Annotated in this window: 39 protein-coding genes (1 of these 39 cut by a window edge); 21 read left to right on the forward strand and 18 right to left on the reverse strand. The window is 44.0% G+C overall.

What is annotated here, in order from left to right; genetic code table 11:
- Positions 1–153: 153 nt before the first annotated feature.
- Both QH73_RS10650 and QH73_RS10655 read right to left on the reverse strand, forming a co-directional pair.
- On the reverse strand, positions 154–606 hold the full coding sequence (locus QH73_RS10650; protein ID WP_039716448.1) for a response regulator: 453 nt from the start codon (positions 604–606) through the stop codon (positions 154–156).
- Positions 607–694: 88 nt separating this feature from the next.
- The gene (locus QH73_RS10655; RefSeq protein WP_039716447.1) at positions 695–2,887 is read right to left on the reverse strand and encodes an ATP-binding protein; all 2,193 of its coding nucleotides are present in this window, start codon (positions 2,885–2,887) and stop codon (positions 695–697) included.
- 278 nt (positions 2,888–3,165) lie between these two features.
- Between QH73_RS10655 and QH73_RS10660 the strand changes: the two genes are divergently transcribed.
- The 3 genes from QH73_RS10660 (at position 3,166) to recF (ending at position 8,569) form a co-directional block, all read left to right on the forward strand.
- Positions 3,166–4,368, forward strand: a complete 1,203-nt coding sequence (locus QH73_RS10660; protein WP_039716446.1) for an anion transporter — start codon at positions 3,166–3,168, stop codon at positions 4,366–4,368.
- Between the two features lie 173 nt (positions 4,369–4,541).
- Positions 4,542–7,370, forward strand: a complete 2,829-nt coding sequence (locus QH73_RS10665) for a cation-translocating P-type ATPase (protein WP_039716445.1) — start codon at positions 4,542–4,544, stop codon at positions 7,368–7,370.
- Positions 7,371–7,444: 74 nt separating this feature from the next.
- Positions 7,445–8,569, forward strand: a complete 1,125-nt coding sequence (recF, locus tag QH73_RS10670; RefSeq protein WP_039716444.1) for a DNA replication/repair protein RecF — start codon at positions 7,445–7,447, stop codon at positions 8,567–8,569.
- A 29-nt stretch (positions 8,570–8,598) separates the two neighbouring features.
- On the opposite strand, the gene QH73_RS10675 is transcribed toward recF, so the two are convergent.
- Together QH73_RS10675 and QH73_RS10680 are read right to left on the reverse strand one after the other, a co-directional pair.
- On the reverse strand, positions 8,599–9,063 hold the full coding sequence (locus QH73_RS10675) for an MgtC/SapB family protein (RefSeq protein WP_039716443.1): 465 nt from the start codon (positions 9,061–9,063) through the stop codon (positions 8,599–8,601).
- Positions 9,064–9,178: 115 nt separating this feature from the next.
- Complete coding sequence (locus QH73_RS10680) at positions 9,179–9,562, reverse strand: hypothetical protein (RefSeq protein WP_039716442.1); 384 nt, start codon at positions 9,560–9,562, stop codon at positions 9,179–9,181.
- Between the two features lie 192 nt (positions 9,563–9,754).
- Here QH73_RS10680 and QH73_RS10685 point away from each other — a divergent pair, with 192 nt between their 5' ends.
- Complete coding sequence (locus tag QH73_RS10685; RefSeq protein WP_039716441.1) at positions 9,755–11,392, forward strand: S8 family serine peptidase; 1,638 nt, start codon at positions 9,755–9,757, stop codon at positions 11,390–11,392.
- Positions 11,393–11,990: 598 nt separating this feature from the next.
- Here QH73_RS10685 and QH73_RS10690 read toward each other — a convergent pair.
- On the reverse strand, positions 11,991–17,258 hold the full coding sequence (locus QH73_RS10690; protein WP_039716440.1) for a translocation/assembly module TamB domain-containing protein: 5,268 nt from the start codon (positions 17,256–17,258) through the stop codon (positions 11,991–11,993).
- Positions 17,259–17,629: 371 nt separating this feature from the next.
- On the opposite strand from QH73_RS10690, the gene QH73_RS10695 reads away from it, so the two are divergent.
- The 5 genes from QH73_RS10695 (at position 17,630) to QH73_RS10715 (ending at position 26,887) form a co-directional block, all read left to right on the forward strand.
- Complete coding sequence (locus tag QH73_RS10695) at positions 17,630–18,028, forward strand: DUF3110 domain-containing protein (RefSeq protein ID WP_201278071.1); 399 nt, start codon at positions 17,630–17,632, stop codon at positions 18,026–18,028.
- Positions 18,029–18,157: 129 nt separating this feature from the next.
- Positions 18,158–19,060, forward strand: a complete 903-nt coding sequence (gene murQ, locus QH73_RS10700; protein ID WP_039716439.1) for an N-acetylmuramic acid 6-phosphate etherase — start codon at positions 18,158–18,160, stop codon at positions 19,058–19,060.
- Positions 19,061–19,252: 192 nt separating this feature from the next.
- Entirely contained in the window at positions 19,253–20,782 is a 1,530-nt protein-coding gene (locus tag QH73_RS10705) for a site-2 protease family protein (RefSeq protein ID WP_039716438.1), read from the forward strand.
- 531 nt (positions 20,783–21,313) lie between these two features.
- Positions 21,314–24,286 (forward strand): type ISP restriction/modification enzyme, encoded by a 2,973-nt coding sequence (locus QH73_RS10710; RefSeq protein ID WP_039716437.1) that lies wholly within the window; start codon positions 21,314–21,316, stop codon positions 24,284–24,286.
- A 177-nt stretch (positions 24,287–24,463) separates the two neighbouring features.
- Positions 24,464–26,887, forward strand: a complete 2,424-nt coding sequence (locus QH73_RS10715) for a dynamin family protein (protein ID WP_039716436.1) — start codon at positions 24,464–24,466, stop codon at positions 26,885–26,887.
- Between the two features lie 92 nt (positions 26,888–26,979).
- Here the strand turns inward: QH73_RS10715 and QH73_RS10720 are convergent, their stop codons facing one another.
- Positions 26,980–27,666, reverse strand: coding sequence for a DUF4142 domain-containing protein (locus tag QH73_RS10720; RefSeq protein WP_039716435.1), 687 nt, complete (start codon positions 27,664–27,666; stop codon positions 26,980–26,982).
- A gap of 469 nt (positions 27,667–28,135) precedes the next feature.
- Here QH73_RS10720 and QH73_RS10725 point away from each other — a divergent pair, with 469 nt between their 5' ends.
- Positions 28,136–29,665, forward strand: coding sequence for an Ig-like domain-containing domain (locus QH73_RS10725; RefSeq protein WP_039716434.1), 1,530 nt, complete (start codon positions 28,136–28,138; stop codon positions 29,663–29,665).
- 2 nt (positions 29,666–29,667) lie between these two features.
- Here QH73_RS10725 and QH73_RS10730 read toward each other — a convergent pair whose 3' ends face one another.
- Positions 29,668–31,077 (reverse strand): isochorismate synthase, encoded by a 1,410-nt coding sequence (locus QH73_RS10730; RefSeq protein ID WP_039716433.1) that lies wholly within the window; start codon positions 31,075–31,077, stop codon positions 29,668–29,670.
- Positions 31,078–31,173: 96 nt separating this feature from the next.
- Here QH73_RS10730 and QH73_RS10735 point away from each other — a divergent pair, with 96 nt between their 5' ends.
- The 4 genes from QH73_RS10735 (at position 31,174) to QH73_RS10750 (ending at position 34,830) form a co-directional block, all read left to right on the forward strand.
- Positions 31,174–31,401 carry a hypothetical protein gene (locus tag QH73_RS10735; RefSeq protein WP_132866898.1) on the forward strand — a complete coding sequence of 76 codons (228 nt, stop codon included), beginning with the start codon at positions 31,174–31,176 and terminating at the stop codon, positions 31,399–31,401.
- 73 nt (positions 31,402–31,474) lie between these two features.
- Positions 31,475–32,383 carry a 2-carboxy-1,4-naphthoquinone phytyltransferase gene (menA, locus tag QH73_RS10740; protein ID WP_039716432.1) on the forward strand — a complete coding sequence of 303 codons (909 nt, stop codon included), beginning with the start codon at positions 31,475–31,477 and terminating at the stop codon, positions 32,381–32,383.
- A gap of 60 nt (positions 32,384–32,443) precedes the next feature.
- Entirely contained in the window at positions 32,444–33,418 is a 975-nt protein-coding gene (locus tag QH73_RS10745; protein WP_039716431.1) for an o-succinylbenzoate synthase, read from the forward strand.
- Positions 33,403–34,830, forward strand: a complete 1,428-nt coding sequence (locus QH73_RS10750) for a 2-succinylbenzoate--CoA ligase (protein ID WP_039716430.1) — start codon at positions 33,403–33,405, stop codon at positions 34,828–34,830. Before QH73_RS10745 ends, QH73_RS10750 begins: the two co-directional genes overlap by 16 nt.
- On the opposite strand, the gene QH73_RS10755 is transcribed toward QH73_RS10750, so the two are convergent.
- Both QH73_RS10755 and QH73_RS10760 read right to left on the reverse strand, forming a co-directional pair.
- On the reverse strand, positions 34,790–35,197 hold the full coding sequence (locus QH73_RS10755) for an acyl-CoA thioesterase (protein ID WP_039716429.1): 408 nt from the start codon (positions 35,195–35,197) through the stop codon (positions 34,790–34,792). The genes QH73_RS10750 and QH73_RS10755 overlap by 41 nt on opposite strands.
- A gap of 188 nt (positions 35,198–35,385) precedes the next feature.
- A complete protein-coding gene (locus QH73_RS10760) occupies positions 35,386–36,162 on the reverse strand; it encodes an ABC transporter permease (protein WP_039716428.1) in 777 nt (258 codons plus the stop codon).
- A gap of 23 nt (positions 36,163–36,185) precedes the next feature.
- On the opposite strand from QH73_RS10760, the gene QH73_RS10765 reads away from it, so the two are divergent.
- Both QH73_RS10765 and QH73_RS10770 read left to right on the forward strand, forming a co-directional pair.
- Positions 36,186–38,309: an FAD-dependent oxidoreductase gene (locus QH73_RS10765; protein ID WP_039716427.1), complete on the forward strand. Its 2,124-nt coding sequence runs from the start codon at positions 36,186–36,188 to the stop codon at positions 38,307–38,309.
- A 71-nt stretch (positions 38,310–38,380) separates the two neighbouring features.
- The gene (locus QH73_RS10770) at positions 38,381–39,436 is read left to right on the forward strand and encodes an aromatic ring-hydroxylating dioxygenase subunit alpha (protein WP_039716426.1); all 1,056 of its coding nucleotides are present in this window, start codon (positions 38,381–38,383) and stop codon (positions 39,434–39,436) included.
- A 117-nt stretch (positions 39,437–39,553) separates the two neighbouring features.
- Here the strand turns inward: QH73_RS10770 and QH73_RS10775 are convergent, their stop codons facing one another.
- Together QH73_RS10775 and QH73_RS10780 are read right to left on the reverse strand one after the other, a co-directional pair.
- A complete protein-coding gene (locus QH73_RS10775; protein ID WP_039716425.1) occupies positions 39,554–40,528 on the reverse strand; it encodes a cysteine synthase A in 975 nt (324 codons plus the stop codon).
- A gap of 40 nt (positions 40,529–40,568) precedes the next feature.
- A complete protein-coding gene (locus QH73_RS10780) occupies positions 40,569–40,709 on the reverse strand; it encodes a hypothetical protein (protein WP_165587658.1) in 141 nt (46 codons plus the stop codon).
- Positions 40,710–40,753: 44 nt separating this feature from the next.
- On the opposite strand from QH73_RS10780, the gene QH73_RS10785 reads away from it, so the two are divergent.
- Positions 40,754–41,512, forward strand: a complete 759-nt coding sequence (locus QH73_RS10785) for a HEAT repeat domain-containing protein (protein WP_039716424.1) — start codon at positions 40,754–40,756, stop codon at positions 41,510–41,512.
- A 93-nt stretch (positions 41,513–41,605) separates the two neighbouring features.
- On the opposite strand, the gene QH73_RS10790 is transcribed toward QH73_RS10785, so the two are convergent.
- Complete coding sequence (locus QH73_RS10790) at positions 41,606–43,831, reverse strand: putative bifunctional diguanylate cyclase/phosphodiesterase (RefSeq protein ID WP_039717646.1); 2,226 nt, start codon at positions 43,829–43,831, stop codon at positions 41,606–41,608.
- Between the two features lie 618 nt (positions 43,832–44,449).
- Entirely contained in the window at positions 44,450–45,943 is a 1,494-nt protein-coding gene (locus QH73_RS10795) for an MFS transporter (RefSeq protein ID WP_039716423.1), read from the reverse strand.
- Positions 45,944–46,746: 803 nt separating this feature from the next.
- Here QH73_RS10795 and QH73_RS10800 point away from each other — a divergent pair.
- Positions 46,747–46,992: a hypothetical protein gene (locus QH73_RS10800; protein WP_132866901.1), complete on the forward strand. Its 246-nt coding sequence runs from the start codon at positions 46,747–46,749 to the stop codon at positions 46,990–46,992.
- Positions 46,993–47,147: 155 nt separating this feature from the next.
- On the opposite strand, the gene QH73_RS10805 is transcribed toward QH73_RS10800, so the two are convergent.
- The gene (locus tag QH73_RS10805; RefSeq protein ID WP_039716422.1) at positions 47,148–47,786 is read right to left on the reverse strand and encodes a hypothetical protein; all 639 of its coding nucleotides are present in this window, start codon (positions 47,784–47,786) and stop codon (positions 47,148–47,150) included.
- Between the two features lie 749 nt (positions 47,787–48,535).
- Here QH73_RS10805 and QH73_RS10810 point away from each other — a divergent pair.
- A complete protein-coding gene (locus QH73_RS10810) occupies positions 48,536–49,477 on the forward strand; it encodes a tetratricopeptide repeat protein (RefSeq protein WP_039717645.1) in 942 nt (313 codons plus the stop codon).
- 84 nt (positions 49,478–49,561) lie between these two features.
- Here QH73_RS10810 and QH73_RS10815 read toward each other — a convergent pair whose 3' ends face one another.
- On the reverse strand, positions 49,562–50,413 hold the full coding sequence (locus QH73_RS10815) for an ABC transporter ATP-binding protein (RefSeq protein WP_039716421.1): 852 nt from the start codon (positions 50,411–50,413) through the stop codon (positions 49,562–49,564).
- Positions 50,414–50,605: 192 nt separating this feature from the next.
- Between QH73_RS10815 and QH73_RS10820 the strand changes: the two genes are divergently transcribed.
- Positions 50,606–51,868, forward strand: a complete 1,263-nt coding sequence (locus tag QH73_RS10820) for an L-lactate MFS transporter (RefSeq protein WP_039716420.1) — start codon at positions 50,606–50,608, stop codon at positions 51,866–51,868.
- A gap of 2 nt (positions 51,869–51,870) precedes the next feature.
- Here QH73_RS10820 and QH73_RS28740 read toward each other — a convergent pair whose 3' ends face one another.
- Entirely contained in the window at positions 51,871–51,999 is a 129-nt protein-coding gene (locus QH73_RS28740) for a hypothetical protein (protein ID WP_286194083.1), read from the reverse strand.
- A 210-nt stretch (positions 52,000–52,209) separates the two neighbouring features.
- On the opposite strand from QH73_RS28740, the gene QH73_RS10825 reads away from it, so the two are divergent.
- The gene (locus tag QH73_RS10825) at positions 52,210–54,054 is read left to right on the forward strand and encodes a putative bifunctional diguanylate cyclase/phosphodiesterase (protein ID WP_052290151.1); all 1,845 of its coding nucleotides are present in this window, start codon (positions 52,210–52,212) and stop codon (positions 54,052–54,054) included.
- Positions 54,055–54,159: 105 nt separating this feature from the next.
- On the opposite strand, the gene QH73_RS10830 is transcribed toward QH73_RS10825, so the two are convergent.
- Both QH73_RS10830 and secA read right to left on the reverse strand, forming a co-directional pair.
- Complete coding sequence (locus QH73_RS10830; protein ID WP_132866903.1) at positions 54,160–54,948, reverse strand: hypothetical protein; 789 nt, start codon at positions 54,946–54,948, stop codon at positions 54,160–54,162.
- Between the two features lie 514 nt (positions 54,949–55,462).
- A protein-coding gene (gene secA, locus QH73_RS10835) for a preprotein translocase subunit SecA (protein WP_039716417.1) crosses the window boundary here: on the reverse strand, positions 55,463–57,671 show its 3' portion. 584 nt of this gene lie beyond the right edge of the window; the window shows 2,209 of its 2,793 coding nt (coding positions 585–2,793); its start codon lies beyond the right edge, outside the window — the gene reads right to left on this strand; the stop codon is at positions 55,463–55,465.

Below are 57,671 nucleotides of genomic sequence, written 5' to 3' on the forward strand. Positions count from 1 at the left end.
GTTCTTATAGAATTTTAAATAAAAATCAACTAAATATAAATAAAATATTAAAACTTTACTTTTTGGTCATTGGTCATTGGTTGATGGTTGATGGTTGATGGTTGTTATTCTCCCTTGTCCCCCTTGTCCCCGTTCCCTGTTAACTGATAACTGTTAACTGATAACTGACGGTGGCGTGTTGGCTTCGAGCCAGTATTCTACAAATGCTTGAACGGTTTTCTCTAACTCGCTAGAGTCCATTGGTTTGATTAAATAACCGTTTGCGCCTCTTTGATAGCACAATTCAACATCTTTAGGATTAGCAGATGTAGTAAATACGACTATAGGAATTTCTTTGAAACTTATGTCTTGCTTCAGGCGCTCTAAGACATCGCGTCCGTCAATTCCTGGTAAGTTCAAATCGAGCAGGATAACTGAAGGTCTTGGCGCTATAGCGGGGCTTTGATAATCTCCCGCCTGATACAGAAAGTCTAACACCTCATCCCCAGTCGTACAGCGATAAATGGGATTCTGCACAGTCATCCGCCGCATTAGCCGTTGTAGCATTTTAAAATCTTCATTACTATCTTCAGCTACCAGCAACGGTTGATTCGGTCTAGTTGTCATCCGTTCTTATAAAAACCACACGTTTTGTTACATAAGTTAATTATTTCAAGGAGTTTCACTAAGCATAAATACTTTTAGAAAGATTTAATTATTGTAGGGAGAAATAAAATGTCGCTCCTGCTCCAGGGACAGATTCAACCCAGATCTTCCCACCGTGCAACTCTACAATCTTTTTGACGATCGCTAACCCCGCTCCGGTTCCCCCGCCGTATTTTTCCTGCGAGTGCAGCCGTTTGAAGAGTTTGAAAATGGTTTCGTGGTGATGGGCTTGAATGCCAATGCCGTTATCTCGGACGTAAAAGATTGTCGGTTCACCGGATCGCTCCCAATCGCCAATTTCTACCCAAGGATCTGCTTTATCGTTATATTTCAGGGCGTTACTCATTAAATTGCTGAAAACTTCGCTGACAAGAACTGGATCGCACTCGATTGTTGGTAAACAACGGGGAATGCGAATGCTCATTTGCGCGTCTGGACGACTGGCAAATAAAACTGCGATCGCTTGTTGCAATAACTCGTTTAGATTGGTAGCTTGTAAATTTAGTTGAGCTTTTCCTAGTAACGAGAGCCGCAGCAGAGCGTCAATCAGCGTTTCCATGCGCTGAGACAAACTCTTAATCGTTTGCAAGCAATCAACTCCGTCTAGATCCAGCAACGCCGCATAATCTTCTAGCAGAATGGTGGAGTAGTTGTAAATCCCCCGTAAAGGCTCTTTCAAATCGTGAGATGCAGCATAAGCAAAAGCAGCTAATTCGCGGTTGCTGCGCTCTAGTTCTTGGTTAATTTGGGCTAACTCTTCTGCCTTGCGTAGCACGACTCCCACGATCGCAGTTTTTAAATCGTTGGCGCTATCGAGTTCGTAAGATTGCCAAGGCAATGACTTTAATTTAACTGTTTCCTGCCATCGTTCAAATGAATGGCGGGGTGACAGCCTTATACTCCCATTTTCTAGCTGAAACGACGAGTTTGGATCGCCTGCCCAAGTCACAGTTTGGATAACTTCGGGACGAAACCACAGGATGTAGTAGCAGCGAATCTTGGAAATTCGCAGTAACAGCAAGCCGCTGGCTGTAGCTTTAAATTCTACAGATGGGGGATAAATTTGTGGTAAAAAATCGGTAGCAAACAAGTTATCGCTTACCTGAGTATCTGCCCAGTCTATTAGCGATCGCACTTCTTCTAAGCTAGGTGTAGCTCCGACTAAAGAAATTTCATTTCCCAGACAAACCGCTGCTCCCGTGGCGTTGGTGAGGCTCAACAGACGCGGTGCGGGTTGGATTAAAGCTTCAACAATATTACTCGCTTGGGAAATCGATTCGATTAGCTCGGATTGTAGCGATTTGAGCTTAACGCGATCGCTCAATTCCTGTTGACGAATTTTATTGGCTAACTCCAGCGAAGCCAACTGTCCCAAAAACTTGCAAGCAATCCGCACCTCAGAAGTAAGGTATTTAGGCGTATAGTGATGGCAGGCAATCAAGCCCCAAAGTTGCTGTTCCTGCATCAGGGCGATTACCAAGAGTGCTGCTACTCCCATATTGCGATGGTATTCTACGCAACAAGCATCCACACTCCTGAGAATTGACAAACTTAAGTCTACAGGTTGCTGGTTAAGCGTGACTAGATCTACAGATGGAGCAGAGATATTGGGAATAAATCGCAGCCAACAGCGAGCGTATAATTCTCTGGCTGGCTGAGGTATATCTGTAGCAGGGTAGTGTAACCCTAAATAGGGCGATAAATCGGCGCGTTTGGTTTCGGCAACAACGCAACCCGCACCAGTAGGATCGAATTGATAAACCATGACGCGATCGAATCCAGTCAGTTTTCTGACTTCCTCAGCAACTAATTGCAAAAATTCTGGCAAGCTAGACGTGCTTTGAATTTGAGACATTATACCCGCGATCGCTGCGTGAAAGCTGAAAAAACTAGTTTCGTGGGGCGAGTCGATTGGTTCTAGCTCTACAATTGCTTCATCTGCCGTACGATAGGCGATCGCGTCGAAATAACGTTTGCCTCGATCTGTTGAAATTGACAGCTTGAGGGGATTCCTGGTATTTTCTCCTGTTAACTGCTGCGCGATCGCGATCGCTTGTTGCGGATCTATTAAATAACTTAGAGGCTGACCGAGTAAATCTTGGGGTTGCAGCCCCAAATATGTATTGATATTACTGCTAACTTGCAATACCTTTAATTCTGGTTCTTCCAGTACCAATAGCATTCCGTGTGGCTGGATTGAGCCAGGAGCGTGAATCGGTTTTTCGTGGTTCGTCAGATTCACAACTTGCTCAGTTATCAGTTATCAGTTATCAGTTGTCAGTGTAAAGACGTAATCTGTATTGTCTCTACAAAGCTTTTGAGGCAACAGTTGCAACTTCGTCATGCAGTAGATTTGAGACTGCTAACACTCGGGTAGTGCGCCTATCATTATATTGTTAAGTTTTATCAAATATCAATAATAAGAGCTAAGAGCCATCGGGAGATCCACTCATCTAAAGGAACTGCCGAAGAGAAGAGAGCAACTACTAACTACCAATTACCACTGCTGACTACTCACTCATGACAAATGACCTTTTTCAGTACCTCATTCTGGGAGTGACATATATTAGTTTAGGACTGGGATACTTCCCTGGCTTGCGGATGAATCGCGCGACGATCGCTTTTGTGGGGGCGGCTTGTCTAGTTGGTATTGGTAGTATAAGTCTTCAAGAGGCGTGGGAGGCGATCGACGCAGGAACGATTGTTTTTCTGCTCAGCATTACGATCGTCAATGCCTACCTTACTAGCGCAGGATTTTTTCAACTTGCTTTGAATATTCTACTACGTTATACTCGCAGTCCTTTTGGATTACTGACTGCTTTAACAATTGTCAGTGGATTTTTATCAGCTTTATTTCTTAATGATACGATTGCTCTAATATTTACGCCTTTAACTCTTGGTCTAACTCTAGCTTTAAAATTAAATCCGATTCCCTATCTTTTAGCCTTAGCTGGAGCTACAGATATTGGCTCTGTTGCAACTTTAAATGGCAATCCTCAAAATATTTTAATTGCTTCTTTTTCAGAAGTTAGTTATTTAGAATTTACCCGAGCTTTAGCTCCCGTTGCTGTAGTAGGATTGCTCGTACAATTAGGCTGGTTATGGTGGCTGTATCCCGAAATTCGCTCTTTTAAACCTACTCTCAATCCTATTCATATCAGGCGGAAGCGTATACTGAAACCCGTTCTATATAAAAGTTTAATTATTACTGGAGGCATGTTAACAGCATTTTTACTTGGCGTTCCCCTTACAGAAGCAGCTTTGGTGGCGGCTGGATTGCTTTTAATTACTCGTAGGTTAAAACCAGAACGGATCTTACCAGCGGTAGAATGGGATTTATTATTGATGTTTTCCGGCTTATTTGTTTTGACGTATGGGGTGAAGAATTTAAATTTTCTGCAAAATTTTACAGCACTAGTAGGGGGTGATTTAGGTTTACTAGGCATGACAGTAGTGCTTTCTAACTTAATATCTAATGTTCCAGCAGTATTGTTGTTACAACCATTAATTCCTCAAAATAGTAACCAAGAATGGTTGTTACTGGCAGCTGGTTCAACTTTAGCTGGAAATATGACGCTTTTAGGTTCGGTGGCAAATATGATTGTGGCTGAAGCTGCGGCAAAACAAGGTTATCGCCTCAGTTTTTGGGAACATTTGCGCTTTGGCTTGCCTTTGACTTTAGTAACATTAGGAATTGCTTATTTTTGGCTACAGAAATTATAGCTGTACGGGCGAGTTTAATTGCAAAACTTTTTGTTGTGGCAAAGGTCTGTTCAAAAAACCCGTCCCTACGACTTCCGACTTCCCCTGCCCCTCACCACTCCCTAGAACAGATAGCCTAAATATAGTGCTTAATTTATGATTTAATTCAGCAAGCATTTCTTAGCAAACTATCCATGTCTGCAACCCCTCATCCTAACCCAACACACGTTTGGCACGCCCTAGAAGTTGATAAAACTATACAAGTCTTAGAAAGCAATGCAGAAGCGGGTTTAAGCTCGTCTCAAGTCAAGCAACGCTTAGAGGAGTATGGAGCCAACGAACTGCAAGAGTCAGGAGGTCGCAGTCCGCTAGCGATCCTGATCGATCAGTTCAAAAATATTATGTTGCTGATGCTGATTGCAGTAGCAGTTGTATCGGCAGTGTTAGATATACGCAATAACGATTTTCCCAAAGACGCGATCGCGATTAGTTTAATCGTCGTACTCAACGGTATTCTCGGCTACGTGCAAGAAAGTCGGGCTGAAAAAGCTCTAGCAGCGCTGAAAAAACTGTCTGCCCCTTTAGTCAGAGTCATGCGCGACGGCAAACTGACAGAAGTTGCAGCAAAAGACCTCGTACCTGGGGACATCATGCTGATCGAAGCAGGAGTCCAACTCGCCGCCGATGGCAGGATTATCGAAGAATCAAACCTGCAAATTCGCGAGTCAGCATTGACGGGAGAATCCCACGCGGTAGAGAAACAAGCCGATATCCAAGTCCCGGAAGATACGGGATTGGGCGATCGCGTTAACTCAGTCTACCAAGGTACCGAAGTCACTCAAGGACGGGCGAAGGTCATCGTCACCAATACGGGGATGCAAACGGAACTCGGTAAAATCGCTGCCATGTTGCAAGCCGTGGAAAGCGAGCCGACTCCCCTGCAACAACGGATGTCGCAATTAGGCAACGTTCTAGTTGCAGGGGCAATGGTTTTAGTGGCTTTGGTCGTTATAGGTGGCGTGTGGCGCTTGGGTTGGGGTGCGTTTGAAGAACTGCTGCAAGTATCTTTGAGTATGGCAGTTGCCGTAGTCCCAGAAGGCTTACCAGCGGTGATTACCGTGACTCTAGCGCTAGGAACGCAGCGGATGGTGAAGCGGAATGCTTTGATCCGCAAACTGCCTGCGGTGGAGACTTTAGGCAGCGTTACCACAATTTGCTCCGATAAAACAGGGACGCTGACGCAAAACAAAATGGTGGTGCAGGCAGTAGAGTTAAATCAAAAATCTCTGCGGGTAACTGGCGAAGGTTATGCACCTCAAGGAGAATTTTTGAGCGACGGTCGAGCGATTGACGCAGACCGAGATACAGATTTACAAGCATTGCTAGTTGCCTGTGCTTTGTGTAACGATTCTTTCCTGCAAGAGGAACAAGGACAGTGGAAGATTGTCGGCGACCCCACCGAAGGGGCGTTGGTGACTTTAGCTGCTAAAGCTGGCATTCAAAAAGACCAGTGGTCGAGCCGTTTGCCCCGCGTGGCTGAGTTTCCCTTTTCTTCCGAACGCAAGCGGATGAGCGTGATGTGTCAAAAAGCGGCAGGTCATGGATCGTCAGGGGACTATACCAACTACCAATTACCAATTACCAATGACCCATCACCATATTTAATGTTTACAAAAGGGTCGCCAGAGTTGGCCTTGGAAAGGTGCGATCGCATTCATACAGGCGATCGCGCTGTGGCGATTAGCGAGGCTCAGCGGCAGCAAATTCTGGAAAAAAACAACCAGATGGCAAGTCAAGGGCTGCGGGTGTTGGGTTTTGCCTATAAGCCTCTAGCAGAGTTACCTCCAGAGGGATCGGAAGACACTTCAGAACGAGAATTAGTTTGGCTGGGATTGGTGGGAATGCTGGATGCACCCAGACCAGAAGTGAGGGATGCAGTGGCAAGATCTCGCGAAGCTGGGATTCGTCCGATCATGATCACGGGCGACCACCAGTTAACGGCAAGGGCAATCGGGATCGATTTAGGCATTGCTCAAGCAGGCGATCGCGCCGTAACTGGGCAAGAATTAGAACGGATGAGTCAAGCTGACTTGGAACGGGAAGTAGACCAAACAAGCATCTATGCTAGGGTGTCTCCCGAACATAAACTTCGCATCGTCCAGGCGTTGCAGCGCAAAGGTAAATTTGTGGCAATGACGGGAGACGGGGTAAACGATGCCCCTGCCTTAAAACAGGCAGACATCGGGATTGCAATGGGTATTACTGGTACGGACGTGAGTAAGGAAGCTAGCGATATGGTATTGCTAGATGACAACTTTGCCACGATCGTCGCTGCCACTGAAGAAGGTCGAGTTGTTTACACCAATATCCGCCGCTTTATTAAATACATTCTCGGTAGCAACATCGGTGAAGTGTTAACCATTGCTGCGGCTCCAATTCTCGGACTCGGCGGCGTACCGCTATCACCGTTACAAATTCTCTGGATGAACCTGGTGACGGATGGTCTACCAGCGCTGGCTTTGGCAGTAGAACCAGCCGAACCCAACGTCATGAAGCGCCCGCCTTTTAGTCCCCGTGAAAGTATTTTTGCCCGGGGCTTGGGCTGGTACATGGTACGGATTGGGGTTATCTTTGCCATTTTGTCAATTATTTTGATGGAGTGGGCGTATTTCCACGCGCAAGCGAATGTGATTCCGAACGAGCTGAGTCGCGATCGCTGGAAAACGATGGTATTTACCACGCTCTGTCTAGCACAGATGGGTCACGCTTTGGCGATTCGCTCCAACACCCGTTTGACAATTCAAATGAATCCGCTGTCCAACCCCTACGTTTTAGGAGCTGTAGGGTTAACCACAGTCCTACAACTGCTACTGATTTACGTTCCGCCCTTACGAGCTTTCTTTGGCACTCACTACATAACTCCGATAGAATTATTAATCTGCTTCGGCTTCAGCAGTTTAATGTTCGTCTGGATCGAGTTAGAGAAGGTGTTTATCAACTGGCAACAGCGACGAAAAGGATAGAGTTAGCTGACAGTTGACAGTTGACGGTTAACTGTCAACCGTCAACTGTCAACCGTCAACAATTCTCCCCCCATATGTTCCTCAAAACCCTCCACTTGAAGCAATTTCGGAATTATCAGGAGCAGCGAGTTGATTTCGTTGCTCCTAAAACAATCTTGGTGGGTAATAACGCTCAGGGTAAGTCAAATTTACTAGAAGCAGTGGAATTGCTGGCAACCTTGCGATCGCACCGTTTGGCACGCGATCGCGATCTTGTGAGGGATGGAGAGGCATTTGGGCAAATTCACGCCCAGCTAGAGCGACAAACAGGAATCATCGATCTATCTGTAACTTTACGCCGTCAGGGGCGGCGGACGGTAGCTCTCAATAGCGAACAACTGCGCCGCCAACTGGATTTTTTAGGTGTCCTCAATGCTGTAGAATTTTCCAGTTTAGATTTAGAACTGGTGCGGGGTGCGCCAGAACAGCGCCGTCACTGGGTAGATACGCTGTTAATCCAGTTAGAACCCATATACGCCCATATCTTGCAGCAATACAATCAAGTATTGCGGCAGCGAAATGCATTTTTGAAAAGTAGAGGCGGGTTTCCAATGCCCGTACAGGAGAAGGAAGAACTAGTGGCTTGGGATGCGCAACTGGTAACTATTGGTTCGAGGGTAGTGAGGAGAAGGGCGCGGGCGATCGAACGTTTAGCACCCTTGGCTGCTGAGTGGCACGCTAGCATTAGCGATCGCGCCGAGGTTTTGCAAATTAGGTATGCTCCAAACGTACCGTTTGCCGAAACTCACCCTGAAGGAGTGCAGCAAGCTTTTTTGGACAAGATCGAGCAAAGAGCGATCGCCGAGCAGCATCAAGGTACAACTTTGGTCGGTCCCCACCGAGATGAAATTGAATTGACAATTAATCAAACTCCTGCTAAACAATATGGTTCCCAAGGTCAACAGCGCACCTTAGTTTTAGCCCTGAAGCTAGCAGAATTGAAACTGATCGAAGCGGTTGTGGGAGAGCCACCGCTACTATTACTAGATGATGTCTTGGCAGAACTCGATCTCAACCGTCAAAATCAACTTCTAGAAGCAATTCAAGACCGTTTTCAAACTTTGATTGCTACAACTCATTTAGCTGCCTTCGATTCCCAGTGGCTCCAAGCCTCGCAAATTCTCTCAGTTAATGCAGGGCAGATATTCAGTGACCAGTGACCAGTTAATTCTGACTTACGACTTACGACTTACCTCTTGGTCTGTCTTTCCAGTCTTTTAAATACAGTCAAAACGATCAAAGCCAAGATAGAACTAACTAGACCCGTTTGCCACAAGCCGCAACCAGCAGCAATTCCCAAGCCAGCAGAAACCCAAATCGCTGCCGCTGAAGTGAGTCCTCGTACCCGATCTATGCGAGATTGTGCTTGAGTCTCGCGCAAAATTTCTCCAGCACCAATAAACCCTACTCCAGCAGCAATTCCTTGAATGACGCGACTAATCGCATCACGTCCTTCTTCTGCTGTTGCCACAATTTGCAGTGGAATCAGAATTAACAATGCCGAACCCAAACTGACTAGCATATGCGTGCGTAAACCTGCTGGTTTGTGACCGATTTGGCGTTCTACACCGAGAATTGCCCCAAATACCAAAGCCATAGCAAGCCTGAAACAAATACTTAACCAATCATCAGGGGCAAAAGATATGTTGGTCATTGGTCATTGGTCATTGGTCGTTGGTCATTGGTCATTGGTCGTTGGTTGTTAGTTGCTACCACTCTCCTCCCTATTTCCTGTTCCCTGTTCCCTGTTCCCTGACAACTGATAACTGTTAACTGTTAACTGTCAAAAACTGCCGCAAGCGCAGCAATCCTAACGTCTGAGCCAAATTGAGTGGTAGCAAAGATACGCCTTCGATGCGCGATTGTACCCAGCCTTCGCCCCAGTACCATTCGTGAAATCCATCAATTCCACCGTGGAGTAATAGGCGCAAACAATTTGGTTTTGCCACATCTACTTGATGTTCGATCGCTACAGGTCCAATCCAACTAGTAAAAGTCAGACCTGAATGGAGTTGTTCTGGCATTCCTGAAGCTAACCGTTGTGGCGATAGCCATTTTTGCATTTGTTCGGGACGCAACAAACTATCTTTAATTGCTGCTGCCGATGCCTCTACTTCAATCCGTAACTGACTGTTTTGAAAACTACCCCACATAATTTATGACTCCAGTACTAATGCGATCGTAGCTTTTTACAGTGACCAGTGACCAGTTATCAGTTATCAGTTATCAGTTATCAGTGACCAATTTGCAATTAATTCCGACTTCCGACTCCCGACTCCCGACTCCCGACTCCCGAAGTATTTTAGAGTAAAGTGTAAAGCTGAATTCCCTAGTTAAAGGAGGAATTGGTGAAAAAGCTGGTCTGGGTGGCAGGGGGGATCTGTTTGGCAGCTGTGGGGTTGGTGCGTCCTGTGTGGACGCAGGAAACGCTGTCTATCGGAGCCGCGGGAATTGATGCCCAACGGCTGCATGAATTACCTTACAACTTAATTGGGCGGAAAATCGCGATCGGTCAGGTGGAGATTGGACGACCTGGAAAGTTTGGCTTGGATAAGGCGGTTTCCAAAGAACCTGCGATCGCCCCAGCTGGTGTATTTTTGCGTAATGGTGCGGCTAAGGCAAATACGAATATTGACCCCCACGCCCAAAATGTTGCCAGCATTATGATTAGCGATCGCAAAACTTTGGCGGGGATAGCTCCAGGCGCTAGGTTATACTCGACTGCGGTAGGCTCGGTGAAGTATGCCGGACAGCCGGAAGAATGTTTATCCGCACAATCAACAGCAAGCCGCAATAGCGGTGACGTGCGGGCGATTAATTTTAGTTTTGGTGAAACTTTGGAACGCGACCCGCGACCGGAGGCGAGATTAGATGGTAATTCTCTACTAACTCGCTGTCTGGATTGGTCTAGTCGCGTCCACGATGTTTTGTATGTTATTGCCGGAAATCAGGGGAAGGGCGGAATTCCCATTCCTACCGATAATTACAACGGCATGAATATTGCTTTTTCCTCCCGTCAAGACGGAATTTTCCGCAAAGTTGACGTGACTAATTTAAGTGCCACTGGTGGCGGTGTTAAGGGTAGATTGCGGGGACGGGAAATGAATCTCGGTACGCGGCAGTCGATTAGTTTGGTTGCTCCTGGCAATAGGGTTTTTGCCCTCAACCCCGATGCTAAGGTCAAGGAGGTTACGGGTACGAGTTTTGCCGCACCTCACGTTACGGCTACGGTAGCGCTGCTACAGGAATATGGGGATAAACAGATTAAGACGGCGATCGCCTCTCGCCCCCCAATTCACAGCAGGGGGTTGAGGGGATCGCAGAATTGGAGTTTAGATGCGCGTCGCCATCAAGTGATGAAAGCGGTGTTGCTCAACTCTGCTGATAAAGTACAAGATGTGGGTGATGGCTTGCGATTAGGGATGAGTAAGACGATTATTGACAAACAGAATCGCAATTGGATCGATTCCGATGCTTACCGTCAGCCCAAAGTTTCTTTAAATTCTGAAATCGGTGCAGGTCAATTGAATGCTTTTCGCGCCTACGAACAGTTTAAAGCAGGACAGTGGCAATCTTTGCAACCAGTTCCAGCTCTGGGCTGGAACTATCATCAACTCAAAGCTAACTCTGCTGAAGATTACGTCCTCGCCGCACCTTTGAAACAGGGTAGTTATGTTGCAATTACTCTAGTATGGGATCGATTCGTAGAGTTGAGAGATAAAAATCAAAATAGTGAATTCGATCTCGGAGAAGATTTTCGCGATCGCGGTTTAAATAATCTCGACCTTTACTTATTAAATGTAGACTCCAACGCTGCTGCTAGTAAGATTTGTACCTCAACTAGTGAGGCTGATAGTATCGAGCATATTTTTTGTCCAGTTCCCACGACAGGCAATTACAAAATTCGCGTCCAATTTCGTCAACAAGTAAATCAACCCTCTCAACCTTACGCGATCGCCTGGTGGACTGTACCCGCTCAGTAAGTTAAATATCAAAAGTGAAAAGTCAAAAAAGTGAAATTTTTCAACTTTCTAACTTTCTATTTGGAGAAGACGAGGAGCTTCAGGTTCAACTATTGGTGCAGTTAAAGCTGGCTTAATACTTTCGAGTTGCTGAGACTTTGGAGCTAATAACAAAGACAGTAGCTTAGGCAAGCTGAGACACAGAGCAATGTTAGCAAAAGTTAGAACTAGACAATCGAGAAAATTCATAGTTGCAATTGCCTCCCTAAAGATTCCCACTAAACGCTGTGCGTTTTTTGGATATCTTTTTAGTTTGCAGCATATTGAACCCAAAAGATCTAATCGATTCTTTTGAGTTTCTTTTCACTGCAATAAGCTAACTTTATTAATCAATTTGTTGCTATTGCCTGTATATTTAAAATATAACCTCTTCTGTAACAAAAAAGAAATATAAGAGGAAATTTATAGTAATTAAAGTAAAAAGTGAATAGATTAGGACAAGTCAATTGTCTATACCATTTTGTTATGACTGTACTACAGAAGATCCCGCCAACCCCCCTTAAAAAGGGGGCTATAGAGTGTAGGGAGGGCAATGCAAACCTTACGACGATCGTGGGATTTAAAACTGGACTTCATACTCAACTACAGCTTGCGTATCGTCGGCAAAATCTGTGGCGGCGCGGACGCGGGTGTTGTCGTTCAAGCGATAGCTCAAACCGAATTGAGCTGGTTGTTGTGCAGTTAAGAATGTCAAAACCGAGACATAAGCATTGCGCGTGATATCAACGCCAGCCTCAGCCGCTAGACCAAGAGTAGAAGAGCGCGATCGCTCCTCATTAGAAATAGAAGTGGGGAATAAACGCAGCTCTGATAAACCCAAAGTATTGCCAATGTCGGTAAACGTATTTTGAAAGTTACCTAATATAGCTGTTCCTGCCAGATTAACTAGTCCCGTCGCCGTATCACCACCACCCTGTCCTGCCAAAGTTTGCGCGAAACCACCACCAATTAGAGCGATAATCTCTGATTGACTGCGGGAAGGGCTACTTGTCAGTTCCAAATTTTCAAATAATTGGCTAGCTGGTCCTTTAGCAATTGCCCGCACGCGAACGGTATTTACGGAACCGATATCTGTAGATAAAGTATTGTCGGAAACTTCGCTACTAATATTAGTAGAAGGAACTTGCGATCGCGTCACTTCTGGTACTGAGGCAATTAGCCGGACGTTCAGCGTCGGATCTAAGGCTTGTTTTGGTGTAAAGGTTGCTTTCTGTTCGTAACCCCGTTCTAACTCAAACTGAGTTGTAAACAAATTCACGCTGCCACGTTCTAACTCGATCGTTCCTTGAGGGCGCAGATCGCCCAGCATACCATTTACCACCAGAGTTCCAGCCGCTTGAAAGTCCAGAATCGGTGGTAACGTTACAGAAACATTATTTCCTAAAGTCAAACGCAGATCGCTCAACTCCACAGGTGCTTCAGTAGCTCCCCCAGCTCCCCCAGCTCCCTCAGCTTCCCTAGCTCCCTCAGCTTTCTTCTGCCCCTGCGCCCCAGGCGTAACCGGAGCATTGCTAGTCGGCAGAAAAACCTGACCGTCCGCCAGCAGAACTTGACCCCCGATTGTGGGGTTAAGTGCGGAACCAGTTACGGTGACTTTGCCATCAACGCCTCCTTGATACAAATTGGGTAAATTCAACCTCAGTCGATCTAAAGAGACGGTGAGGGGATTAGCAGCATCTGGGTCGTTCGCAGCCAGATTCTCAAAAATCGGAATCACGCCTTGGGCAACCACCTGACCCCTGGAAAAATCGCCTTGAATTCCCTTGACGAGAATGCGATCTTCGTTAAATAACACCGTACTATTGACATTTGTCAATGGATCTGCTATAGCCGCAGCAGTAATAGTGGCATTTTTGACTTGAGCAATTCCCTTCGCTTCTGGCTGCTTGAGAGTACCGCGTACTTGCAGTTGAACTTGCCCTTCACCGCTTTTCCATGCCACTTGGTCGGTCAAAACATTGAGTAAGGCTAATCCTTGATTTTGGACGTTGACATCTAAACGAATCTGGTCGCTATCCGGTTTAACCGAAGCGAAAGGTAATTGTAAGGGAATACTACCAGTCGCCGTTAATGGGTCGGGTCCAGCAATCAGAATGTTGCTACCGAAACCGAGACGGGCATTAGCATAGCTGAAACTAGCCGCAGCTGATTCTACGGGGTTTTGATTGATCGTGCCTTCACTGAGTTGAAATTCTCCGACTGCTAAGGGGTTCTCGGTACTACCAGCAATGGTTGCCGTACCATCTACATTACCTGTCACGGCGATCGGTAATTCGACAAAATCATTGAGTAGGCTTAACGGAAAGCCCCTGACTCGTAACTGACCTGATTGCTGTTCGCTGCTAAAACGACCAGTCAAAGCTACAGTGGTGTTTTCGTCCAATCTCACCCGCGCGGGGAGTAAGGTTAGCACTCCGTCATTAAAGTTACCAGTAGCAACGAGGCGATCGGCAGTATATTTGCCCCACTGCCACTTATCTCCTCTTAAATTGAAATCAGCGGCAATGCCCTGTTGGGGAGAACCACTAGCAGTAATTTCGCCACCAAAAGTCCCTTGAAGTTCAGCTAGAGCTGGAACTGGAAAAGCATCCTCACGTTGCTGGCGCTGCTGTTGGAGTAAAACTAAAACTTCCGAATAACGACGTAGTTGAGTTAATAGCGATCTATTTGGTGCGCCGACTTGTAAAATTCCTAAATCTTTTGCTGTAGCGTAATCGGGAGGCTGAAAACCGCGTTGCAGGTCTTCAAAGTCATAAATTTGCAGGGCGCTGAGGATATCTTGAATGTTGCCTTGGGCGATATTCGCTTTAGCTTGAAATTGAGGACCTTGAGGAGTTTGGTTGAAGCTACCTGCTAAAGCATAGCGACTTTGACCTTTGACAAATTCACCATTAGTCAGCGTCCCGTCACCGTTCCCGTAACGAAATTGTGCCGCTAAGCGATCGCCCTGCAATCTACCTATACCAGGTTGAGTTACAGCCACATCTCCTTGAGCGGTTAGACGGTCGGGATTGACTGTCAAATCGGCTGATAAAATGCCACTGACTGGACCCGTGAGGTAGGGGTTAGCTGGTGCAGACAAATTCAGCACCCGTAAAGGAAAATTTTCGACATTAACTAATAAATTCTCGCCCTGACTTTTCCCAGTGGCGATCGCCTCATCCAATCTCACCGTAAAATTATTCGGGCGAAAGTCGGGGTCGAGACTAACAGCAACGCGATCGTTTTGATTCCCAACTAAATCTAAATTTAATCCCCTACCCGGTTGCAGCCGTAAATCTCCCGCTAATAGCGGATCGAAAGCTACATTATTGACGGCAAAGTTTTGTAGTCGCACGTTGCCTACAACATTCGGTACTGGTAAATTGCCCGTAACCTGTCCGACAAAACTGACTCTACCCGCCACGCTACTATTAGGTGGCAACTGTACGGGAGCGTTTTTGAGATCGTAGTCCCGCGCTTTGACGTTAAAATTTAACCCCCTTATCGAGGCAACATTTTGCGGGTCAACACTAACTCTGCCGTTCGCTTGAATATTTCTAGATCTGAGTTGGGGAATATTTAAAGTGTTGCCATTCCAATTTAAGGAAGCAGTCAGAGGTTGTCCGATTAACTCTTCCGACAAGCGAACTCGCCCCGCTGCTGTAATTCCTGCCGGACTGAATTCGCTGATAGTTCCGGCTAAGTTGGCATCACCCGTGAGTAAACCTCGTAATTGTGGATTAAATCGATTGAGCTGGATTCCATTTGTATTAACAGCCACCTGCCAGCGACCGTTATTGAGTTGAATATCCCTAGCATTAATCGTACCTCCGGCAACATTTAACCTCCCCGTGCCGCTACCCCGTAACGTTGCTGGAGTAAAAGCAGTGGTACTCCCCGATAGATTCAGCCTTCCGTTCAGACTTCCCGCATACTGAGGAGGTACGGGGGCAAGTCGTTCCAATTGTAACCCCGTTGCTTGCAATTGAGTCTGCCAGCGTCCGGCGGCTACCTGGATACTAGGAACGTTAATCGTCCCCCCACCAATACCCGTTAATTGACCCGCACCTGTAGCAGTGAGTTGTTGTGGTTTAGCTGGGTCGAGCGTACCAGCAAGATTAAACGTACCATTCACCGGATTTTGCAAGCTGGGCGGGACTTGCGTTAACTGTCCCAATCTCACCCCAGATGCTTTAATTGCTGCTTTCCAACGTTGGTTGACCAATTCCCCAGCCGCCGAGACATCGCCCCCAGCCACGCGGAAAATTGTATCGCGGAGGAAGAGGTTATTGGCGTTGTAAATAACGAGCTGTCCTTTACCTGGATAGGTTGCTTGGGGTGCTTGCCAATTGACCACTGTACGGGGTTTCTCTGGCGTACCTGTAACTTGGGCTTGGGCGGTGACAATTCCGACTTTTGCAGCTTGGTTAGTTACGCCATAGGCTTTGGCGATCGCATCCCCTGGAATATTATTAGCAATAAACTTAAAATTTAATCCTGCTGTCTGTTCTGGTTTGAGGGCTAATTTCAGCGTTCCGTCACCCGTCACCTTGCCCCCAGCGGCAGGCGTAGCTGATATATTCGGAAAATTTAACGTTCCCGCTCCCGTATCCAGGGTAAAATTCGTACTAACTCGACTGATATTTAACCGATCTAACCGAACTGGTTTGATGTTTACCACATCTCCAGTCAAAATAGCCGCTTCTACAGGTCCTGTCAGTTTGACTTGCGATCGAAAAACACCGTCAACAGGTACGGGTACTTGTAATTTTAAGCTGGAAATTGCGGCGGCGGCGCTGACAGCATCGACGTAAGCCGAAAGATTGAAGCCTTTTTCTATGTCCAGGGAGCCTTTAGCGACAGCTGGAATTTTGCCATAGCTACTGGAAACGTTATCTAGGTAAATTTCCGTTCCCTTAAACTGCAACCTTCCCTGCGAATTATTAAAGGCTTGCGGCAATTGGTTAACTTGAGCTGTAACCTTGTTGAGGTCGGCAGTACCGTACAAACCCAACAGTTTTACAGGCGTGAGTTCGGCTTTAAAATCGCTGTTGACTCGACCACCTTGAATGACTAACGGTAATTCAATCAGCCGCGTTAGATCGGAAGCTAAAAATTCTTGCGTATTAATATTGATACTGGCTCGTCCCGAGTCGGCGCGAAAATCTCCATCAAGCTTTAGCTCTCCCCCTGTCTGCGGTTTTCCCGCTAAATTAAAATTAATTAGATTATAGTTCTCGCGAAAAGTTGCTTCTCCGTTAACTTGGTTGAGGGTGACAGTATTACGTGGTGTAGAACGAGTCAGTTGTTGAACGTTGGACACTAACACCGCTTGGGCATTCCGCCAGCCAATCCGATTGAGAGCAATTTGAATTGGACCTCCCGCTTCACCACCTGTAGCAATATCAGTATTTACCCAGCGTCCTTGGGTATCTTGCTGCACGTAAGCTTTTGGGTTAACAAGCGTGACATCTAAGGGTAAAGTGCGAGTCAAAAGCACTGATAAGGGGTTATAGTTTACCTCCACTGCTTCAATCGATGCCGTATCTGGGTCGGTAGCAGTAGCCGGGACAGAAGTAGCACCCAAGCGTAACCCCGTCAAACCAAACCGTTCGACGCGCCCGACTTTAATCGGTCGTTTGAGGGTTTGGGAAAGATTTTTTTCGACAAGTGGCGATAGCTGTTCGTAAATGAATCGATTTATCCACCACGCACCAGCTGCTACCCCTACCAATATTGGTACGCCAATAACAACAGTAGTCCGACTAAATAAGATATTCTTGAGACGGTTCGGTCGGGGAGATTGGTGAGAATCTTCAGTTTCCGGCTCAGTGAAATTAGACATAACCCCTCACGGCTGATCTGGACGGCTGGAGCTAGTGGCAAAAACCCACACCTGGGAGCAGCGCCAACTTTAAGGATAATTCAAGATTTGAAATGTGAAATTATCGTTACGGGATTGTTAACATCTATTTGCACAAAATAACCAAAAATATTACCCGTTCATCAAAAAAACTGCGTCTACATAAAGGTATATAAGAGGGAGCAGGGAGTAGGGAGCAGAGGAAGCTCCAGGAGCAGAGGAGAGATCGGAAGCAATTCTAGTCACTAGCCACCAGCCACTAGTCACTGATAACTGATAACTGATAACTGATTAAGATTATGGTTAACAAGAAAGGAAGGGATGACTAAAGGTAAATTGGAACGGAGGGAGTTATGATTGCACCCATGCGTGTATTTGTGTTACTGTTTAATGCCCGCACGGAAAATGAGGGCATTCATACTATTCAAACAGGCGATCGCAATAAGGTATTGATGTTTGAGTCAGAAGATGATGCAGCACGTTTTGCCTTAATGCTAGAAGCACAAGATTTTCCCGCCCCTACGGTGGAAGCGATGGATGCAGAGGAAATCAAGGATTTTTGCGACAGTGCTGGCTATGACTGGGAAGTTGTTCCAGAAGGTGCGCTTGCACTTCCACCAGAAATCAACATAGAGCAAACCGACTGGCAATTAGATGATGAAGGTAAACCCTTAGTTGAAGAAAAGTCTGACTCAGATATGTCCGATAATGAGTTGGATAGCATTAGGCGGCGGTTGGAAGGCTTATTGTGATTAGGGAGTGGATAGTTGTTGGTTGACAGTTGACAGTAAACGCTACGTTACACTGCGTGAAGACGGTTAACTGATAACTGATAACTGATAACTGATAACTGATAACTGATAACTGATAACTGATAGATTATGGATCGCGGTCATCTACTAACAGAACAGGTTAATCCTAGCAGTCAGAATCTAGACAAACTCAGTTGTTTAGAGTTGGTAGAGTTATTTAACTGCGAGGATGCCAAAGCAGTAGCGGCGGTGGCAGAAGCGAAGCAAGAATTAGCTGAGGCGATCGCCCGTACAGCAAAATCGTTGCGTCACGGGGGGCGGCTGTTTTATATTGGAGCGGGAACGAGCGGACGTTTGGGTGTATTGGATGCTTCAGAGTGTCCGCCGACGTTTTGCACCTCACCAGAAATGGTACAGGGAATTATTGCTGGGGGTGCGGCGGCTTTAGTTCGCAGTTCGGAAGACTTGGAGGATCGGGCGGAGGATGGCGTAGGTGCGATCGCCCAACATAAAATTACTCAATTAGATGTTGTTGTGGGCATTACCGCAGGGGGAACCACGCCTTACGTTCAGGGTGCGTTGCAAGCAGCCAAAGCTAGAGGAGCTACGACAATTTTTATCGCTTGCGTACCGCAAGAGCAAGTCCAAATTGATGTGGATGTAGATATTCGCCTGTTGGTAGGAGCGGAGATTTTAGCAGGCTCGACGCGACTCAAAGCCGGAACCGCTACTAAATTGGCATTAAATATTATTTCTACGGGGACGATGGTGCAGTTGGGCAAAGTTTACGGCAATCGTATGGTAGATGTTGCCGTGACAAATAACAAGTTACGCGATCGCGCTTTACGCATTTTACGCGACCTCACCGATTTAGAGCCCGATGCAGCTGAAACATTACTCGATCGCAGTGGTAAATCGGTAAAATTGGCTTTATTAATGCACTGGACTGGGTTAGATAAAGCAGAAGGCGATCGGTTGTTAGTAGAACACAAAGGTAATCTCAGGGCTGCTGTTGCGAGTTGTCAGGGGTAAACCTCCTCTTTGTACGTAGCGATTATTTGGTCAGCAATTGAATAGTTAAATAACTGCGTCTAGTATTCCCTCGGCTCCCTACTCCCTTGTACGGGCGCACATCTGTGCGCCCCTACCGACTCCCCAATTTTCCAAGGGTGACGCACTCCGCTACAGTAGACTTATGCTCCCTAGCTGCGATCGCAATTCACAATGTTTACTACGGCATCAGAAACCCCCATCATCCTCACCGTTGTCTTGGTTGCACTCGGTATCTTGAGTTGGGGCTTTATCAGGGCGAGGCGATTTGGCAAACTCGGCATTCTTGCCTGGTTACAGTCAGTAGTGCTGATCTCTCCCTGGCTGCTATTCTTTGGCTTATTCGCCACCGGAATTTATCTCAATTTGGCGGGAGTGTTGCTGTTAATTGTCGCTTCGACAGCCATATATGTCTTTCTCGGCAATCGTCTCCGCGCCGCTGGTCAAGATGCTATTCTCCGCGCCAAAGCCACAGAAAAACTGTCAGGTAACTCGACAACCCCAGAACCAAATGCAGCAGATGATGGTTCGGTCAAGGCAGCAGAAATACTGAACAAACCGGAGGTGATGCCCATCCCAGATGAAGACCTGACTGCCATTCGCGGTATTTTTGGCATCGACACATTTTTTGCCACAGAGTCAATTCCCTATCAGGATGGCGTAATTTTCAAAGGCAACCTACGCGGAGAACCGGAAGCAGTTTACAATCGCCTCAATGCAACCTTGCAAGAACGCATGGGAACGAGCGAAACAGCTCCAGAGAAACCCCGCTATCGCTTATTTTTGGTGGAAAATGTCGATGGTAGACCAGTCGTCATCATCCTTCCTAGCCGCAACGACCCCCGCCCCTCAACCGTAGGACAAAAGATTTTCGCGCTAGTTCTCTTTCTGGCTACCATTGCTACTAGTTTAGAAACTGCTGGTATCCTGCAAGGATTTGACTTCTTTACAACTCCAGCTCGTTTCCCCGAAGCTTTACCAATTGCATTGGGAATTTTGGCTGTTTTAGCCGCTCATGAAATCGGACATCGGGTATTAGCCCAGCGCTACCAAGTTCGCCTCAGTCCTCCCTTCTTCCTGCCAACGCTGCAAATTGGAGCATTTGGAGCAATCACCCGGATTGAGTCGCTACTACCTAATCGTACAGCCCTATTTGACATTGCTATAGCTGGTCCCGTGGCTGGGGGTGTTGTTTCCTTACTCATGCTGTTTGCGGGTTTGATCCTCTCGCATCCTGGCAGTATGTATCAGGTTCCGTCGCAATTTTTCCAAGGCTCAATTTTGGTGGGAGCCTTATCTAAAGTTGTGTTAGGTTCTGCCGTCAACCAAGCTTTAGTAGACGTTCACCCGTTGACAATAATCGGTTGGTTGGGTTTAGTCATTACAGCACTGAATCTGATGCCAGCCGGACAGCTAGATGGCGGGCGAGTCGTACAAGCAATTTACGGGCGCAAAACCGCCGGACGCACGACTTTTGCAACCGTCATCGTTTTGGCGATCGCATCTTTAGCTAATCCGTTAGCTTTATACTGGGCAGTTGTTATCCTTTTCTTGCAACGAGATTTAGAACGCCCTAGCCTGAACGAGTTAACAGAACCAAATGACGCAAGAGCCGCATTAGGCTTACTCGCTTTATTCTTGATGATAGCTATCCTCCTACCCCTCACACCCGCATTAGCAGGACGCTTGGGAATTGGTGGTTAATCAGAGATTTCAAAGTCTCCTTTTTAAGGGGATTTAGGGAGTTCTCAAAGTCTTTATGAAGAATTTAGGGGTTCTCACAGTCTTTCTGGGGGATTTAAGAGGATTTCAAAGTCCCCCTTTTTAAGGGGGATCTTATAACCATTTTCAATCAAATGAAACACATAGTTTGTAGGGGCGCACAGCTGTGCGCCCCTACCAGGATCGCGCAGGTAATTTTAGATAGATCGCTATAGACATAACAAAAATTTGGACGAACCCAAAACTTGACTTCATACTTTCCACATCATACTTTTTAAAATTTTTATATATCTAATCTTACTTTGATAAATTTATTCATAACAATATTGCAATACATCCAAACCATATTCTCTCGCAAACTTCCATCATAAAAATTACAATAATTCCTCGTAAAAACTCAATGAAAAATCTGTACAAACGCTGAAAATAAGAAACCCTAAATTTCACTGAAGCGCTTGAATTTTGCCTGAGCCAGACTTGAACTCAACGAGTTCTATTAAAGTCTTTGGCTTTGTGTCAAAAGTTCTGATTAGTCAATATCAAGCAGAAAGAGCAAGAATTATCCGCTCTGAAGGAACATTTCAAACAGATTCTTTGCGGATTGCTTTTCAAAAACTATTACATGAATACTGCAAAAGTAAAGATTTTCAACTAATTCCCGAGTTAGATTATCAAACTAGAATTGGTAGAATTATTTACCCCAATGGTACAGTTAAAGATGCTCTGCGCCTAAATTGGGGTTATTGGAATAGAGAAGCTAATAATTTAGACCGAGAAATTGAAAATAAACTATCTCAAGGATATCCAGATAGCAATATTTTATTTGAAGACTCACAAACGGCAGTTTTAATTCAAGCTGGAACTGAAGTGATGCGCATTTCCATGCAAGATGGAGACGCACTAGAGCAAATTCTCAATCGTTTTCTCAACTATGTTCCTCCAGAAGTCAGAGATTTTCGCGCTGCGATTGAGACGTTCAAGCAAGACTTACCAACAATTCTCAATACACTACGAGACATGTTGGAACAACAAAGCGCTAGAAATCCAGAATTTCAAAGGGCAAAACATCAAATTTGGGAAATTTGCAAAGAATCAATTAATCCTGAAATTTCTTTATTAGATATTCGGGAAATGATGGTTCAGCATATTCTAACGGAAGATATTTTTATCAATGTATTTAATGAAGCTCAACATCATCAAGAAAATAATATTGCTCGCGAATTACAACAAGCTTTAAATACCTTTTTGACAAGTAGTACAAAAAATAATCTGCTTAGTACCATAGAACGTTATTATGGTGTGATTAGAAGAAATGCTAATAATATCTACAACCATTATGAAAAACAAAAGTTTTTAAAAGCTATTTATGAGAACTTTTATCAAGCATATAACCCCCAGGTAGCCGATCGCTTGGGAATTTTTTATACACCAAATGAGGTAGTGCGTTTTATCATTGAAAGCGTAGATAATTTACTAGAACGGTATTTTCGCAAGAAATTAGCTTCAAAAAATATCGAGATTCTCGATCCCGCAACTGGTACGGGAACTTTCATCACTGAATTAATTGAATACTTACCGAAGAATAAACTCACATACAAGTATAAAAACGAAATTTTTTGTAACGAGATTGCAATTTTACCTTATTACATAGCTAATCTGAATGTTGAATTTACTTACAAGCAAAAAATGGGGAGATATGAAGAATTTAAAAATATTTGTTTTGTCGATACTCTAGAACACGCTTTTTTTGAAGGTAAGCAAGAAGATTTATTGAGCTTAAATATAGAAAACAACGAACGCATTCAACGCCAAAACAATCGCACCATTTCTGTAATTATTGGCAATCCTCCATATCATGCCGATCGCAACATTAGTTATACCGCGATCGATCGCCGCGTGAAAGAGACTTATATTAGAAATAGTCAAGCGCGGAAAACGAAAGCATACGATCTATACACTCGGTTTCTGCGTTGGGCATCCGATCGCTTGGGTAAAAATGGTATTATTGCTTTTGTTTCTAATAACTCTTTTATCGATGCTCGAACTTACGATGGCTTGAGAAAAGTCCTTGTTGAAGAATTTAACGAAATTTATATTATTAATCTTAAAGGTAACGCTCGCACGAGTGGCGATCGCAGGCATCGAGAAGGAGGTAATATATTTAATGATAAAATTCGTGTGGGAATTGCTGTTTATTTTTTAGTTAGAAAAGAACGTAGTTGCGGTTGTCAAATTTATTATCATGCTCTCCCTAACTACGCTACTACAGAGGAGAAAAATCTTTATTTAAGCGAACGGAAGTTTTCAGAAATTCAGTTCGAGCAGATCGTACCAGATGCAGATAATAATTGGCTCGGTCAAGTAGATAATGATTTTTATACTCTCATCCCCCTCGCCGATCGCGAAACTAAGTTTAGTAAAACGCAACAGGAAGTCAAAGCGGTTTTTAAATTATTTACCCTTGGGGTTATTACTGCTAGAGATGAATGGGTGTATGCCGAGTCAGAAACTGCTCTAGAACAAAAAGTTAGATTCTTTATTGGTATTTATAATCAAGCAGTTGATAACCGAAACGCACGGGACAATTTCGATCGTACTATCAAATGGACGAGAAGATTAAAAAGGTATCTAAATCGAAGCATAAGATATCAATTTAAAACTAACAATATTCAAGACTGTTTATACAGACCATTTGTGACTAAAAAATTGTACTTTAGTCCAGGGTTGAATGAGATGCAATATCAGCTAGGGCAAGTATTTGACAGCAACCGCCAAAATTTACTCATCGGTTTTACTGCACCTGGTTCAACTAAATCATTCATGACTTTAGCAAGCGATCGCATTCCAGATTATCATCTTATCGGTGATTCGCAATGCCTGCCTCTATATCGCTACGATGAAAATGGCAATTGCATTGATAATATTACCGATTGGGGACTGGAGCAATTTCAAAATCATTACAACGAAGCAATTACAAAATTAGAGATTTTTCATTATACCTATGCCGTTCTACACTATCCTGCATATCGCACAACATATCAGCAGAATTTAAACAGAGATTTTCCCCGCTTACCTTTCTACAACAATTTTCAACAGTGGGTGAATTGGGGACAACGGTTAATAGAATTACATATTAATTATGAAACAGTAGCACTCTATCCCCTCCAGCGCATCGATCTCCCAACACGCAACGCTATGAAAGTGAAATTGAAAGCAGATCGCGATCGCGGCAGAATTATTATAGATCCGGTGACAACCTTAGAAGGTATTCCCACAACAGCTTGGGAATATATGTTAGGAAACCACTCAGCTTTAGAGTGGGTGTTAGAGCAATATAAAGAGAAGAAACCTAAAGACGCAACTGTAGCCGCCAGATTTTATACTTACCGCTTTGCCAATTATAAAGAGCAAGCGATCGCATTGTTGCAAAGAGTCTGTACTGTCAGCGTCGAGACAATGCGGATCGTGCGAGAAATGAACAGTTAGTAAAACTACAATTAAAACATAGATATGTAGGGGCGCACAGCTGTAGTGCGCCCCTACTTACATTTTGCACATCACAAAAGCCACGATCGCGCAATTCGTATATTTACTGAAGTGATTAGAAAATTGTTAAGCCAAAATCAACGCAAGTGGACTTACCATTTTGCGAGATAACAGGCAATGATTGTTCAAGCGCCTCAGCCTAACGTACAAAATTTGCAGCAAGAAGCGATCGCTTTATTCAAGGAAATTGGTTTTCTGATGGATAACGCCGCCAGCGCGCTCAGCACTGATAGTTCTAGCGATAAGTACAAAGACTTTCAGCAAGAGGTCTTGAGTGTATCTCACAATGTGGAAAAATTAGAGCTGATGATGGCGATCGTTGCGCCGATGAAGGCTGGTAAGTCCACAATTATCAACGCCATTGCCGGACAGGAAATTCTTCCTAGTCGCAATGCAGCAATGACAACCCTACCAACACAAATTATTTTTAACCCGGATTTGACTCAGCCAACCTTAACCCTGAGTCCCGAAATTATCTCTGTTTATCAACAAACGCTTCAGGCTTTACAAACAAAGATTCAAGCTTTGGGAATGCAGCGCATCCAAGATAAGATCGCGCAATATCCGCATTTACAAGATTTGCTGCCCAAAATTCAAGACCCCACAAGTCTACAGTTGCAGGAAATAACCTCTGGACGAGAGGAAATTATTCAGGTATTGATGAGTTTGAATGATATCGTTCGCCTTTGCAATACCATTGACCCATCTACAGACCCCTTGGGAAGGCTTACAGAAGTTCCCTGCATTCAGGTTCCACTCGGGCGATCGCGCAATTTATCTTCAGAGGATACAGCTAATAATAAGCCAGATCTAATTGGAAATTTGGTCATTGTCGATACCCCTGGACCCAACGAAGCGGGAGAAAACCTTAAACTTGCTACAGTAGTCGCCGAACAACTCAAGCAAAGCTCGATGGTGTTGATCGTTCTTGACTTCACCCAGTTGAAAACAGAAGCCGCCGAACAGGTAAAACGAGACGTACAAAGAGTTATCGATCTACGGGGTAAAGATAACCTGTACATTTTAGTGAACAAAGTCGATCAACGGCGCGAAGGCGACATGACATCAGAACAGCTGCGCCAATTTATTGCAGCTGAATTTGGCATTGGCGATGACGATACAAACCAAGTATTTGAAGTCTCAGCTAGAAGGGCATTTTCTGCCGCTCACTTTACCCACGAACTAGAGCAGCACCCCGATCTTACTCTGAGTGAGATTCCCGCAGCACGGGTATTAGCTCAAGAAGTCTTCGGGATTGATTGGGAAGAAGAACTAGCAGAAGTCACCTCAGAAGAAATTCGCAAAAAAGCGCAAAAATTATGGAATAAGTCTGGTTTTGAGCCATTTTTAGAAAAAGCTGTAAAAGCATTGATGGAGCGCGCCGCACCTAAGTGTTTGAAATCTGCCCTTAATCTCGGTCGCAGTCGTTTGGTACAACTAAGGGATGAAGTCAAACTCCGCAGTAGTGCCATTTGTCAAGATGCAGAGAAATTGCAGCTAGAGTTATATGCGCTAGAAGCCGATTTGCATCGCCTCGAATTGTGTCGCAGCCGCCTCAAGGATGTCGATTCGATCAAATCTCAACTGCATCAAAATCTCCACGAACTGTTGCAAGTGCTGAAAAAAGAAGCAACTGTGAATTTAGAAATTTTCTTTGCCAAAGAAGAGTACCAACGGGCTGACTTAATTAAAAAGATGGACATGAGAGCGCGGGAACTTTTCTTAACTAATATTGGTGACTTTGAACTTTTTCCTAAGTGGGTATCGTCGCGTCTTAAATCGCAAGTTGAGTTTAAAACTTCTGGTTTATTTGAATTTGAGAGTCCCGAAGTAGCAGAAGAGTTTGTCGATCAGGCAGTCACGTATGTTAAACAGAGGGCAGATAGTTTATTAAGCAGCGTCCGCGCTCGCACGAGTCAAGAAATCGAACAGGCGCGTCAAAGCCTATTAGAGCTTCTAGAACAAGAAACAAAGCCAATTATTGAAGGAGCTTGTCAGCGATTAAATGAAGCTTTCAACTTAGATTTATCTCTGCCGACAATGCAGTGGGAGTCTTTTGAGACAATGGGTTTTGTCAGACCTCCAGTTAAAAGGCAAAGTCGATTTGTCGATCGCGGTAATGTGGAAGTATTAAGAAATCAGCGTCAGTGGTGGCATTGGTTGTGGATAGTTCCCGTAGAAGTCAAAGTTCAGATCCGACGACCGCGAGTGATTGAAGATTACTATACTGTATCTTTAAATACGCTAATTGCCAAAGTGAATCAATCGATTGAAGGCAGTATTGATAATATTAACTTGGAGATCGAGAAATATCTCGATAAAGATTTTCAGCAAAGAGTAGATGTATTTTTTGCAAATCTCGATACCTTTCTCCACAATTATAGAGATAATTTAAGTCAAGCTCAGGCAGATCAAAAACTATCTCTAGAAGAGAAAGAAAAATTGGTAGAAGAATTGAGTTTTCTTCTACCTGAAGCCACAGCGCAAATCCAAACCGCAGAGACCTATATTGAATATACAGACCAAATGCTGAGTGACTAGTGCAAGAGGACAAGGTGGACAACCTAGACAAGGGAGACAAGGGGATAATTCTAGCCACTAATCACCAGCCACCAGTCACTCACCCGACTGCCTCATTTTGCAGTAGCGCTATTACCCGTTTGTTTTTGTGCTTGTTGCAAATGCTCTTGCACTGTGGGTAAGACTTTAGCAGCAAAAGCTTTTAAATCTGGGTCTTGACCTTGTTTCGCCTGCTGGCTGAATAAAGCTTCTTGCTGGGCGTGGGCTTTAACTCCTGCCTCGTTCATATATGCCTTATCAAAAGCGCTGCCAGAAAGCTTTGATAGCTTTGCCCGTACAGCTTCATTTTTTTGACCGATCGTTTTTGGTGGAGTTACACCTTTTTGTTTTGCCAAAGCCATTAGCTCTTGATTAACTTTAGTATGCTCGTCAATCATCTGCTGAGCATAATCTTTTACCTCTTGGCTAGAGGCGCGTTGCAAGGCAAGTTTTCCGAGTTGGACTTCTGCCATTCCCCCTTGGGCTGCTTCAGCAATAAACTGCCGATCTTGAGTGCTGAGTTGCTGATTTTGCCCTGTTGTACTGGGTTGAGTCTGAGTTGAATCGCGATTAGGTTGGTTGATGCTGGGATTCGACTCAGTTGCACCTGGTTTAGAGCGAGTTGCATCAGGAACAGGTTGCGTCGTTGTCCCAGGAGAAGACTGAGTTGGAGATTGACTCGATTGTGCTAAGGTTTTGTATTCTAAAGAGACAAACAACCCGACTGCCACAAGAGCAGCAGAGACAATTTTACGTTGCATTGTTACTAAACTTCCTTGCTTTGTAATGCTTATGTATTCCTCACACCCTCAGTCATGCCGTCAAGAGACTGACAGATCGCGGGTGTTTGTTAAGCGATTGTTAAAGATGCGGCGATCGCATTTGACTAGTACATCTGCTTCGCTCACACCTATTCTCTATTTGCAATCTCCCAGCGATCGCCAACCTCTACCTGAAGAGTCATTCGTCATTCGTCATTCGTCATTCGTCATTTGTTATATTGACTACAAAAAATCAGTTATCAGTTATCAGTTATCAGTTATCAGTTATCAGGGAGCAGGGAGCAGGGAGCAGGGAGCAGGGGGAAGAAAGCTGAGGGAGCTGAGGGAGCAACAACCGTCTTCACGTAGCTTGCTTCCCCGAAGGGGTAGTGTAGCGAGCGCGTTTACCGTTAACCGTCAACAATCAACAATCAACTACCAACTACCACGTAACAACAACGAATTTAAGATGTCAGCTACTAAGTCTTGGTTCCAACCCATCGATCGCGTGGCGATCGCCCTGATATTCATTCTCAGTCTGCTGATTGGACTGTTGGTGTGGCGCGGGGATACAGTTGCACCCAAAGTGAGAGATTTTAGTTGGCAAGCTAAACAGATCGGTGCTGGCGATCGCTCTTTTAGCCTCACGTTTAGCCGTCCGATGAATACTAACAGCGTCGAGGCAAACTTACAAATCGATCCGCCACTACCAGGTAAAGTCAGTTGGGCAGGACGACGGTTAGCGTATACTTTGCTAGAACCAGCACCCTATGGCGCGACGTATCGCGTGCAGTTACGCTTTGCAAGGGATAAGTTTACACCTGAAACAGATCTGGGGCGGATGCTACAACCTTTTGAGGCAACTTTTAGTACCCGCGATCGCGCTTTTGTCTATCTTGGTGTAGAAGGAGAGGAACAAGGCAGACTCGTCCTTTACAATTTCACCCAGCAGAAAAAAACGATTCTCACGCCGAAAAATCTAGCAGTCGTTGACTATAAGCTTTATCCTCACGGTGACAAAATTCTCTTTTCTGCTAGCGATCGCCAGAGCCAAAATCGACAAAATCAAAATCCCCAAGGGTTACTTTCTGCCCAAATTTATACTGTCACGACCGGAATTTCTACCCCCGATCCGGATCGGACTCACTGGTTTTCTTTCTTGAATCGTCAACAAGTCCCGTCTCCAGGCAAAATTGACCTAGTTCTAGATAACAAAGACTATCAAAATCTCAAATTTGACTTGTCTCCCGATGGCAATACTATATTGGTGCAGCGTGTCAGCCAGCGTCAATCCGATCGATTTGGTTTTTGGATCGTCCGTCCCAATTCTCCGCCGCAAGAAATGGAAACGGAACCAGGGGGAGACTTTTTAATTACTCCTGACAGTCAAACAGTGGCAGTTGCCCAAGGACAAGGAGTCGCAATTTTACCTTTACAAGCTGATGCAAAAAAGCCCTTAGAATTTCTCCCTCAATTTGGTATGGTACTGGACTTTGCTCCTGATGGTACGCAAGGGGCAATGGTGCGGTTTAATTCTGATTACACGCGATCGCTATTTTTAGTTACAAACCAAGGGGTACAAAGAGAATTATTCCGCACGACTGGTTCTATTCTCAGCGCCCAGTTCGATCCTCGTACCGGAATTCTCTACTGCTTGCTGACGCAGTTAATGCAGGGAAATACTTATGAGGAACAGCCGTATTTAAGCGCGATCGATCTCAAAACAGGAAAACAAACACCTTTAGTGGTGCTACCCAATCAAAGAGATATTCAGTTAAGTCTAGCGCCCGATGGCTTGGGTTTACTATTCGATCAAGTCGTGACAGCAGCCAACGCTAACCCATCTCCAACTTTACCCCGTACCGAGCAAGGACAGGCGATCGCCACCAGTCATTTATGGCTACTCCCACTCCCTGAAACTATAGATGCGAATCTCGCCAACCAATTGCGACCCGAACAGTTGCCCTTACCTGGCTTTCGTCCCAGATGGATACCTTAGTCTCAAATCAAAGCCTTCAGTAACGCTTGCAATTTCAACTGGACTTCGGCAATTTCTCGATCGGGATTAGAGCCAGCAACAATTCCAGCACCAGCATACAACCTCGCGCGATCGCCATCAATTAAAGCCGAACGAATTCCCACAATAAACTCGCTATCTCCTTGATGATTTACCCAACCTAAAGGTGCGGCATATAAACCTCTTTCAAATTTTTCGTAGGTGCGAATTTTTTTACAAGCGAGTTGTCTGCTAACTCCCCCTACTGCTGGAGTTGGATGTAAAGCGGCAACAATTTCTAATGGATGAACGTTTAGGGGAACTCTAGCTTGAATTGGTGTCCATAAATGTTGAATATTGGCTAGTCGCCGTAACCGAGGCGATAGTAATTGTGGAGCAATACTCAGTTCTTGCAAACTTTGCGTAATAAAGTCAATTACGACTCGGTGTTCGTGCCTTTCTTTTTCACTCTGCAATAATTGATTTGCTAATACTGCATCTTCCGCCGTTGTTTTTCCTCGCGAAATTGAACCAGCTAATGCATCGGTAAATAGTTGGCGATCGCGAATGCTAATTAATCGTTCTGGACTTGCGCCGATAAAGTTTTGTCCTTTCCCATTGTGAGTAGAAAACACATAACAATCGGGATACATTTGTCGCAAGCGGTTGAGGCAATTAAATAAGTTAAAGTCTGTATTTACCTGCACATCAATTGCATGAGCCAGAACGACTTTACTTAGTTGTTGTTTGTAAATTAATTCCGAACAATCAATGACTGCTTGTTTAAAGCGAGCGATACTACTAACATTGACTTGACTGAATTCTCGTTGAAAATGATTTTCTTCATTTTCTGGCTGTTCTATTGAGGTAATCTCATGAATCTTACGCCATAAGTGTTGGATGAATATATCTATATTTGTATCTGCTTCAATTGGCAAGTTAGCAACTAATACGCAGCGATCGCCTTGTCTAGCAATCTGCCAACGGGGGAGAAACACTGTAGCGACTGGAAAGGGAGAATCTGCTGTAGCCTCTGAGAAAAAACTAAAACTACAAAAGAAATGTGGTTTAGCAAAAGTATGGTTAGAAGAATCAAAAATCTCAATCTCTTTTAAACAAGAGCAAATAAACTTTTGAGTCAGATGAAAACGATTTGCACCTGCCAATTGTAACTGTGCTACAGCATCAATAGCAGCGATCGCCTCTCCTTTGCTTTTATTCTCAAAATAGAAATTTAATTGACGGGGTCGAGCTAGTTTTTCTAGTACAACCAGCGGATCGATCGAATCGATCTCCAGAGAAATGCTGACGATTTGAGAGCAATTTCGATCGCAGTTTTTTTGCGAAGCTACAAGAAACTGGTATAGCTTCTGGCAGTTTAAGTGGTAGTTGGCAGGGCGCGGTAAAAGGAGCATGAATGTTAAAGTAAACTATTTTTGCATCCAAGTTTAGTAAATTTTTTTAACTGTAAATTTTTTTTAACTTCTGTTCCTAAAGATTATTAAATCGTGATGGGATGGCTACAGGCGATCGGTTTGCATAGTGAGGAGCGAAGAGTGTTAGCAAAGCAGGACGAAGTCCGAAGCGAGAGAAAACCGCTAGAAGGCAGGCAACATAGGGGTGACAGCTACTCTCATGCCGCAAATGCACCGATCCCTATAGTACAAGAAATGGGGACAGTTATCAGTTGTCAGCTGTCAGTTATCAGTTATCAACGACTAGTGGCTCGTGACTGGTGACAAGAATTGAGTCAAGCCACTAGCCACCAGCCACTAGTCCCTGTCAATTACCAATTACCAATTACCCTTTAAAATGACAACAAAGCTGATTGCATATTCTAATTCTCAACCCAAATCAAAGTTGTGGATGGCAGCGATTAAACCACCAATGTATAGCGTTGCCATTATTCCAATTTGGGTAGGAACAGCGGTAGCAGTTGCGCAAACAAAAAGTTTGAATGCAGGTGTATTTTCGACTTTTCTCACTGCTGCTATTTGTATTGTAGCTTGGAGTAATATCAGTAATGATGTTTTCGATTCTGAAACGGGAATCGATAAAAATAAAGCTCACTCTTTAGTGAATTTAACTGGAAACAAACGCCTAATTTTCTGGATTGGGAATCTGTTTTTGACTTTGGGTTTATTGGGTATTTTAGCGATCGCCTGGTGGCAACGAGACTTAACTATAATTGGAATTATCCTCGCGTGCTGCGCGATCGGCTACGCTTATCAGGGACCACCTTTTCGCTTAGGATATCACGGTTTAGGGGAAATTCTCTGCTTTGTGGCTTATGGTCCGCTTGCAGTTTCAGCAGCTTACTATAGTCAAACTCAATCTTGGTCAATAACAAATTTAGCTGCTTCAATTATTGTCGGAATTGTCACTAGCTTAATTTTATTTTGTTCTCACTTTCACCAAGTCAAGGACGATCTCGCTGCCGGAAAGCGATCGCCTATTGTTCGTTTGGGTACGGCTTTATCTGCTAATTTATTACCCTGGATTTGTGGTAGTATTTACGCTTTAACTAGTTTATTAGCAGTTTTAAATATATTTCCAACATGGACTTTACTCAGTTGGTTAAGTTTACCCTTTGCAATTAAGTTGTGTCGGCACGTTCTACAATATCATGACCAACCAGAGAAAGTCAGCAATTGTAAGTTTATTGCCGTAGGATTGCATTTTGTCTGCGGATTACTGTTAGGATTGGGATTTATGTTGTGAGTGTCATTTGTCAGTTATCAGTGACTGGTGACTAGTGGCTGGTAGCTAGAGAAGATTTCCATGACCCAATTCAATTTTCGCCCTTATCGACGACGATTTCAACCACCTCTACAAACAAATCATGGCGTTTGGGATGTGCGAGATGGGATTATAATTCGATTGACTAGCGATTCAAATGTGGGATATGGTGAGATTGCGCCTATTAGTTGGTTTGGTTCAGAAACAGTAGAACAAGCTTTAGATTTTTGTCGCCAGTTACCAAAAGAAGTTTCTGAGGAAATTATTTTTTCAATTCCCGATCGCTTTCCTGCTTGTCAGTTTGGATTTGAATCCGCATGGGAAGATATTAATTGTAGGGGCGTACAGATGTATGCCCCTATAATACCTCTTGCTTACAGTGCCTTACTTCCTGCTGGCAAAGCCGCCTTATCAACTTGGCAAAGTTTAGCAAAAGACGGTTACAGCACCTTTAAATGGAAAATTGGAGTCGATCCCATTGCTGAGGAATTGGCTATTTTTCACCATTTAATTGAAGTGCTACCAGAGGGAGTAAAACTGCGATTAGATGCTAATGGGGGACTGAGTTATGAAGAGGCAAATTTATGGCTTTATAACTGCGATAATATTATGGCAGCGGGGGCAGGCGGAGAAATTGAATATATCGAACAGCCGCTTGCTGTAAAAAATTTGACTGAAATGCAAGAGTTAAGTGACTACTATGCTACTGCGATCGCGCTCGATGAATCTGTGGCAAATCTGACTCAATTAGAGGCGTGTTATCAACGGGGATGGCGAGGAATTTTTACGATCAAACCCAGTATTGCTGGTTCGCCAAGCCGTCTGCGAAAGTTCTGTCAAGAACGTAAAATTGATGCGGTGTTTTCTTCCGTATTTGAAACTATTGTAGGTAGACAAGCAGCTTTAAAACTAGCAGCAGAACTATCTATAAATCGCCGCGCAGTTGGTTTTGGCGTACATCACTGGTTAGAGGAAAACGAACAAACCTGGCTAGAACAATTATGGCAAGCTTGCTAGAGGATATCAAAAAATGTGGCGATCGCCATTGGTTAATTGGTTGCGATCGCGACGAACTTATCGAACTAGCAGAGCATTTTTATTTAGAAATTATCGAGCAATCTTCTCAGCAGAATTCGCCTATAATTATTGTAGCTGAAAGCAACCCAATTCGATTTCTCGCTGGATTTCTCGCCGCTTGTAGTGCAAGTTGTTCCATATTTCTTTGCAATCCCTTTTGGGGAGAAGGAGAATGGCAGCAAGTTTTTGATATCGTACAGCCAGATATTGTCTGGGGAGAAGTCAAAAAGCAAAAGTCAAAAGCTATAATTCCGAATTCCGAATTCCGAATTCCGAATTCATCTATCATGATTCCCACAGGTGGATCGTCGGGTAAAATTCGTTTCGCTATTCATACATGGGATACATTAAGTGCATCTGTTCGAGGCTTTCAAACATACTTTCAAATTCAGCAAATAAATTCTTTTTGTGTCTTACCTCTATATCACGTTAGTGGTTTGATGCAATTTATGCGATCGCTAATTACGGGTGGTAAATTAGCACTTTTTCCATTTAAAACTATAGAATCTGGAATCATACCCGATATCGATCCAGAAGATTTTTTTATTTCTTTAGTTCCAACTCAACTTCAACGCTTATTACAGATACCCAATTTAAGCAATTGGCTAGCACAATTTCAAACTGTCTTGTTAGGTGGCGCGTCTGCATGGCAAGACCTTTTAACTCAAGCTAGAGATTGTGGAATTAGATTAGCACCTACCTATGGGATGACAGAAACGGCATCGCAAATTGCTACCCTTAAGCCAGAAGATTTTCTGCAAGGATATAATAGCTGCGGTCGAGTTCTACCTCACGCTCAAATTAAAGTTATTGATTCTAAAAATCAAATATTAAATTCTAATGAAATTGGGACAATTTGCATTCAAGCGAAATCATTGGCTTTAGGTTATTATCCAGATTTATTAGATCGAGTTGAGATCCAGATAGACGATCTGGGTTTTATTGACGATCGCGGTTATTTAAATATTGTCGGTCGCAACAGCGATAAGATTATTACAGGGGGAGAAAACGTCTATCCTTGTGAAGTTGAAGCTGCGATTAGAGCGACTCAATTAGTTGATGATATTGCTGTAATTGGGCTTTGCGATCGCATTTGGGGAGAAGTCGTCACGGCAATTTACGTTCCTAAATCCCAGTCGATTACTGCAATCGAAATTAAAGCCGCGATCGCCAAGAGTTTATCTAAGTTTAAAATCCCTAAGTATTGGATTAGCGCTCAAAAGTTACCTCGTAACGCGCAAGGTAAACTCAACCGAAAGCAATTAAAAGCGATCGCAATTCTGACTCAAGAAAATCGCGATCGAGACTTGTCTAATCTAACCATTGTTGAAACCACTGGACGATCTCGCTAGTTAGTTGTCGTCTGGTTCTGCTTTCAGGATCGATACAAACGTGTTCTGTCAAGACTTTGGCGACTTCGCGATCGCGTGCGTCAATTATTTTATACGTTACCTCAAAATAATCGTCACCCATATATTTTGGTGTCAGATCGATTAAAATCTTATCGCCACAAAACATCGGACGGAAAAAATCTGCACTGGCATGAACGATCGGAATGGCAACCGATGATTTACCAAAAAATGCTTGAATGTTAACTCCCGATGCCGCTAAAGACTCTTCGTAAGCTTCATGGCATATAGATAGAACGCTGGCAAAGTAGACAACCCCAGCCGCGTCAGTATCCTGAAAGCGAATAGTACGAGTGTATGTAAATGTCATTTATCGAGGAATACGTTCACATCTATTTATCTCCGATAGTGCCAGAATTCGCCACTCATTTTTCTTTTTTTCTTAATTTTTAACGCCAATCCAGAGTGAAGAGGCATTAAATATTCTCCAACTTGCATAAAAATAGAGTTTTATTCCCCCCTTTTTAAGGAGGGTTAGGGGGGATCGAGAGTACTAGATCACAATTTTCTCTCCACTATCAACATCCGCCGATAAGACAACCATCCTCCCAGTACCATCAATGCCGTGAAGCCAACTAAAAAATAAAAATTCTCGGCGATTTCAGCAATCTCACTGCCATTAGCAGAAACTTTTAAAAAAGCTGTATTCATGTGATAAATCGGATTAAACTTGGCAATTTGTTGTAAATTTTTCGGAAACAAAAAAGCAGGGATAAAAGCACCGCCTAACATTAATAGCGGTACGCCAAAAGCAGCAATTAAAGCATTCACATCCTCCGTACGACGGGCTAGTTGCGTGCCTAAAATAAAACCTAAACCTACGTATGCAGCGATACTCAGTAGAATAATTAAGCAGCCTAGAATAACGGAACCATTGAAACTCGCATTAAAAAATAATGAAGAAATCGTATAAATTAGCACAGCTTGTCCTATGCCTATACAACTGTGAGCGAGAAAAATTCCTAAAAAGTAGGACGTGCCACTTAGAGGAGAAATGAATAGACGCTTAAGAGTTTGTTGTTCTCGTTCGGAAACGATCGCCGCAACCGTACCACCTAAACAACTGAAAAACAACGCTGCACCCACTAACGTTAAGGGCGCAGCGATATTAAAAGCTTGGTCTATTGACAGCTTGGCTCGTTCTGCCAAAATAAATCCGTTAAGTAACAATACAGAGACAGGAAAAATACTCCAAAAAATTAAGCTGCGACGGCGACGCAGTAGTTCAATTAAGATTCGTTGTGCGACAGCCAGCGTTTCTCGCCAGTATTTCATCGTGATGGGAGTGAGGAGTTAACTTGAATCCATTATCAAACGACGTGCTTTCGCAGCCAATTTCTCGACGCACTTTATTTAAGTTATGTGGGATTGGTGCTGTCGGGGGAGTTGTGGGATACACTCGGTTCTCAAAACCACAGCCTACAGTACACCAACCAGATAGATTCAATCTACCGCGATCGCTAACTCAATCGAAAAGCGTAGTTGTTGTCGGTGGAGGATTAGCGGGATTAGCTTGCGCCTACGAACTGAGTCAGCGCGGATTTGCCGTGACGCTATTAGAGAGATCGCCACAACTGGGTGGTAAGATTGCCAGCTGGCAGGTTGAAGCCGCAGGGGAAACTTTTATGATGGAACATGGCTTCCACGGTTTCTTTCCCCAGTACTACAACCTCAAAAGTATCGTGGCAGAACTGGAAATTCAGGACAATTTTCGGTCTTTAAATTCCTACGCCGTCCTCTATCGGGGAGAAAAGTACCAGCCAGAAGTTTTCCGTCCCAGCCACTCAGCGTTCCCGTGGAATATCGTCGATTTAGCGATCGCCTCTCCGAATCGGCTTAAATGGGGTATTAACCTGACAAAATGGGAACACTGGCAGGTGTTTCGGGCAATTACCGGATTTCAAACCCAAAAAACCTTTCAACGTCTAGATCATCTTTCCGTAGCTGAGTGGGTAGAACGGAGTTTTCCCCAAGGATTATACGATTTATACTTTTTACCCTTCGCCAAATCAAGCTTAAATGCTCCCGATCTCATGAGTGTAGGGGAATTAATGCAATTTTTCCACTTCTATTTTTTTGGCAATCCCGAAGGACTCGCTTTTAACGGTACGCGCTACGACATGGGTACGAGTTTAGTCCAACCAATTGCCCAGGCGATCGAGCAAAATGGTGGCAAGATCGTCACAGGTGCAATCGTCACCGCAATTCAGGCTCAAAATGGCAAGATTTCATCCCTTAGCTATTCTCAGGGAGAAGGGGAGGATACACCGTTTTGGGTATCGGGAGTCGGGAGTCGGGAGTCGGTAGGGGCGGGTTTGGAAACCCACCCGTACGGGAGTAGGGGCGGGTTCACCCAAAATCTCAATTCCCCCGCAGATAAGTCTGGCAAACCCGCCCTTCCAGAGATCGACAGCGGCAAAAACATAGAATATTACGGTGCAGCCGATCGCATGTATGCTGTTTCTCCCGAATATAAAGAAGCCATCTCCCTCACTTGTACTCATCAAGGCTGTACGGTACAGCTAGCAGAAGATGGCAAGTTTCACTGTCCCTGTCATGGCGCAGTATACGATCGCCACGGAAAAGTCTTGAAAGGACCCGCACAAAAAGATTTACCCCGCTTTCAAGTCGTCAAACAGCAGAAAGAACGGTTACAGCTAGTAGCAGTAAACGGGAGTCGGGAGTCGGGAGTCGGGAGTCGGGAATTATTCAGCAACCAACTACCAACTACCAACTACCAACTACCCATTACCAACTACCCATTACCAATTCAAGCCGATTACTACGTCTTCGCCACTGACGTACCAGGAGTACAACAATTATTTACCCTAGTTACGGGAGAAGTTAGCCAGCAAGTGCGATCGCAAGTCGAAAAATTATCTCTAGCCGATCCTTTCGCTGTCTGTCGCTTCTGGTTCGATCGCGATTTTGATTGGGAACACAGCAATTTTACCTCTTTATCTGGCTATCAACTCACCGATAGCATTACGCTTTATCACCGCATTCAGGAACCGTATATTGATTGGGCAAATAAAACAGGTGGTAGCGTCGTGGAGTTACACGCCTATTGTTACAAAGAAAAAGAGTTTCCCCACCAGCAAGCCTTATTAACAACATTCGAGCAAGAATTATATGAAATCGTACCGCAGTTACAGCAAGCAAAAATGTTGCATCGGGAATTGGTCAATCAAAAGAATTTTTCTGGTTATCCACCAAATAGCTATAGCGATCGACCGGAAACAAGTACGGAGATTCCTAATTTAATATTCGCAGGTGATTGGGTCAAAATGCCATTTCCTTGCGGATTGATGGAAAGGGCAGTAAGTAGTGGGTTATTAGCAGCAAATGAGATTTTACATCGCGAAGGATTGCAAAGGCGATCTCTTTTCTCGGTTGATCCAGAGGGCATGTTGAAGATTTAACCAAAGTAGGGTGCATTATTCAACGCACCCTACAAATTTCAAAATTATTAGATTCAAAAATATATAAAGCTATGCAAACACCCTCACTAATTTCACAACAGCGCGATATTCGACAAACCGGAATTAATCCGAATCACTGGTATGCAGTCGCCCGAAGTAGTGAAGTTACTACTAATCCTATAGCCGTTACTCTTTGGCAGCAAGCGATCGCAATTTATCGTGGCAACGATGGTAAAGTCTATGCTTTAGAAGATCGATGTCCGCACCGTCAAGTCAAACTTAGTCACGGACGAGTTGTAGATAACAATATAGAATGTGCTTACCACGGCTGGCATATAGGGGGAAATGGTGAATGTGTTGCCGTTCCTTATTTGGCAGCAAATCAAAAACTACCAAATTGCAAAATTCGCCATTATCCAGTACGAGAACAGGATGGTTTTATTTGGATATTTCCTGGCGATTCCAATATATCTACACAAATTCAACCTTTGGGCTTACCAGAATGGGATCATCTCAACTATATTGCCACTGTTTCAATTATTGAATGTACCGCTCACTATTCTTATTTAATTGAAAACTTGATGGATATGTACCACGGGCATTTACATCAAAGTTGGCAAGCTTGGGCAGATCCAGTGTTGCAAGATATTTATGAAGATAACGGACGAGTTGACGCGCATTACCAAGCACAAAGTTATTATAAAATTGATAAAATCTGGTCGATATCACAATTATTTTTCCCTGCCTTACGTCGGCTTCACCCAGAACCTTTAGACGTGAGCTATATTTATCCCAATTGGACATCAACATTAGGAAATGATTTTAAAATTTATTGTTTATTTTGCCCAATCAATGACATTAAAACTCGTGCCTATTTAATTCATTTTACTTCTCTCAATGCCTTCTGGCGCTTGCATAAATTACCCGTAGCTTTTAGGAAGTTCGTCAAAAACAGTTTATTTGGTTCGGCACAGAAATTATTAGATGGATTAGTCCTTCAAGATGTACAAATGATTGAAGAGGAACAGCAAGCCTATCTCGCCCATCCAGAACAAAAAAATCATGAATTAAACCGCGCTTTAGTTAGCGTCCAAAAATTGATTAGAAGTCAAGCTAATACTGATTAGCGATCGCTCTTTTAACCTCATGCCACTTCTATTTGTTTTTGCACAGATCCCGTTCCATAGCCCCCCTTAAAAAGGGGGGTTGGGGGGATCTTCCGAGACACGGCTGAGAGAAAAGATCTAAGCTGGCAACAGTCCCTTTTCTCCTAACCAGGCACGATTAAACAACCGCGATTGATAGCGCGTACCGCTATCGCATAAAATTGTCACAATTGTATGACCTGGACCCAACTGCTTAGCTAATTCGATCGCCGCACCGACATTAATACCCGTAGAACCGCCGAGAAATAATCCCTCTTCTTGCAGCAAACGGTAGACAATTTGCACTGCTACAGTGTCAGTAACGCGAATTGCATCGTCAATCGGTGCGCCCTCCATGTTAGCAGTCACTCGACTATTACCGATGCCCTCGGTGATAGAGTTACCCTCGCTTTTAGTTTCACCTGTCTTGATATAACTGTAAAGCGCGCTACCCATTGGATCGGCTAAAACTGTCTTGATAGCAGGATTTTTTTCTTTTAGGTACATTGCTACCCCTGCTAGCGTACCGCCAGTACCTGTGGATGTGACCCATACGTCAACTTTACCATCCGTCTGTTCCCAAATTTCTTTTCCAGTCGTTTCATAGTGCGCCGTGCGATTGGCTAAATTATCAAACTGGTTTGCCCAAATTGCGTTTTCCATCTCTTCGGCAATTCTACCGGAGAGCCTGACATAATTATTCGGGTCTTTGTATGGTACGGCAGGAACGGGACGCACCTCAGCCCCCAACAGCCTCAACGCATCCATTTTTTCTTGCGACTGGGTATCGGGAATCACAATTAAGCTTTTGTAGCCCTTAGCATTACAAATATGGGCAAGTCCGATGCCAGTATTTCCCGCTGTCCCTTCTACCACCGTACCCCCAGGTTTGAGAATGCCTTTTTCTTCCGCATCCTTAATAATGTAAAGTGCGGCGCGGTCTTTCACCGAACCCCCAGGGTTAAGAAACTCTGCCTTACCAAGAATTTCACACCCAGTCTCTTCACTGAAGCGGTTAAGCCGGATCAGGGGTGTATTGCCTACAGTACCGACAAACCCGTTTTTGATATCCATTCCTAAACTACCGTTAATTATCATCTATAAAAATTCTGACTTATTGCGGTAGATGGTAGGGTGTATTGTTGCGATCTTCAGATGGCAGTCGCAAGTGCGATCGCAGATAAAAACATAAAGGAGTTAGCCGTAGGGTGTCGGGCAGAGTAAAATCATTGTAGCTAACTATATGGATCGCCAAGCCACATCAATTGATGGCAAAAGAACGCGGTGAACAGATCGCTCATGTATGACGAAGACGACCTCAGCATATTAGATGAAGCAGTACAGCTAGATAGTCCCCTAGATCATCTGGGTGCTTTAACTGCTGATGCTGAAATTGCCAAACCTAACCCAGAGGAAATGCTTGCCTTACTAGAAAATCCTCAAACTCAGCAGAGGATGTTGGCAGCGCGTGCTTTCTGCGAAATTGAAGATGAGCGGGCAACGCCCCATTTAATTCGCTTATTAACAGATGCTTGTCCTTTAGTCAGAGTTAGTGCAGCCTATGCGATCGGACGCAACCCCAGCCCAGAAGCGGTAGAGGCACTGATTCAACAATTAAATCGAGACTGGAACGGTTACGTGCGTAAGGGAGTTGTCTGGGCATTAGGCAACTGTCGCGATCGCCGTTCCCTCAAACCTTTAGCAGAAGCTTTGAGAACCGATATTCCCGCCGTGCGGCTGTGGGCTGCTAGCGCTTTAGCACAAATGGCAGAAATCGGTTACGAAGCAGTAGTCGGAGCCATGCCACCCCTGATTGAAGCTTTGGTACAAGACCCCGTAGCAGCAGTCAGGAGCAATTGCGCTTGGTCGGTAGGTCAATTATGTCGCGAACTCCCTTCTAACGTCGTCTATGCTACGGCAGTCGATGCATTAATCCAAGCTTTTGCCGAAGATGAAGATTTAGGCGTAAAAGAAGATGCTAGAGCTGCCATTCTCGGTGTCGGCGATCCGCGAGGACTGCAATTGATCGAGACCTTGGAACAGGAAGGATGGTTTTAAATTTGTCATTTGTGAGTGGCTGGTAGCTGGTGGCTAGTGGCTAGTGGAACCAAACTCTTTACTAGTCACTAGCCACTAATCACTAGTCACTGCTCACTTAGAAACATAACAATCGCGACCGGAGGCGATGAGATTCTTGGCAGCATCGCGATTGAGTGGTTTGGAGAATAAGTAGCCTTGAGCAAAGTGTTCTTGCCCAGATGTAGGCTGGAGGGAACAGAGTTGAGCGAGTTGAGATGCGGTTTCTACCCCTTCGGCGACGACATCAATTTTCAAGCTATCGGCTAGGGAAACGATCGCCCGAATAATTTCTAAGCGCTCGGAACTAGTGTCTATATCTTGAATGAAGGAGCGATCGATTTTCAAAAAATTGATCGGAAAGCGACTTAAATACGATAAAGAAGAATAACCAGTGCCAAAATCATCAATGGAAACTTGAATGCCCAATTCTTGTAACTGGATCAGTTTGGCATTAGCAGATGTTAAATCTTCGACAATCGTGCTTTCGGTAATTTCCAGCTTTAAAGAATGCGGGTCAAAACGAGTTTCTGCTAGAATTTGGCGAATTTTATCGACTAAATCGACTTGGGCGAATTGCTTGCCAGAAATATTGACGCTGACTGATAGCGGTGGATGGGAAGGAAATTCTTCATGCCAAGTACGCATCTGAGTGCAGGCTTCTTGTAATACCCACATCCCTAATGGCAAAATCAGTCCTGTTTCTTCCGCAACACCAATAAATTCTATGGGCGGAATTAAGCCTTTATCTGGATGCTGCCAGCGAACTAAGGCTTCAAATCCGGTAATTTGGTTGTTATGTAGTGCGACGATCGGCTGGTAGTGGAGTTGAAATTCTTGGTTGATAATTGCCTTGCGCAAGTCGGTTTCTAAGTGCAGCATGGCGACAGCGCGATCGCGCATGGTAATATCAAATATCTCATAACACCCACGTCCCCGTTCTTTTGCCCGATACATAGCTATATCTGCATCTCGTAGCAGATCTTCAGCACAGTCGTAGTTAGCCGTATCGATTAACACGCCGATACTCGCATTAGCGTAGACTTCTTGTCCGCTGAGGTGGAAGGGTAACTTAAATTCTTGCTGTATCCGTTCGACGAGGTGGATAATGTCGCCTTTGTCGTCCAAATCTTCGATCAGAATGGCAAATTCATCCCCGCCTAAGCGTGCCAATGTATCGCTGCTGCGGATACATGCTTTGAGTCTTTGAGCAATACTAATCAATAGGCGATCGCCTACCAAATGTCCCAAGCTATCGTTGATCGTTTTAAACCGATCGAGATCGACGAATAGCACGGCAAAAGAGAAAATGTTGTGACGTTTCGCCAGTTGCAAGACATATTCCAAGCGCTCTTGAAATAAAATTCTGTTGGATAAGCCCGTGAGTCGATCGTGTAAGGCATCATGACTTAACTGAGCTTCGGCACGATGGCGATCGGTAATATCAGTTTGAGAACCAGCCATGCGGTAAGCTTGTCCTTCCTCGTTCCTGACTGCCAAACCGCGACTTAGTACCCAGCGATATGTTCCATCTTTATGTAAAATCCGGTGTTCCCGTTCAAAATGGCTAGTCGTACCATCTAAATGCCTGGACAACTCAAGTTGAAATTGCGCTTTGTCATCGGGATGAATCCGAGCGCGCCACTCGTCTAAGGTACTAGCAAGCTCATCATCTGCGTAGCCTAGCATGGCTTTCCAGCGCTGAGAAAAGTAAATTTCATGATTTTCGAGGTTCCAATCCCACAGTCCTTCATTCGCCCCTTGCATGACTAAATCGTATCGTTCTGAGGCGTTAAGAAATAGGTTTTCTGCTTGTTGGCGCACTGCGTCAATTGCGGCAACTTGCGGTAACGTCGTCCAATAGGCGATCGCCACACTGACGAAAGCTAACGATACTAATAAAAGTAGAAAAATTACACTGTTGTTGGCAATATATTTAATACTTAAGAGTTGTCGAAAACACCAACCAACTGCCGTAGCACCACAGACTAATAAAACTAAAATACTGAACTGAAGTAAAGCAAAATCTCGTAACGGGCGATCGCTTTTTGTTCGATAGCGCTCGATCCACCATTGAGAACGAAAAAACGTCCAGGGAATGTAATTTATCACCTGAGACATAGTTAAAATGACTAGAAAAAATAGCAAGCCAACCGTCAAATTTTGCCAATTCCAAGTTCTACTACCAAAAATTGTTACGGCTGCTTCCAGTAAAAGAAAGACGAGCAACCACCACGCCCAGCGAACTACCGATCTCTCGAAATTCGCTCGCCATCCGAGATGAAATCTCATAATCGACATCAGATATCCTGTAGGCATAATGGTGGTGGCAGCCCTAGTGCGCTCGCTGGCTTTAAATACTTAATAGTCATCTCAAAACTGAGTGACGTTGAATAAATTTCTCTTTTACAACATCAGGTGTTAACTATGCGTGGATCGGTACTTTCTGGCTAAAATTATCAATATATTTATCAAAAGAGATTTAATATTTTTTTAAAGTAACGATAAAACTTGCACTGAATTTATAATAACTTTATCCCTATACTGGTTGTACAGAAAATTGAATAGACATGACATGAGTGAAACTACAGTTTTTTATTCGTGCAGCAATAGACTCCAATCTAGCCGATCGCAGTAATTTCGCTGAATTATGTTGCTAGCGTGAAGACATAGCTGACTATAGACGAGAATATACGGAGATACTTTGTAATTTTCTCATAGAGAAATTTCAGATCTCCCGCAATCTTACTTGGGTGTAGGAGTGGGCGATCGCGCAATTATGAAAAATACTAAAAATATTAAAATAAATCTTAAAATGATTGCGTTTTTGTCAGCAGATTGAAAAATTGTCAGGTACATATCTATGTATCCTGACAATCACATTATGAGAACATATCGTGTATCGTGGCGATCGCCTAGCTATTTTGTTATCGATACTTTGGTGGCGATCGCTTCTGGAACACCTTCCGTACTATGAGAACCGGTTGGTTCTTTGAGGCAGAAAGCGCACAAACTAGTCACAATTAAACCCACCACTCCTAACATCTGGAAGAAAACGCGATCGCCTGTTGGATCGTTAGGCAAAAGACTATAAATAGTGAGAAAAGCAACTGCACCAACGTTACCATAAGCTCCCACGTTGCCAGCAATTTGTCCGGTGACGCGACGCTTTATTAAAGGTACGATCGCGTAAGTTGCCCCTTCTGCTGCCATCACAAAGAACGAAGCAAGCGCTGTCATGATTGCGACTACTGGTAGCGGAATATTTCCCCCTAAACTGCTAAAGATCAGATAGCCAATTCCCATTCCAGCTAGCGTTACAACTAGCGTCCACTTACGACTGTTCACCTTGTCAGAAATCAATCCTCCACCAGGGCGGGCAAACAGATTCATAAACGCATATATTCCGGCAACCGCCCCTGCTATAGTTGCATTTAAGCCAAAGCCGCGTTGGAAAAATGTCGGTAGCATGGAAACGACTGCTAACTCCGAACCGAAACAGGCAACGTAAGCTAACTCTAAACTGGCAACTTGTGAAAATTGATAGCGATCTTCTGGAGGATAGCGTTTTTTACCCTGCATTAACTGCTTATTTGCTTGCCAGATATTGTAAGACTGGAATAGATATAGACACAGCAGCAGAAACCAAATGACATACATGGTTGTGGTGTTAAAAAATTGAACTTGATTTAAACGCCAACCAAGTACGCCCAAAATGCCGACTAAAGGCACGTTCATTAGTAATAAAAACCAGAAGTCTTTCTTAGTAGTGACTTCCATTCCGGCACTACTAGCCGGACGTTCGTAAACTTTACCTGGTGGTGTATCTTGGACGTTGAAAAAATAGAAGATGCCGTAGGCTGCCGCAATAATTCCTGTCAATGCGATCGCTAAGCGCCAGTTAATTTGTCCTCCGGCAAGAAAAGCTGTTGCTGCGGCAATAGAAGGTAAAGTGAAGGCAGCACCCGCAGAACCAAAGTTCCCCCAGCCACCATAAATTCCTTCTGCCAAGCCAATTTCTTTGGGAGGGAACCACTCAGCTACCATGCGAATACCAATGACAAATCCGCAACCGACAATACTCAAAGCTAAGCGGCTGTAAACCAATTGACTGAAATTTTGGGCAAAGGCAAATGCTAAACAGGGAATTGCTGCATATATTAGCAAGCAAGAATAGGTAATTCGAGGTCCAAATCGATCTAATATCATCCCTACAATAATTCGTGCTGGTACTGTTAAAGCCACGTTACAAAGGGCGATCGTTCTCAATTGGGCTTCGCTTAAACCGAGTTCTGCTTTGACTGTTGGCGCGAAAGGGGCAAAGTTAAACCAGACGACAAACGTAAGAAAAAATGCCAGCCATGTTAAATGTAGAATGCGATAGCGTCCGCTGAATGACCATATACCAGCCATCTCAAATTCTCCCGTAACAACAGTTATCAGTTATCAGTTATCAGTTATCAGTTATCAGTAACCAATAACTAATCGATCGCTACTTATTAAGGCGGGATTGTGTTTTGAATTTAGTTGTTTGTGTCCGACATCATTACTATTTTCAGTTTTTTCTAGTTGTTGGCTTGTTCTAAGTTATAAAAGCTTTAACACGTTATTAGTATAAAATACTACGGTTTGCTAATATTTATTGACGCAATTATTCAATTTTTGCAATTGCTACTGCATCGGTATATCATTTATTTTTTATTGTTATTATTTCTTGATATATAAACTTAAGTTTCGCTAATGACTTTTAATTCTTAAACGTTCATTTATTGCGAGCCATCCAGAATTTTTATTTACTTTCAATGCTTGAAGCTCTTTTGTAACAATGTTTTTGGAAGTTTGATAAGCTTGTTTTTTATTCAATTGGGACAGATTTTAATTTAGATATAGCTCCCAATGAGTTTTGAATAATTATTTTTTAGATATGAATCTATTCCTGATTGCGTAGTTATCAATATCTCTTTTGATAGGTGAATTTAAATAGAAAGTTACTCTGACCTACAGTCATCAAAAATATGCTCGATCGCTGCCTTTAAGCGATCGCAACTATCCGGTGCAAGCAGACAGGGGGTAAAAGAGAGGACTGAGAGTCTCGGAGAAGAATACGCTGATTTTGTAAATTTTTCTATATCTGGTTAATTTTGTAGTTTTAGATACAGAAAATAATTGTAATATTTAAATGAAAACAAACTTTTTTATGAACCTGGTGTTTAGCAATGCAGACAAAAAGCAGATTAAGTCGGGAAGAAAGACTGAATCGGATAGCTATAGCTCAAGAGTGGATGGTAGAACTGCCCCATCCTCATCCAGTCAGGCTAGTATTACTGGTGGTTTTATGTTCTTTTGCGGTAGGGTTGCTACCAATCGCTTATACTCTATCTACAGGAAAAGCGATCGTTACTAACTCGGCGAACGCATCTGGAGAAGCAGGAGTGTGGGGTGTTTTGGGAGAGAAACAATAGTTTCTTAATTAGGAATAGAGAGTACATAGTTTTGACAAACAAAAATCAAAAATAAAAAGTACCCGATTTCAGGTACTTTTTATACATATAAACTAGGTTGTTTATTCAGATTGTTTACCTAGTGCAGTATGTCAGAAACTACTATGCAGTTTTGATTAAGTATAGTTTCCGTTAGTACGAGGTTTACGCGCACCAGCCGCAGCACCAATCAGAGATGCAATTAAACCTAGCAAGGAACCAAATACAAACCACCACAAACCTCTTGCAGTTGCATCAGCAGCTTCTTTTGCTTGTTCGGCAGTTAGGTTCCCACCTTGTGGTAAGTTGACTCCTTGTTGAACTTGGTTAGATATCGCCCCAGCAGCATTCGCAGCCGCATTAGTAGCAAGACCAAAAGCACCAGTAACTCCACTTGCCAACAACCAAGAGCTAAGTGCGAGAGTTGTTGCCCAGAGAATTGCACCATTAAGTAGTGCTGTAGAGCGATTCATCGGTCCACAAGCGCGGGCTGTAAACCAACCGCCTGTGAGCAGAGAAATTAACAAACCGATAGCCGACCAGATACCAACATTTCCTGCAACGTTAGGGGCGTTGGTTCTAGGCGCGCCCGAACCAGCTACCGTGTCTGCTCCAATTGCACCAAATAATGCACTTAAGATTAGTTGAGTTGCTAATGTAACAACTAACCCTGATAGAATTGGACCCCAGCGAACGCGATCGTGATAATCTGTGACTCTAGCTGCAACCGCTGGTTCGGTCATGACTTCATTTACTGGTCGATTGACATATGACATAGCTATTAACTCCTTTGTTCTTTTTGTACTTTTGTAAGATTTTTTTTAGCTAATTCACCCTGAGCTTAATTTAGATTAAATTAGTAAATTACCTATCTATCAGTAGAAATAGTTGAGGTATCTGTCTTTAGAAGTAAAAACAAACAATAAATTTTGAGAAAAGAGAACTTTTGATAATTATTGAAACTGTCGCTAGCTTTACTATATTTCCTGAACTAACAAGCAAGAAGAATTAATACTGTTTTTCTCGATACGCGCTTGGCTAATTTCTCTATAGCTGCTGTCGTCAAAGAAAGGATTGAAGGGAACGCCAGCGCTACGAAAACACATCTTAGCGTTTAACTCCAATAGTTTGCCTGCTGATAGAGAAATTAGCAGTAGTGACTCAATGTACTAGAGAGTTATACTAGCCGAGCTATGTATATAGAAATACTTTTTGACTTAGCGTGGGTCATTTCTTTTGTAACGAAGCTTAAAGTATTTGTCAATATTGCAAAAAAGGTGTGCTAATTAGATAGAGCAAAATTCAAAGCTGGCAACAGCAAAGATTTCAGTCAGCCAAAAGCTGTAGGGGTAAGGTTACCCAAAATCTCCCTTGGAGACAGAACTAATTAACGAACCTGCCCGTACAAAAGTCAAAATGTCTACTCGTAAAAGCAACAGCTATTTTAGCTGTTACAATGTGCTGGCTGAAAATCCGATCGCTGATAAACCTAGCAAAATTGACTGAATACCCTAGTAGATTAACCGTGTCAAAACTAACTTTATTCGGAATTAATTTATTGTTACTAGCTGGATTGACTGCCATTGCTCCAGCACCAACTACGGCAAAAACAACGATCGCCCAAAAAAGCCCAAAAGCTGCCCTTCCCAGCAGCCCTGTCAAAAAACGCAAACTGCTGGAGAAGTTGTTGCAAGAAGGGCAAAGATTGATGGATACAGGCAAACTACCAGCCGCGATCGCTAAATATCAACAGGCAGCTAAAATATCTCCCAAAAATGCCCGCATCTACTCTACTATGGGTTACATTCAAGCATTACAAAAAAACTATTCTGCTGCTGTTGTCTCCTATCGTCGGGCGATCGCGGTTGCTCCCAATCATGCCGATTTTCATTATGCTTTAGGCTATTGTCTAGGGCAATTGCGGGATAATGCTGGAGCCGCAGCTGCTTACCGTCGCACGATCGAACTCGATCGCAATAACTTAAATGCCTATTTAGGATTAGGTGTGATTTCCTTCCGTCTGCGAGACTACGACGGTGCAGCCGAAGCATATCAACAAGTTTTAAACCGTGACTCCAATAACGCCTATGCGAACGAGTTAATGGGTTTGCTACTGCTAGAACAAGGAGAATATGATGCAGCGGGCGCTGCACTGCAAAAAGCAGTCACGCAAGCACCTAATAACCCAAAACTGCTGCAAGCTCTTGCCAAAGCCTGGATTGCTCAAGGCAATACACCAGCAGCGCTCATGACTTTCAGACAGATTGCTCAACTTGAACCTCAAGACGCTAGAGTGTACTTGCAGATTGGTGATTTACTCAAGCAGCAAAACGACCTGAATGGCGCTCTTGCAGCCTACCGACAAGCTTTATCGATTAGACCAAATTTACCAGTAGCGCAAAAGGCAATTCGAGAAATCCTCATGACTTTACCAGCGACTAATCGTGGTACGGAACCGCAGCTTTGACTGAAAGTCAAAAGTCAAAAGTCAAAAGTCAAAATTTAGTAGCCAGGAATCGCTGATAACTGACAACTGACAACTGATAACTGTTCAGTCCAGCCTTCGCCCTGTGAGTTCGACGAAAATATCTTCGAGGTTGGAGGGTCGTGCCATAATTCCGGTTTTGTTTTGTTGTTGGTTAATGAAAGTGTTGGCATCCTCTAAGCTAGGAAAGAAAAGGTATTCCCAGCGCTCCTCGACTTGCTTCATCACTAACCCTTCACCATACTGCGATCGCAGTTGTGATAAAGTTCCCAAGGAAATCAATTTGCCACCGTCCATAATTCCGATGCGGTTACACAAATACTCGACTTCCTCCATGTAGTGTGTGGTTAGCAATATCGTCATTCCCTGCTTGTTGAGATCGAGAATAATTTCCCATAAGCGCCGCCTAGTTTGAGGGTCTAGTCCTACGGTTGGTTCATCTAAAAATAAAATCTGTGGTTGGTGTAACAAAGCTCTGGCAATCTGCAAGCGCCGCTTCATTCCTCCTGAGAGGGTTTTGACTAAACTATCGCGACGGTCTGCTAACTCTACATATTCCAGCCATTGACCGATCCGCTGCTGGCGTTGAGGATTGGGAATGTGATGCAATCGTCCGTGCAATTCCATATTCTCCCAAACAGAGAGATCGTTATCGACGCTGATTTGCTGCAAGACTACGCCAATGTACTGCTTCACCATGATGGATTGACGCACGAGATCGAATCCTGCTACCTCAACTTGACCCTGGGTTGGTTTGGTCAGCGTTGTTAACATCCGAATCGTAGTTGACTTACCAGCGCCATTGGGTCCGAGTAAACCGAAAATTTCTCCTGGTTGGATGGTAAATGAAAGGTCGTTGACAACTGGAACGTTGTTGTATGACTTGTAGACGTTTTGCAGCGAGACAGCAGCAGACATGAATTGTTGCAATAAGTTAAGTTAATCCTCTCCTAAGTTAGCAGTTATCAGTTATCAGTTGACAGTTGACAGTTATCAGTTAACCGTCAGTTACCACTCTTGTCTAGTTTTGTGAACTTGAGTAAGATTTTGTTTACCTTATTTGATATAGATAAATACTAAAGATTCAAAATTTACCATAATTGAAAAGCTATGGATACCATCAAGCTGTTTGGTATGCCTGCACACCGGGGTAGATGGCTGCTGATCCCATTAGGAATTGTCGTACTGCTCTGCCTGGGTACGGTCTATTCTTGGAGTATTTTCAGAAAACCTTTAGAAAAGTTACTTAATATCGGCGCAACAGAAAGTTTGTTGCCGTTTACGGTACTTTTAGTTGTTTTTGCACTGTTAATGCCGATCGCAGGCTTTTTAATCGATCGCTTTGGTTCCCGTGTTGTCACCGCTGTTGGTGGTGTAGTGATGGGAGTGGGTTATATTCTCACTAGCTTTGCTACCAACGAGCCAATGCTTGTCTTTGCCTACGGGTTAGTGGCTGGTGCGGGAATTGGAATTGCTTATGGAGTTCCGTTAGCTGTCTCGGCTAAGTGGTTTCCCGATAAGAAGGGGATAGCTGTAGGCTTGACGGTGATTGGGTTTGGACTGTCGCCGTTAATTACCGCACCTTTGGCTAAGAATTTAATCGATGCTTACGGAGTGCGGCAAACTTTTACGATTTTAGGCATTGTCTTTAGTGTTATTGTGGTCGCGATCGCCACGCAATTGAAAATGCCTCCTTCAGAATGGCAGCCTCCAGCAGGAAATGTAGGCTCGGCAAGGGTAACTTCAGTTAGAGCAATTACTGAAAAAATCTGGCAGACTCAAAGCTTTTACGGACTGTGGACTTGCTACACGATTGGAACATTTGTAGGACTATCTGCAATTGGCATTTCCAGTCCTGTAGCGCAAGAAATGATCGAACTCGACTCTACAACCGCAGCTATGACTGTCTCGCTATTTGCCATCTTTAACGGACTAGGACGACCGTTATTTGGCTGGGTAACAGATCGGTTCAATCCTAAAATAGCGGCGATCGCTTCTTACGTGCTAATTCTGATTGCTTCGATCTTGATGCTGAATGCCCGTACTGGCGCTACATTGACATACATAGCGGCTTTTGCCTTATTTTGGCTGTCTTTAGGTGGATGGCTGGCGATCGCGCCAACTGCAACTTTAACTCTATTTAGAGCCGAAAACTACGCCAAAAACTACGGAATTATCTTTACTGCCTATGGTGTTGGAGCATTTTTCGGTACGATCGTTGCTGGCAGAATTCGAGATATTTTCGGCAGCTATACTTACGCTTTTTATCCAATGGCAGGTTTAGCGATCGCGGGAACAATTGTTGCTGTATTTTTCCTGAAGCGTCTGCCTGCTGTGTCTGAAATCTTAGAAGAACCTGTTGCTAGAAGTTAGTGCTATTTAAAGGGAGTAGGGAGTAGGGAGTAGGGAGTAGGGTGTGGGGTGTGGGGTGTAGTGGAGAGAATTCGGAATTCGGAATTCGGAATTAATGCGTGAATGCGTGAATTGTCTTGCTCCCTCAGCAACCTTGCGCTCCCTCAGCTCCCTCAGCTCTCTTTCCCCTACTCCCTGTTCGGGAACTTGTGAGTTTATTGAGAAATTATGGGCAAACTTTCTATATAGAAAGACTAGTGCGGCAATAGTACCTCAGCAGTTGTAAAAATACTGCGATCTCATCTTGCAAGCATTATTCGCTTCTGCCTTCTGTCTTCTGCTTTTTTGCACTAGTTTCATATATGCTCAGAAATTCTTCACAACCAATGAATCAAGGGACGATTATTTGTGTTGACGACGAACGCAACATACTACTTAGCTTGCACGATAGCTTGAGTCAAATCGCTACTGGATATGCGATCGAGCTAGCAGAAAGCGGAGTAGCAGCCTTGAGCATAATTACTGAACTGAGCCAAAATAAAATTGAAGTTCCTCTGATTATCTGCGATCGCGCTATGCCTGAAATGGATGGAGCGACACTGCTAACCCATCTACATCAACAATTTCCCAAAACACCAAAAATTCTCATCACCGAACTAGTTGGGATCGGTGATGCCATCCAAGCGAGCGATCGCGCCAATCTTTACCGCTACATTACCAAACCTTGGGACGAGACAGACTTCAGTTTAACCGTGCGCGAAGCACTACGGAGTTACGAGCAAGCGAAACAAATAGCAGCACAAAACCAGACATTGAAACAAATGCATCTGGAACTCCAGCGAGAGATCGCCAATCGCCGTCGTGCAGAAGCCCTGTTAGTCTATGATGCCCTTCACGATACCTTGACAGGATTGCCTAACCGCACGCTATTAGTAGAACGGATCGAGCAAGCAATTAGAACGGCACGATCCGACTCAACATATCAATTTGCCGTATTGTTTATCGATCTCGATCGCTTCAAAATTGTCAACGATAGTTTGGGACATACAATAGGCGATGAGCTGCTAGTTGCAATTTCAACTCGCTTTCGCCAATGCCTGCGCAACACTGATATCATCGCTCGACTGGAAGGCGATGAGTTCGCTATCTTACTCGAAGGAATTCAAGATAGCAGCGACGCGATCCAAATAGCAGAGCGCTTGCTAGAAAGCCTATGTACGCCATTTAATTTAAAAGGTCATACCGTTGCTGCCAGTGCCAGCATTGGCATTGTTGTGGGTTCTAGTTCCACTAACTATGACAGTGCTGCCGATTTGCTGCGAGATGCCGATCTAACCATGTACCATGCGAAGAAAACAGGCAGAGCTTGCTATGCCCTGTTCGATCGCCAACTACACGTTCAAACCCTGAAACTACTACAAATTCAGAGCGACTTGCATCAAGCTCTAGAGCGGCAAGAATTTATTTTGTGTTATCAACCAATTGTTTCTCTAAGTACGGGTAAACTCATGGGTTTTGAAGCCTTAGTACGCTGGCATCATCCCCAACAAGGTTTTATCTCTCCTGGCGAATTTATTTCTGTTGCCGAAGAAACAGGATTCATTATCTTTCTGGGAGAGTGGGTATTGCGAGAAGCCTGTCGCCAGATGCACCAGTGGCAGTTACAATTTCCTCTACATTCACCATTAACTATTAGCGTCAATATTTCTGGCAAACAGTTTTCTCAAGTCAATTTCGTACAGCAGATCGAACAAATTCTTCTAGAAACTGGTTTTGATGCCCACTTGCTCAAACTAGAGATTACCGAAAGCGTACTCATGGAAAATGCCCAGTCTTCAACTAGTATGCTTAGTCAATTACAAGCTTTGGGTATTCGGTTATCTATTGATGATTTTGGCACGGGGTATTCGTCTTTAAGTTATTTACATCGCCTACGCCTCGATACTTTAAAAATCGATCGCTCCTTCGTGCGCGATGTCGATCGCAGTGTCGAACAAATTGAAATTATCCGTACCATCATTGCCCTGGCTTGGAACTTGGGGATGGATGTCGTTGCCGAAGGCATAGAGACAAAAAAACAACTCTTCCAACTGCGATCGCTCAAATGCGAATACGGACAAGGTTATCTATTTGCTAAACCTTTGGATCGAACCGCGATCGAAACCTTACTCTCCCAAGATCTGCCATTGCAATATTTAAGTCAGTGAACAGTTATCAGTTATCAGTTATCAGTTATCAGTTATCAGTTATCAGTTATCAGTTATCAGTGTAGAGACGTTACATGTAACGTCTCTACAAGGTTGTTGGAACTCTTAGCTCTTAGCTCTTAAATTTTGAATTTTGAATTTTGCATTTTCTCCTACCTCTCCAACGTGTTGTTTGTATTTTTGCAAAATAGAATTGCTGTACTTAGCGACAGAAGGATAGCGGTGTAATTTGCCGTCTGTTCCTCTATACCACTGAACTGTTTTAGATTTATATAAGTCAGGGCTACCGCTATACCAGTGGCTTGCTACTCTTAATACTGCTATCTCTTCATCACCCTGACTCGCAACTAGAGCGTCGTGCCAATATTGCTCTAACTTGTAATGAATAATTTGCTTTTGAGCTGTAGGATTGCTGAGAAATTCATCAACAGATATGCGGTGACCGAGTGCTTCCTTGCTCCAAGCACCAATATTCGCAGGCATGATTTGAGCTAGTCCCAAAGCTTGAGAATGGGGATTAAGCGATTCATGATTATTCGTGCTTTCTTGATTAATAATGGCATGGCTGAGCGCATCTACTGGAGAAACCAAAATTGGTGCTGGTTGCGATCGAAAAGTACTCGCTTGGGATGACTGAGTTTGTAGCGATAGCAGCCATCTCGACAACAACAAACTGAGAACAACTGTAGGGATTAAAATAACTAACTTGTGCCAGCGATCGCGCTTCAGTCGTCGCTGGTGGCGAGGTGGATGTACCCGCGTATGTTGTATGAATGGTCTATTTACCAGCGATCTCTGCTTACATCTAGTAGGTTTAGAATGTGTCGAACGCTGTCTTTCCCGCTCGATTTGCTGCTGAGAAGCTAGCTCTAAAATAATTTTTTGATGCCTCATTACGTTACGAAAATCATATATCGTCACGAACAAGGGATTATAGAGGACAAAATTTTTTTTTCGTCGTTTTACAGGTTCTCTTTAGCTTTTGTGCAGCTATTTACAGGCGTAGTTGTGAGCAACTCGCGATCGAACAACACTGCGATCGGCAAAGATACTAATACTTCTCTATCCAATTGATAAATTTCGACTTGAGTAAAAAAATCGGTTTTTATAACAGGAAAATTGAAGTTGAAAATTAACCTCATTTTATGATACTGTTTTTTTATAATGGAAGTATAGTTAAAAATTTTGTTTTTGAAAGCATTGCCATTATTAAGTAACCCATTCCTGTAATTAAATATTATCACGAGCGATCGCAACTTTTTTATTAAAAAATTTATAGCAGTTTTCAATTGGGTAAAACACACGATCTGTAGGGGCGCACAGCCGTGCGCCCCTCAAGTATCACGCACGCAATCGAGAATTACTATTAGATAAAAAAATCAGGTGGGCAATGCCCACCCTACAAAATTTAAACCATTTCTGACTGCGCCGTAACTGGCGGCTCAATTTGAGGTTGGAATTGGAAGAGGGAGTAGACCACATTTCGACGAATGTTGGTCATCATATCCAAGAACATTTCAAACCCTTCTGTCTTGTATTCGATCAGCGGGTCTTTTTGTCCGTAACCGCGTAAGCCTACAGATTCTCGTAGTCCATCCATTTGTTGCAGATGTTCTCGCCACAGGGTATCGATTTGTTGCAAGATAAAGAAGCGTTCGGCTTGGCGCATTAATCCGGGACGAATTTGCTCGATTTCGGCTTCTTTGATGTCGTAGGCGATTCTGACTTGTTCGTGCAGGAAAGCTTTAATGTCGCTGACCGTCAAATCTTCCATTTGCTCTGGTTCCAAGTCTGCCAGCAAATAGACAAACTCCTTAACTTTACTCACCAATTTCGGTATATCCCAATCTTCCGAAGGCAAGTCAGGATTGATGTAGTAATCGACAATTTCGTTCATTGTCTGCTCGCCGTACTTGAGTACCTGCTCTTTTAAGTCTTGACCTTCGAGGACGCGACGACGTTCGGCGTAAATTGCCCGCCGCTGTTTATTCATCACCTCGTCATACTCAAATACCTGTTTGCGGATGTCGTAGTAGTAGGTTTCTACTTTGCGCTGCGCCCCTTCTAAACTGCGCGTGAGCAATCCCGATTCAATGGGCATATCTTCTTCGACATTGAAAGCTTGCATCAACCCAGCAACGCGATCGCCACCAAAAATCCGCAATAAGTTATCCTCTAAACTGAGGAAGAACCTTGTCGAGCCAGGGTCGCCTTGCCGTCCCGCACGTCCCCGCAACTGGTTGTCAATCCGGCGCGATTCATGACGTTCCGTCCCAATGACGTGCAGTCCACCTAACCCTACTACTTCATCGTGTTCTCTGGTGGTGAATTGCTCGTATTCGTGCTTGATTTGGTTGTAAACTTCCCGCAAACGTTGAACTACCACATCATCTGTAGGGGCTTTTTCGGAAGCAACAGCAACTTTGTCTTCGGCTTCGAGTTCCGATAGACTTCTTTCCCCATACTCTTGCGCGGCAACTTCTACCGCTGCTTTGAGCATTTGCTCGGTTTCTCGCGATAACTCTACGGGGTAAATTTGGGGCGATGCTTTCCAAGTCTTGACTTTCTTCCCAGGGACAAAACCCTGACCGCTGCTACTACCTGTAGGTAAACCAGCCGCCCGTTGTACGGCAAATACGTCTTCATCATCTGGCATCACGATCCGAGGCATGAAGTATTCCCGCAATTTCAGGCGTGCCATATAATCGGCATTACCACCCAAAATGATATCCGTACCTCGTCCTGCCATGTTGGTAGCAATCGTGACAGCCCCTTTTCTACCTGCTTGGGCGATAATCTCCGATTCCCGTTCGACGTTTTCCGGTCTAGCGTTAAGCAGGTTATATGGGATTTCTAACTGGTTGAGCAGCCGACTGAGAACTTCAGAGTTTTCCACGCTAGTCGTACCGACTAGGACAGGACGACCTTTTTCGTGCATCTCGGCACATTCTTGAGCGATCGCCCGCCACTTACCTGCTTCATTCTTGTAAACTACATCAGATAAGTCTCGCCGTTTTGTCGTTCTATTGGTAGGAATACTCGCAACTTCGAGTTTGTAAATCTTTTCAAACTCTGCCTGTTCTGTTTTTGCCGTCCCTGTCATCCCCGACAGTTTTGGATAGAGCAAAAATAGGTTTTGGTAGGTAATCGTGGCTAAAGTTTGAGTTTCCGGTTGAATTTCTACCCTTTCCTTGGCTTCAATGGCTTGGTGCAACCCGTCACTCCAGCGTCTGCCTGGTAGCACCCGTCCGGTAAATTCGTCTACGATGACGATCTCGTCTTCGCGAACGATGTAGTTTACGTCCCCCAGGAATAATTCTTTGGCTTTGAGGGCGTTAAAAACGAAATGCGCCCAAGGATCTTCGGGGTTGAATAAATCTGTAACTCCCAACAATTCTTCGGCAGCAGCAAAACCCTCATCTGTTAACAGCACGTTCCGCGCTTTTTCATCAACTTCGTAATGCTCGTCTTTTTGCAAGGCAGCAGCAATTTGAGAGGCACGGATATATTTTTCTGTCGGTTTTTCTACTTGTCCAGAAATAATTAAGGGCGTGCGTGCTTCGTCAATCAGAATCGAGTCTACTTCGTCAATGACGCAGAAGTTGAAGGGACGCTGC

Origin of the sequence: Scytonema millei VB511283 (genome assembly GCF_000817735.3) — a bacterium.
GTDB classification, from domain to species: domain Bacteria; phylum Cyanobacteriota; class Cyanobacteriia; order Cyanobacteriales; family Chroococcidiopsidaceae; genus Chroococcidiopsis; species Chroococcidiopsis millei_B.

What these genes read in the sequence shown, in the direction of transcription:
- QH73_RS10650 (WP_039716448.1), bottom strand. Translation starts at nt 606, where the DNA reads ATGACAACTAGACCGAATCAACCGTTGCTGGTAGCTGAAGATAGTAAT.
- QH73_RS10660 (WP_039716446.1), top strand. Translation starts at nt 3,166, where the DNA reads ATGACAAATGACCTTTTTCAGTACCTCATTCTGGGAGTGACATATATT.
- QH73_RS10665 (WP_039716445.1), top strand. Translation starts at nt 4,542, where the DNA reads ATGTCTGCAACCCCTCATCCTAACCCAACACACGTTTGGCACGCCCTA.
- recF (WP_039716444.1), top strand. Translation starts at nt 7,445, where the DNA reads ATGTTCCTCAAAACCCTCCACTTGAAGCAATTTCGGAATTATCAGGAG.
- QH73_RS10675 (WP_039716443.1), bottom strand. Translation starts at nt 9,063, where the DNA reads ATGACCAACATATCTTTTGCCCCTGATGATTGGTTAAGTATTTGTTTC.
- QH73_RS10680 (WP_039716442.1), bottom strand. Translation starts at nt 9,562, where the DNA reads ATGTGGGGTAGTTTTCAAAACAGTCAGTTACGGATTGAAGTAGAGGCA.
- QH73_RS10690 (WP_039716440.1), bottom strand. Translation starts at nt 17,258, where the DNA reads ATGTCTAATTTCACTGAGCCGGAAACTGAAGATTCTCACCAATCTCCC.
- QH73_RS10695 (WP_201278071.1), top strand. Translation starts at nt 17,630, where the DNA reads ATGATTGCACCCATGCGTGTATTTGTGTTACTGTTTAATGCCCGCACG.
- murQ (WP_039716439.1), top strand. Translation starts at nt 18,158, where the DNA reads ATGGATCGCGGTCATCTACTAACAGAACAGGTTAATCCTAGCAGTCAG.
- QH73_RS10705 (WP_039716438.1), top strand. Translation starts at nt 19,253, where the DNA reads ATGTTTACTACGGCATCAGAAACCCCCATCATCCTCACCGTTGTCTTG.
- QH73_RS10715 (WP_039716436.1), top strand. Translation starts at nt 24,464, where the DNA reads ATGATTGTTCAAGCGCCTCAGCCTAACGTACAAAATTTGCAGCAAGAA.
- QH73_RS10720 (WP_039716435.1), bottom strand. Translation starts at nt 27,666, where the DNA reads ATGCAACGTAAAATTGTCTCTGCTGCTCTTGTGGCAGTCGGGTTGTTT.
- QH73_RS10725 (WP_039716434.1), top strand. Translation starts at nt 28,136, where the DNA reads ATGTCAGCTACTAAGTCTTGGTTCCAACCCATCGATCGCGTGGCGATC.
- QH73_RS10730 (WP_039716433.1), bottom strand. Translation starts at nt 31,077, where the DNA reads ATGCTCCTTTTACCGCGCCCTGCCAACTACCACTTAAACTGCCAGAAG.
- QH73_RS10735 (WP_132866898.1), top strand. Translation starts at nt 31,174, where the DNA reads ATGGGATGGCTACAGGCGATCGGTTTGCATAGTGAGGAGCGAAGAGTG.
- menA (WP_039716432.1), top strand. Translation starts at nt 31,475, where the DNA reads ATGACAACAAAGCTGATTGCATATTCTAATTCTCAACCCAAATCAAAG.
- QH73_RS10745 (WP_039716431.1), top strand. Translation starts at nt 32,444, where the DNA reads ATGACCCAATTCAATTTTCGCCCTTATCGACGACGATTTCAACCACCT.
- QH73_RS10750 (WP_039716430.1), top strand. Translation starts at nt 33,403, where the DNA reads ATGGCAAGCTTGCTAGAGGATATCAAAAAATGTGGCGATCGCCATTGG.
- QH73_RS10755 (WP_039716429.1), bottom strand. Translation starts at nt 35,197, where the DNA reads ATGACATTTACATACACTCGTACTATTCGCTTTCAGGATACTGACGCG.
- QH73_RS10760 (WP_039716428.1), bottom strand. Translation starts at nt 36,162, where the DNA reads ATGAAATACTGGCGAGAAACGCTGGCTGTCGCACAACGAATCTTAATT.
- QH73_RS10770 (WP_039716426.1), top strand. Translation starts at nt 38,381, where the DNA reads ATGCAAACACCCTCACTAATTTCACAACAGCGCGATATTCGACAAACC.
- QH73_RS10775 (WP_039716425.1), bottom strand. Translation starts at nt 40,528, where the DNA reads ATGGATATCAAAAACGGGTTTGTCGGTACTGTAGGCAATACACCCCTG.
- QH73_RS10785 (WP_039716424.1), top strand. Translation starts at nt 40,754, where the DNA reads ATGTATGACGAAGACGACCTCAGCATATTAGATGAAGCAGTACAGCTA.
- QH73_RS10790 (WP_039717646.1), bottom strand. Translation starts at nt 43,831, where the DNA reads ATGTCGATTATGAGATTTCATCTCGGATGGCGAGCGAATTTCGAGAGA.
- QH73_RS10795 (WP_039716423.1), bottom strand. Translation starts at nt 45,943, where the DNA reads ATGGCTGGTATATGGTCATTCAGCGGACGCTATCGCATTCTACATTTA.
- QH73_RS10800 (WP_132866901.1), top strand. Translation starts at nt 46,747, where the DNA reads ATGCAGACAAAAAGCAGATTAAGTCGGGAAGAAAGACTGAATCGGATA.
- QH73_RS10805 (WP_039716422.1), bottom strand. Translation starts at nt 47,786, where the DNA reads ATGTCATATGTCAATCGACCAGTAAATGAAGTCATGACCGAACCAGCG.
- QH73_RS10815 (WP_039716421.1), bottom strand. Translation starts at nt 50,413, where the DNA reads ATGTCTGCTGCTGTCTCGCTGCAAAACGTCTACAAGTCATACAACAAC.
- QH73_RS10820 (WP_039716420.1), top strand. Translation starts at nt 50,606, where the DNA reads ATGGATACCATCAAGCTGTTTGGTATGCCTGCACACCGGGGTAGATGG.
- QH73_RS10825 (WP_052290151.1), top strand. Translation starts at nt 52,210, where the DNA reads ATGCTCAGAAATTCTTCACAACCAATGAATCAAGGGACGATTATTTGT.
- QH73_RS10830 (WP_132866903.1), bottom strand. Translation starts at nt 54,948, where the DNA reads ATGAGGCATCAAAAAATTATTTTAGAGCTAGCTTCTCAGCAGCAAATC.